The sequence below is a fragment of the Mycobacterium sp. IDUB_24 genome (assembly GCF_055419385.1).
In genome coordinates, this window is record NZ_JBVAXO010000003.1 from 170,044 (window position 1) to 227,490 (window position 57,447).

A 57,447-nucleotide genomic window follows, 5' to 3' on the forward strand; every position below is an offset into this window, starting at 1 on the left:
ATCGCCGAACGACTGACAGTCTCGGTCCGCACCGTGGAGGGCCACATCTACCGCGCTTGCATCAAGCTCGGGGTGGCCGACCGTGACGAGCTCGCCAAGATCGTCTGGAACGACTTGGCCCAATGACGCGAGCCCAATGAGCGGAGCTCAATACACGTCGCGCACGTACCGCTTCTGGGCGACCAGCTCCCGCTTGTAGTCACGCGCGGCGTCCTCGGACATCCCCCCGTGGGTGCGCAGGATCGTGGTCAGCGTGGCGTCCACGTCCTTGGCCATGCGGGCGGCGTCGCCGCAGACGTAGAAGTGGGCGCCGTCGTCCAGCCAGCGCCACAGATCGGCCCCACGGTCCAGCATCTTGTGCTGCACGTACACCCGGTCCGCCTGATCGCGGGAGAATGCCAGATCCAACCTGTTTAAGAATCCATCAGCAGCCATCTCCTCAAATTCGTCTCGATAGTAGAAGTTCTCGCGGCGGTGCTGATCGCCGAAGAACAGCCAGTTGCGGCCGCCGTGGCCCAGCGCCCGGCGCTCCTGCAGGAATCCCCGGAAGGGCGCCACGCCGGTACCCGGGCCGACCATGATCATCGGCGTGCCTGCCTCTTCGGGCGGACGGAAATGCGGTGACCGCTGCAGGAACACCGGTGCGGCCGCAGCACGGTCGGCCATGAACGTCGAACACACCCCACCGCGCGCCGCGCCGCCGGGGCCGCGGTAGCGCACCACCGACACCGTCAGCTGAACCTCGTGCGGACTGACCAGCGGGCTCGACGAGATCGAGTAGTTGCGCGGGGTCAACCGAACCAGGACGTCCTGCCATTCTTCGGGTTCGGCGTGCACCGCGAACTCGGTCACGACATCGAGACCGTTGCGGTTCCGCAACCAATTGCTGCGCCGCTCACCGGAATTGCGCAGGATCTTGGCCGCAGATCGGTCGGTGCAGGAGTCAGCGACGAACCGCAACAGGTCGGGCGTAACCCGGCAGATGTCGTACGACGAGATGAGAGCATCGCGCAACGACTGCTCGACACCGTCGACCTCGATCACCGAGTCCGGGTTGAGCGCGGTCGCCGCCAGCCAGGAGTCGACCACAGCAGGATCGTTGCCGGCATAGACGCCCAGTGAGTCACCCACCGAATAACTCACGTCGTACTCGGAGATGTCGAAGCCGAACTGACGCACCTCCTTGGCCGCGGTCGGCGTCGTCAGCCGCTCGTTGCGCGCCAGTGCGGCCAGAATCGGCTTGGCCCTGGTGAATTCGTCCGGCTCGGTGGGGATGACAGTGCGGATGCCGCCGCCGACGACCGTGGGGACGGGTGGCGCACCAGTGAGCGCCGTGGTGACCGCATCGGCCCAGCACCGCATCGGTTCGTCGTCGTAGGCCTCGCAGTCGGTGCGGTCGAGCAGCTTGGTGGCACCCAGATCGGCCAACCGCTGATCCAGAGATTTGGCGTGTCCGCAGAAGTTGTCGTACGACTTGTCCCCGATGCCGAGCACCGCGTAGCGAAGCCCGTGCAACTGCGGAGCGCCTGGCCCCTGCAGCCGGCTCCAGAAGTCGGCACCGTTGTCGGGTGGCCCGCCATCGCCGAACGTACTGGTGACAACCAGGATGTCGCGCGCGGCGGCCAGGTCGGCCAGCGCCAGTTCGTCCATGTTCACCAATGACGCCCCGGCGATGCGGCCCGCCACGCCCGCCGCAAACTCTTCGGCGGTGCCGGTCTGTGAGGCCCACAACACCAGCGGCCCACCGGGGAGGGACCGCGCGTCTGGCTCACCGTCACCGGCCCGCGAATAGCGTCCGGCCAGTACCCCATCCACCCACAGCCGTACCTTGGCACTGACCGGTGCCGCGCCCGGAAGCACCGGCACACCTACGGGTTCATCGGGAAGGCCGGTGAAAAAGCCGGCCAGATATACCTTTTCATCCTGGCTCAGCGCAGGCTTGTGCGTAGCACTCAGTCCCATCTCGGCCGCCAGCGGATGCAACGCGGGTGTGCCGTCGATCGACCGGACCGGGCGCAGGCTGACTGCACACACCTTGAACTCCGGCTGTAGTGAATCGTGGTCGACGGCGTCGTTGGTCACGGCGTTGACGGTGAGGTACTCGCCGTGTTCGTCGTTCCAGTGGAACGGCGCGAAGCAGTTGCCGGGCCGCACCCGGTCGGACAGCACCGCAGGCAGCACCGCGCGACCGCGCCGGGACGTCAACTCGACCGGCTGCCCCTCGACGATGTCGAGGTCCAGCGCGTCCAGCGGATGGATTTCGACGAACGGCGCGGGGTTGAGCTTGTTGAGCTTGTCCACCTTTCCGGTCTTGGTCATCGTGTGCCATTGGTGTTGCAGCCGCCCGGTGTTGAGCACCATCGGATAGTCGTCGTCGGGCAGCTCCGCGGCATCCATGTGCGGGCGGGCGTGAAAGACGGCTCGCCGCGACGGGGTCGCGAAGGCGAGCTGGGGCCGGTGCCCGTCGGCGTCGACGAACAGGTCCTGGCTCACGCCGTCGTTGAGGTAGCGGATCGGGTGCCGGTCGCCGCCACCGGATCCCTCGACTGCTGGAACCGGCCACTGCAACGGCGTCTGGCGCAACCTCTCATAGCTGGCGCCGCGCAGGTCGTATCCGGTCTTCGGATTGGCGAACCGGCGGATCTCGTCGAAAATCTCTTCCGCCGAGGAGTAATCGAAATGTGCGGCGAAGCCCAGGTGCGCGGCCACCTGGCAGATCAGCTGCCAGTCCGGCCGGGCCTGCCCCAGCGGGGTGACCGACGGGGAAAGCAGGGTCAGATTGCGCTCCGAATTGACCATGACGCCTTCGGATTCCGCCCACAATGCCGCCGGCAGCAGGATGTCGGCGTAGTGATTGGTGGCCGTGGAACGGTAGGCATCCTGGACGACGACCAGCTCGGCGGACTCCAGACCGTTGATCACGGTCTTGCGGTTGGCCACGCTGGCAACGGGATTCGTGCAGATGATCCAGCAGGCCTTGATCAGGCCCTGCTCCATCTGCTCGAACATGCCGACAGTTCCGGGACCCACCTCCGAGCGGATGGTGCCGGGTTCGACGTCCCACTGGGTCTCGACGAAGGCTCGGTCATCGGCGGCGAGTACCGACCGCTGGCCGGGCAGACCCGGACCCATGTACCCCATTTCGCGGCCGCCCATGGCGTTGGGCTGACCCGTCAACGACATGGGGCCACTGCCGGGACGGCAGATGGCGCCGGTGGCGAGATGCAGGTTGCAGATGGCGTTGGTGTTCCACGTTCCGTGTGTGCTCTGGTTGAGCCCCATGGTCCAGCAGCTCATCCACTCCCCGGCCTCGGCGATCATCGCTGCCGCGGTGCGGATGTCGGCTTCGGGGATTCCGGTGATCTCGGCGACCCGGGCCGGTGGGTAGTCCACCAGGAATTCCGGCATCGCCTCCCAACCCGTGGTGTGCTCGGCGATGAACTCCTCGTCGATATCGCCGCGAGCCACCAGCAGGTGCAGCAGGCCGTTGAGCAACGCCAGATCGGTACCCGGCTTGATCTGCAGGAACAGATCGGCCCGTTCGGCCGTTGCGGTCCGGCGCGGATCCACCACGATCAGTTTGGCGCCGGCCTTGAGCCGATCGGCCATGCGCAGGAACAGGATCGGATGGCAGTCGGCCATATTGGCACCGGTGACGAAGAACAGGTCGGCCCGGTCGAAGTCGGTGTAGGAACCGGGCGGCCCATCGGCGCCGAGCGACTGCTTGTATCCGGTGCCCGCGCTCGCCATGCACAACCGTGAATTCGATTCGATGTGCACCGTACGCAGGAAGCCCTTGGCGAGCTTGGTGGCCAGATACTGCGCCTCCAGCGTCATCTGGCCGGACACATAGAGTGCGACGGCGTCGGGTCCGTGCTCGTCCACGACGGCCCGCAGTCGGCGTCCGGCCTCGGCTACCGCGTCGTCCACCGGCGTCGGCAGCAGTTCATCGGAACGGGAGGGCCGCAGCAAAGCGGACGTGAGCCGGTCGTCGTCGGCGGCCATCATCTCGGCGTGCATCGCCCCCTTGGTGCACAGCCGCCCGAAATTCGTGGGGTGCAGCTTGTCACCGCTGACCCGCGCGATCACCGTACGGCCGTCGTCGACCCTGGTGGTGACCTCGATGCCGCAGCCGACGCCACAGTACGAACACGCCGTCCGCAGTGTCGTGTCCGGGCCCGCGCCGTCTGCCATGCCCCCATCGTGCGGTGAGGGTGTTGTCGGATCTTTCCGGCGACGTTATCGGGACGAAAACTGATCCTCACCGAGGGTGAGCGGCTCCCGTGAGGTTGATTTTCCCAGGTCACGCCGCCTCTCGCGGCCGGGGCTCAGCCAGCGGGCTTGACTGCGAGCACCGGTTTCGGGCATTCCAGCAGCAATTGTTGCGACACACTGCCGAGCAACAGCTTGCCCACCGGGCTGCGATGCCGGATACCGATCACCAGCAACTCGGCCTCGGGCGCGTCCATCGCATCGAGCAATTCGGTCGCCGCGTCGACACCCACCGGCTGACGCAACTCGAATGGCACGCCGCTCTCCCGCAACCGCTCCTCGACATCGTGGACCTGACCGGAACGGGCGAACCGGGCATCCACGTAGGACTCACCCGCGGTCGCGTTGACCACCAGCAGTCCGGTGCCCCGCAAGGCGGCCTCGGCGATGCCGTGCTCGAGCGCGGCAATACCGAACGCGTCAGCGGTGTAGCCGATGACAATCATTGTCGGGCCGCCTTCTGCTGCTGATCCGCATCATCTTCGACGATCAACAACGTCTCCTCACTACGGTGCATCAGCTTGAGCACCAGCGGCGCCAGCAACAGGATCGCCATGAGTACGTAGGTGACGATCGCGACGGGCTCAGTGAACAAGCTCGTCCAGTCACCGCCGCCGAGTTGCAGGCTCTGGCGCAGTTGCCGCTCGATGCGCGGACCCAGGATCACCCCGATGATCAACGGCAGCACCGGCAATCCGAATCGGCGCATCATCAAACCCAGCAGCCCGAACACCAACAGCAGGACCAGATCCAGCGGCTGTACGTTGACGGCCAGTGCCCCCAGCGTGGCGAAGAACAGGATGCCCGCGTACAGGTAGGGCCGCGGGGTGCGCAGCAGCTTGGCCCACAGCGGCGCCAACGGCAGGTTGAGGACCAGTAGCAGGAAGTTGCCGATGAACAGGCTGGCGATCAGTGTCCAGATCAGCAATGGTTCCTTCTCGAAAAGCGTTGGCCCCGGCTGAATTCCGTAGGAAACGAAGGCGGTCAGCATCACCGCGGCGGTGGCGTTGGTGGGCAGACCGAGCGACAGCATCGGCACCAGCGTTCCCGCCGCCGACGCGTTGTTGGCCGCCTCCGGCCCGGCGACACCCTCGATGGCGCCCTTGCCGAACTCCTCCGGATGCTTCGACAGCCGCTTCTCGGTGATGTAGGACAGGAACGTCGGCAACTCGGCGCCACCGGCCGGCAGCGCTCCGAACGGGAACCCGTAGGCGGTACCGCGCAGCCACGGCTTCCAGGACCGGGCGAAGTCCTGGCGGCTCATCCACGGCCGCCCCACCGGGATCACATCGGCAGGCCGGCGGCGCAGGTGCGCCGCCACCCAGAGTGCCTCCCCGAGGGCGAAGATCGCCACCGCGATCACCACGATGTCGATGCCGTCGGACAGCTGCGGCAGGCCGAAGGTGGCGCGTGGCTGCCCGGTCAGGAAGTCGATGCCGACGACACCGATCGCCAGTCCGAGAAACAGTGAGATCGCCCCGCGCAACTTGGAGGAGCCGAGCACCGCGGTGACCGCGACCAGAGCGAACAGCATGATCGCCAGGTACGAGGGCGCGCCGAGAGTCACCGCGAACCGCGAGATCGGCGGTGCGAACGCGGCCAGCAGTGCGGTGCCGATGGCGCCGGCGACGAACGAGCCGATGGCGGCGGTGGCCAGGGCCTGGGCGGCCCGGCCGGCCTTGGCCATCTTGTTGCCCTCGATCGCGGTGATCACCGACGACGATTCACCGGGCGTGTTCAGCAGGATCGACGTGGTCGACCCGCCGTACATCCCACCGTAGAAGATCCCGGCGAACATGATGAACGCTGCGCTGGGGCTGACGTTGTAGGTCACCGGCAGCAGCAGGGCCACCGTCATGGCCGGGCCGATACCCGGCAGCACCCCGACCGCGGTGCCCAGCAGCACCCCGATCACCGCGTACAGCAGGTTCATGGGAGTGGCCGCCTCGGCGAATCCCTGCAGCAACCATTCGAAGTTACCCATTCACAGAATCCCGTCCAGAATGCCTGCGGGCAGCGGGATTCCGAGCCCGGAGTAGAACGCGTAGAAGCTCGCAACCGACAGCACCGTGCCGATCGCCAGGTTTCGCAGGTAGTGGCGATTGCCGAGAATCGTTGCCGCCCCGGCGAACAGCAGTGCTCCCATGATGGCCCAGCCCAGCGGCTTGACTCCGACGATCACCAGCACGAACAGTCCGACCAGCAATCCGACGGTGCGCCAGTCCCCCGGCATGTTCGGGTCGACATCCTCGCCGGCGTCCGCCTCGCCGACCGATCCGCGCGGGATCGCGATCGCCAGAACGATCGCGAGCGCGATCAGGACGATCCCGATGCCAAGCGGAAACGCCCGCGGCCCAACGGGGTCGACCTTGGCGAATCCCCCGGTCAGCGTGAGCGCGTCATAGATCAGGAACGTGCCCACGGCCACCAGGACTGCGCAGACCAGATACTGGGCCTTGTCGACCTTCACAACAACCCCAATTCGCTCAGCGTCGACGAGACGCGGTTGTCCTGATCGCGCAGGAACTGTTCGAATTCCGCGCCGGTGCTGAACGCGTCGGTCCAGCCGTTCTTGACGAGCGCGTCACGCCACTGGTCGGTGCCGTGCAGGTCGGCCAGTGCCCGGACCATCGCATCCTTGGCCTCACCGGAAACGCCTGGCGGCGCCAGTATTCCGCGCCAGTTGGTGAACGTGAGGTCGACACCGGCCTCGGTCAGGGTCGGCGCATCGATCCCCTCCACACGTTTGGCACCCGATACCGCCAGCACCCGAACCTGCCCGGCCTCGATCTGGTCGACGAACTCGCCGAGCCCGGTGGTGCCCGCCGCAATCTTCTTGCCCAGCAGGGCCGTCAGCAGATCACCGCCGCCGTCGTAGGTGATGTAGTTGACCTTGCGCGGGTCGACGCCCACAGCGCGTGCGGTTTCCATCGGGAACAGGTGATCGGGGCCGCCCGGTGAGGACCCGCCGCCGATGGTGACCTTCGCCGGATCGGACTTCCACGCCGAGACCAGGTCACCGATGGTGCGGAACGGCGAATCCCCCGGCACCAGAATGCCTTCCTGCTCCTCGACCATCTTGGCCAGTGCGGTGGCGTCCGAGGCACGCGCCGAGGAACCGTTGGTGTAAACGGCGCCCACCACGCCGAGCCCCATCATCATCATGAGGTCGTCGTTGCCCTTTTCGTTCATCAGCCGGGCCATCGCCACGGTCCCACCGGCGCCGATGACGTTGAACACCTCGATGCGCCCGGTGATGTCGGTGTCCTCCATGATCTTCACCGCGGTGCGCGCGGTCAGGTCGTAGCCGCCGCCCGGACTGTTGGGCACCATCATGCGCAGCCGATGCAGGCTCCGGGAATCGTCGCCGCGGGTAACGCCGCAGGCCGTCACCGGCATCAGCGCGACAACGGCCACCATCAGCCCGGCACCTAGTCGTCGAAACCTCATGGTCAGCAATACTGGACCCATGACGTGACGCAGGTCACCTATTCGGACGCAAAGGAAGTTTTGTTCGTTGAGTTCACCAAGCGCGGATTCACCGCGGGCACGGGCGTGGTTGCTGCCCAATGGCAGCCTGGCCGCGCGCTTCCTGGTGTTCCAGCTTCTGGTGGTCGCGGTGGTGCTGATCGCGGTGGCCGCGGTGTCGGTGACGCAATCCACCCGGGAATTCCGTGATGTCCGCGGGCAACGGATGATCGCGGTCGCCGAGAACGTGGCGTCGACGCCGATCGTCCGGGACCGCTACGACGACCCGTTGGCCGCTTCGGTGCTGGCACCGGAGGTGGAGCGCGCGGTGGCACTGTCCGGTGCCGGCCGGGCCGAGATCACCGATCCCGCCGGGAATGTGCGGGTGTCGACGGACCCGGACCGTATCGGCCGGCGACTCGACCTGAGCAGCAGCCGGGCCGACGAGGGTCGTGCCTGGTCCGGCGATACCGACGTCGACGGCACACGCCGCTTGGTGGGACAGGTGCCCATCCTGGCCGTCGACGGCGCAGTGCTGGCGATCGTCTCGGTCGGCGAGCCTTACCCGTCGCTGTGGGAGTTGTTGGGCGGGGCCGGTGAGCGTCTGCTGATCTACCTCGGGCTGGGTGCGACGCTCGGGATGCTGGCATCGTGGTTGTTGTCGCGCCGAATCAACCGTCATACCCGTGGCCTGGACATCGCGGAGATCGCCGACCTGGCCGATCACCGAGAAGCGCTGCTGCACAGCATCCGTGAAGGTGTCGTGGCGGTGAACAACCACGGAGTCATCACCGTGATCAACGACAGCGCATCCGATCTCCTGGGCATCGGCGCGGATGCGGTGGGCCGCCGGGCCGACGCCGTCGGCCTCGAACCGGCGGTGGTCGCATTCCTGTTGTCCGGTGAGGGAACTCGCGCCGACGAATCCGACGTGGTGATCACCACGCGCACGCGGGTGTTGGCACTCAACCGCCGCGCCGCCCGCAGCCAGGGGCAACGGATCGGTACGGTGACCACCATGCGCGACAGCACCGAGCTCGCCGCACTCCAGGCTCAACTGTCCTCACACCGGAGCGTGACCGACACGCTGCGGGCCCAGACCCACGAGTTCTCCAATCAGCTGCACACCATCTCCGGGCTGACCCAGTTGGGCGAATTCGACGCCGTCCGCGCTCTGGTGGGCACCCTGACCCGGCGCCGAGCCGAGATCAACGACGCGGTGACCCACCATGTTTCAGACCCGGCGGTGGCCGCGCTGCTGATCGCCAAGACGTCCCTGGCCGCCGAGAGCGGAGTCACCCTCGGCCTGACCGACGACAGCCACCTCAAGGCACTCGACCCGGCCCTGGCCACCGACGTGATCACGTTGCTGGGCAACCTGATCGACAACGCCGTCGACGTGTCGGTAGGCTCACCGGCCGCCCGGGTGGATGTGCGCATCGACGATTCGGCCGGGCTGACGCTGGCGGTGTCGGACTCCGGACCCGGCGTGCCCGAACACCTTCGGGAGACCATCTTCTCCCGTGGTGTCACCTCCAAGGCCGAGGTGCCCGGCGGGAGAGGCATCGGACTGGCACTGGTGCGCCTGGTGACGGCCCAGCACGGCGGCGACGTCGAGGTCACCGACGCCCCGGGTGGCGGAGCCCTGTTCGTGGTGAGGCTGTATGCGTGACGTACTGGTGGTCGACGACGACTTCATGGTGGCCGAGATCCACCGCCGCTTCGTCGAGCGCGTCGACGGGTATCGCCCGGTCGGAGTGGCCCGCAACGGAACCGACGCCCTGGCAGCAGCGGCCGAGCTGCGCCCCGATCTGATCCTGCTCGACGTCTATCTGCCGGACATGACCGGGCTCGAGGTGCTCCGGCGGCTGCGTGCCCAGGGCAACCGCGTGGGCGTCATCATGGTCACCGCAGCCCGTGAACTCGACACGGTACGGGGTGCGTTGGACGGCGGAGCCGCCGATTATCTGGTCAAACCGTTCGACTTCGATCAGTTGCAGACGAAGTTGGCGGCTTTCGCCGCCCGCGCTGAGGCGCTGGCGAGGGCCGGGGGTGCCGATCAATCGACCATCGACGCGCTGTTCGGCGGCTCGGCGGTTGTCCTGCCCAAAGGGCTCGGCGCCGAGACCGGGCGGCTCGTCATGGCCGCGGTACGCACCGCGGGCGAGGTTTCGGCGATGGAATGTGCTGAGCTGGTGGGCATTTCACGCGTCAGCGCACGGCGCTACCTCGAGTACTTCCTGAGCACCGGCAGTTTGGAGCTGCGGTTGCAGTACGGCACCGGCAGGCCCGAACGGCGCTACCGGGCAAGGTGAAGGCTCGGCCGGTGTCCGGAATCGAACTGAGGTAGCCCGCTACTCACGACCCGCGGGGTCAACCGGACCAGCATCACTATCAGCAGGTTCTCGCCCGATCACGCGGAGGCCGTCATGACTCTGGTAACCGATGCCGACCTTCCCCAGCTCGACTACGAGCACGAGACCGACCCGGAGGCAGTACACCGGCTGATCGCGCAGGCCCGCGCCCAAGGCCCGATCGCGATGGGGCCGCACGGTCCGGAGTTGCTGAGCTACGACCTGGTCCGCGCCACCCTGCGCGATGCGCGCTTCGAGGTCCCCAAGGGCGTGTTTCTGGCCGCGCAGGGCATCACCTCCGGCCCGCTGTGGGACCGGGCGAACACCAGCCTGCTGGGTGTCGATGGCGACTCACACGCCCGATTGCGCCGCCTGGTGGCCAAGGCGTTCGCACCCCGCAGCGCCGACCGGCTCCGGGAGACCTGCGTCGACATCGTCACCGAACTCACGGACCCGCACCTGTCCGAAGGACACTGCGACGTGGTTGCCGACATCGCGGTGCAGTATCCGATCCCGGTGATCTGCGCCTTGCTCGGCGCCCCGCGCCAGGACTGGCATCTGTTCTCCCAGTGGGCCGATGACATCTTCAAGATGTTCAGCTGGAACCTCGGCGACCACGCCGACACGGTCGAAGCGGCATGGCTGCGGCTCGACGATTACGTCGACGCCATGGTGGTGCGACGGAACTCCAGCCTCACCGACGATCTGCTCTCGGATCTGATCCGGGCGGAGGTCGACGGTGACCGCCTCACCCATTCCGAGCTGCTGATGCTGGCCGGCGGCGTCATACTGGCCGGTACCGATACCACCCGCAATCAACTCGCAGCGGCCGTCCAGGTGCTGTGCGACTACCCTGACCAGTGGCTGATGCTGGCCGAGAATCCTGATATGGCACCACTTTTCGTCGACGAGTTGTTGCGTCATACACCAATCGCACTGAGCAGCGTGCGGATCGCTCGCGAGGACGCCGAACTGGGCGGCCTCACTGTCCCGGCCGGAACCCAGGTGGTGGTGAACTTCGCTGCGGCCAACCGGGATCCACAGGTATATGACGAACCCGAACAATTCGACGTCAACCGCATCGGACCGCCGGCCATGATGACGTTCGGCGGTGGGTTGCACTACTGCCTGGGGGTACACCTGGCCAGGATCGAGCTCGCCGAGGCATTGCGCGTGCTCACGCGGAAGCTGCACAATCCCCGGTGCCAGGGACGTGCCCCGTGGAAGCCGATGACCGGGATCACCGGCCCCGCGTCACTGCCGCTGATCTTCGAGGCCGCCTGAAGGTCCAATAATTGGACCTGAAATGCGGCCGGCACCGGGTGGCGAAATAATGACGGCGTGACATCGAAGGTTCTGTTCCTGCGCAACGACAGCACGGCCACCGAGGCCATGCTGGCCGACGTCTTCACCGAATGCGGATTCGACATCGACACGTTCGACGTCGTTGCACCCGAGCGGGACGACGATCCCGCCGGCGAGGTGACCTTCCCCGACCCGACCGACTATGACGTCATCGTTCCGCTGGGCGCCCGCTGGGCGGTGTACGACGAGGCCCTGCGCAACAGCTGGGTCGGAGCCGAGATGGCCATGGTGCGCCGGGCTGTCGACACCGGCGTCGGCGTACTCGGCGTGTGCTTCGGCGGACAGCTCGTCGCCCAGGCCCTCGGCGGATCGGTCACCAGGTCGCCGGCGCCCGAGGTGGGCTGGTATGACGTCGCCACCGATGACGAGCAATTGGTTCCCGGCGGCCGATGGTTCCAGTGGCATTTCGACCGCTGGACACTTCCGCCCGGTGCCACCGAGATCGCCCGAACGCCCGCTGCCTCGCAGGCCTTCGTGCTGGGCACGGCGTTGGCGCTGCAGTTTCATCCCGAACTCGACTCCGGGCTGCTGGAGATCTGGCTGGCCCACGACCGCGACGGCGACGTAGCCGGCATCGGCCGCAGCCCCGACGAATTACGCTTGCAAACAACGGAATTCATCGACGACGCGGCAGCCCGGCTGCGCATGCTGGTCCGGGGGTTCCTCAGTCGGGTGGTCCGGGCTCAACCATCGACGTAGGCTGGCATCAGCCGGTGCAATTGCTTCAGCCGGCCACAATGCTGATGAACGCCTGGAATCTGCGAGCGAGCAGGGAACGCACCTACCAGGACCGCCACGAGGCCGGCCGGGTCCTGGCCGAGCAGCTGGTGTCCTACCGCGACCGACCCGAGGTACTCGTTCTGGGCCTGGCCCGCGGCGGAGTGCCGATCGCCCGGGAAGTCGCCTCGTACCTGCACGCCCCGTTGGATGTCTTCGTGGTCCGCAAGCTGGGCGTGCCGCAGTGGCAGGAACTCGCCATGGGCGCGGTGGCCTCGGGGGGCGGGTTGGTGATCAACGACGAGCTGGTGAACCGCCTCCGCATCGACGACGACACCATCGTCGAGACGATCCGGCACGAGACCGCCGAGATCGAGCGACGCGAACAAGCGTATCGAGGCGGGCGCCCGACGCCGGACTTCACCGATCGAACAGTGATCCTGGTCGACGACGGCATCGCCACCGGGGCCACGATGCTGGCCGCGGTCCGTGCCGTGCGGGCGGCCCGACGGGTCGTGGTGGCGGTACCGGTCGGACCGCCGACGGTAAGCAGTCAGCTCTTGGAAGAGGCCGATGACGTGGTGTGCATCAGCACCCCACCCCAGTTCGAAGCGGTGGGCCAGGCGTTCGCAGACTTCCACCAGGTCAGCGACGACGAAGTTCGCCGCCTGCTGGCAGAGCCCACCACGGAGCCCCGCGAGGGTTAGTTCTTGTTGTACTTCTCGGCGGAGTCGTCGGCCTCGACGTCCACCTCTGCGGCGTCGGGCTCCACCGCCACGTCCGATTCAGGTTCGGCCACCAACTCGTCGGGATAATCCACGGGCGCCTCGACCGCGTCGAAGGTCTCGGTCGTCTCGGTGGCATTGGCCTCGTCGGCGGCCACGGTATCGTCGCCGGCCTTCGCGCCGCGCGAGCGTTCCCGCAACGCGTCGACGATCAGCAGCAGCACGCCGATCACGCTGGCACCGATACAGACCCAGGCGATCAACTCATTGCTGGTGACCACGGCGGTCACCAGCGCGGCCAGGCCGATGACGGCAAGCACGAGCGCAATGATCAACATCGTTCAACCCTAAGTGTGGTGGCCCGTGCTCGGGCCGGTTCACGACAGTGCGAGAAAGTCCGTCTTGGCGGTTAGTTGTTACCGCGGTTGAACTGGCTGAAACCGCCCGCCGAGTCGTTGTTGGCGCTGGAATCCACCGGCGCGGCAGAACCGCGCTGGCCCAGCTCCTCCAGCTGAGACTCCAGGTACGTCTTCAGACGTGTCCGGTACTCACGCTCGAACGTGCGCAGCTGCTCCAGGCGGCCCTCCAGGACCGTGCGCTGCTGATTGATCGTGCCCATGATCTCGGAATGCTTGCGCTCGGCGTCGGCCTGCAGAGCATCGGCCTTCTCCTGAGCCTGACGCAGCTGCGTCTCCGAACGGGTCTGCGCATCGGCCAACATCGCATCGGCACGGGTGCGGGCCTCCGAGACTGTGGTCTCGGCGGTCTTTCGGGCGTCGCTGACCATGGCGTCGGCCTGCGCCCGCGCATCCGACAGCAGCTTGTCCGACTCGGCCTTGGCCGTGGAGGTCAGGCGGTCAGCGGTGTCCTGCGCCAGGCTCAGCACCCGGGCGGCACGTACGGCGGTGTCCTCGCTGGGCGGCGCGGCAGGGGCCACCGGTGCCGCCGGGGCCTCGTACACCGGCTGCGGGGCCGGGGTGGGCTCGGGCTCCGGCTCGTAGAGCGGGATGGACTGAGTGGACTGCGAGCCGCCCGCTCCGGACCGCGCCGATGCCAGCTCCTGATCGAGCTCGGACACGCGCTGCCGAAGGTCGGCGTTCTCCTCGATGAGCCGAGTCAGCTCGTTCTCAACCAGATCGAGAAAGGCATCGACCTCGTCCTCGTTGTAGCCACGTTTGCCGATGGGCGGCTTGCTGAACGCGACGTTATGGACGTCCGCTGGTGTGAGCGGCATTGTCTGCCCCCTTGAAGTCTTGGACCGTCAACCGATCTCAAAGTGTAAAGCCTCGCTTGATCGCAACTGGAGTCCATCCTGTCACACCAGACCCGGCGGTTGCAGTGGAGGCCTATTTTTAAGAACGAATTTCAATCTTCTTACGCAATTGTGGACCATTCGGCAAACGCCGAGAGCGAGTCTCCCCCACGGACCCGCAATGACGTTCTACATCGCCGCACTGAACGCCAATTGCATCCCGATGAAGGCCGCGAGCAGCAGCACCATGATCGACAGGTCGAAGCGCACGGCGCCTATCGTGAGCTGGGGAATGAGCCGTCGCAGAAGTTTCACCGGCGGATCGGTCACGGTCATGATGAGCTCCAGGACCACGACGGTCAGCCCCTTGGGGTGCCAGTCGCGGCTGAAGGACCGGATGAACTCGACGACGACGCGCGCGATGAGCAGCAGCCAGAAGACGAACAGCGCGAAACCGAGAATTTCGAAGAACAGCGACAACTGAGCCGACCTCACTACAGCAGGATGTGTGACATTGGATACAGGTCGCCGTAGGTCGGACACATCTCACACAGAAGACGTGGTCAACCGATAGTGCGACGCCGCCAGCCTACCCGGGCCCCTTGCGGAGCATCGGGCGTGCGCGGCGGCGCCACGGAGCTGCGGCGTCGCGGCTCTACTGATATGCGTAGAAGCCGGCCTCGGCGATCCGACGCCGCTGCTCGGCACTGACGTCGACGTCAGCCGGCGACAGCAGGAACACCTTGGTGGCCACCTTGTCGAACGAGCCGCGCAATGCGAACGCGAGACCGGCGGCGAAGTCGACCAGGCGCTTGGCGTCGGCGTTGTCCATCGACACCAGGTCCATGATCACCGGGGTGCCGTCGCGGAACCGCTCACCGATGGTGCGGGCCTCGCTGTAATCCTTGGGCCGCAGCGTGGTGATCTTCGCCAGCGGGCTGCCCGCCTCGAACAGCTCTGCCATCCGGCGAGGATCCATCGCCAACGCACCCCGGGTGGATCCGGACAGTGCACCGAGACGTGGTGAGGGACGGTCGAATTCGCGGGGGGCACGCATCCGCGCGTCAAACCGCGGCTCCTCGGCGAAACCACCCGGATAACCGCCCCGATACGCCGGACCCTCGTCGTACTCGGGGCCCTCGTACCCGTAGCTGTCCTCTTCGAAACGCTCGTCACGGGGGCGACGGGCGTAGCTGCGGGCCGCCCCTCGATCGTCGTCCTCGTAGTACTCGTCGTCGTAGTCCTCCATCGGCGCCATCCCGAAGTAGGCCTTGACCTTGTGCAGTGTGCTCATCTCGGCGACCCTTCTGCTGACGATGGGGGTGGTGGTGTCTGTGATGAAGATGTGACTGGTGTGACTACTTCCGGTGACGTTAGCGGGCGTTGCCCCATGAGCGCGGTTCCGACACGCACACACGTCGATCCATGTTTGACGGCACTTTCGAGATCCCCGGACATCCCCGCCGACAGTTCGAGCCGGTGCTGGTAGTCGCGCTGCACCCGCTCTCGTTCGGCGGCCAACCGCGCGAACGCGTCGTCGGGATCCCATGCCAGCGGCGGGATTCCCATCAGACCGGCGAACTTCAACGCTTCGGCGGAGTTCGCTGACCCACAGATTTCGTCGACCTCGTCGGGGGCATTCACATCCACGCCGCCACGTTCGGTATCGCCGTCGAGACTGATCTGGATGTACACGCGCAGCGGCTGAGTCCGCGTGCCGGCGGCCAGCGCCTCACCCACGGCCCGGTCCAGTGCGGTCAGCAGGCGGATGCTGTCGACCGAGTGCGCGGTGTGGGCCCAACCCGCGACAGCCCGCGCCTTCTTCCGCTGGATGCGCCCCACCATGTGCCAGCGAATCGGAACGTCCGTTAATTCCGCCCGAACAGAATCGACTTTCTCGGCGGCCTCTTGTTCGCGGGATTCACCAAATGCGAAGCACCCTAATTGGTTGAGAATAATGACATCGGAGGCCGGAAAGTATTTCGTGATCGGAAGTAATTCAATTTCATTGACATTTCGCCCGACCGATTCTGCGGCCCGCGCCAGACGCGCCCGCGCGGCACCGAGTGCGGCGGTCAACTGGGCTGTCCGGTCGACGTCACGCCCGCGCTGCACGGAGCTCATCTCACACCCACTCCAGGCTCATCGGGGGCTCGTTCCAGGCTTCATCCGGGGCGCTGCTCCATCCACACCACACTCGCCAGGCGGCCGGTCGGTGCATCCCGGCGATGGCTGAACAGCGCACGGTCGGCGACCGTGCAGCGGGGGTCCACGTCGATCGCGGTGACACCCAAATCCTTTAACTGCCGGGAGATTCCGGCCCGCAGGTCCAAGCCGGGCGTGCCGCGCGAGGTTGTCGTGCGAGCACCCGGCAGGACCGATTCCACCTCGGCCGCCATCGCTTCGGGTACCTCGTAGTTAGCGCCGCTGACCGCAGGCCCGAGCAGAACCGAGATATCCCCGACATGTGCGCCGGCGGCCAGCATCGCCTCCACCGTCCGGACGACGATGCCCTTTTGTGCGCCGACCCGTCCGGCATGGACCGCGGCGATCACCCCGGCATGTGCATCGCCCATTAATACCGGGACACAATCAGCGGTCACCACAGCCAATGCCAAACGCGGGGTCGCCGTCACCAATGCGTCAGCATTTTCGACCGCGGTGTCGCGCGGTCCGTCCACCGTGACGACATGATCGCTGTGCACCTGGTTCATCCAGACCAGCGCATCGGCTCCGACTGCGGTAGCCAAGCGACGCCGGTTCTGGGCCACGGCCCCCGGATTGTCGCCGACGTGGTCGCCGAGGTTGAACGAATCGAAGGGCGGTGCCGAGACACCACCGGCGCGGGTTGTCGTCACCCGCCGAATACGAACACTCACAATCCCAGTATCCGAACCGGCCGCCGGGCCGCGCTCAGTGCCGCATGAACGGCGGCACGTCGACATCGTCGTCGGCGATCCCGCCGTCTCCGTCGCCACCGACACTGACGGTGGCGCCATTGGTGTGTGCCGGGACGCTCACCGCATCCGTCGGTTCGAACAGTGACGTCGTCACCTTGCCGGAGCGGGCCGAGGCGATCGGTTGAGTCGGCGCCGCGCTCGGGCTGACCACCGGCTTGCGACTCGGCCCGGCCATGTCGAAGCCGGCCGCGATGACGGTGACCCGCACCTCGTCACCGAGCGAGTCGTCGATCACCGTGCCGAAGATGATGTTGGCCTCGGGATGGGCCGCGTCCTGCACCAGCGAGGCGGCCTCGTTGATCTCGAACAGGCCGAGGTCACTGCCACCGGCCACCGAGAGCAGCACACCCTGTGCGCCTTCCATCGAGGCTTCCAGCAGCGGCGAGTTGATCGCGATCTCGGCGGCCTTGAGCGCCCGGCCGTCGCCACGCGCCGAGCCGATGCCCATCAGCGCCGTACCCGCACCGCTCATCACACCCTTGACGTCGGCGAAGTCGACGTTGATCAGACCGGGCGTGGTGATCAGATCGGTGATGCCCTGGACGCCGTTGAGCAGCACCTCGTCAGCGCTACGGAACGCGTCCATCAACGAGACTGCGGCGTCACCCATCTGCAACAGCCGGTCGTTGGGGATCACGATCAGCGTGTCGCAGCTCTCACGCAGCGTCTGAATACCGTTCTCGGCCTGGTTACTTCGGCGCTTGCCCTCGAACGAGAACGGTCGCGTCACGACGCCGACGGTGAGCGCACCGAGCTTGCGTGCGATCGACGCGACGACGGGTGCGCCACCGGTTCCGGTGCCGCCACCCTCACCGGCGGTGACGAACACCATGTCGGCGCCGCGCAGCAGCTCCTCGATGTCGTCCTTGGCGTCCTCGGCAGCCTTGCGGCCCACTTCGGGGTCCGCACCTGCGCCGAGCCCACGGGTCGAGTCGCGGCCGACGTCGAGCTTGACGTCGGCGTCACTCATCAGCAGTGCCTGTGCGTCGGTATTGATGGCGATGAACTCGACGCCCTTGAGGCCCTGTTCGATCATCCGGTTGACGGCGTTGACACCGCCGCCGCCGATACCAACCACCTTGATTACCGCGAGGTAGTTATGCGGGGGGGTCATGGTTCGTCTTCCTCCCAGGTTTGGGTGTTCACAGTCTTCCTGGCGCCGAATCTTCCCCGGGGCAAACCCTCAACCTCAACCATAGGCTTAGAGTTATGTCAAGTAGTTCTGCGCAAACAGAACGGTAGGGGGCCGACGGCGGTGATCGCCGCAGGCGCGCCGACGCGCCGCACGGCAATTTTTCGTCGAACTACTTGACAGTGGGCAGATCTGGGCTGGACACGTCGTACGTATGACCCGGCTGGGTCAGCAGGGCAGCCAGCTTCAGCGCTTTCTCGTCGGTCCGATCGTTGGTCCCCCACACCACCACCCGGCCGTCGGTCAGCGTCAGCGCAATCGAGGCCACCGACGGCGCCGCGATCCGACCCACCTGTGCGACCACATCCGGCGGCAGCGCCAGCATCACCTCGAGCGCAGCTTTGGTGGCCGGATCGGCCGGGCCCGGATTGTCGGCGTCCAGATACGGCAACGTCGGCGGCGGCGGTTCGGTGGCGAAGTCGACGCCGTCGCGATCGAACAGATGCGGGCCGTCGGGGTAATCCTTGACGACCACCGGCACCCGCTCGACCACCGTGATCCGCAGGGTCGACGGATATTCGCGTTGCACCCGGGCGGTGGCGACCCGCCGGATCAGGGCCACCCTCTCGGCGACGGCGTCCGTGTCGATCTGCAACAGCGGCGTGCCGGATGCCACCGCGGCGGCCGCCAGCACCTGCTCCTGCGGCACAGCGGCCGCTCCGCTGACCACCACATTGCGCGCCGACATCGCAGGCGTGAAGTACAGAACCAGACCCAAAGCCACCGCGACCACACTGGCCAATGCCGACCAGAGCAGCACCTTAAGGCCACGAATAGTGCTGCGGGCCACCGCATTCGGCGCGTCCGAAGGTTGACCGTTCACCTTACGCTTGGCTTCGCGGCGGGCATGCTCGATCGCCACGGCCCGGTCGCGCGCAAGCCGGCGCTCCTCGCGCTCGCGGCGGGCGCGGCGGCGGGGGCCCTCATAGTCGGCTTCTGCCGCGGGCGGCACATCAGGTCCGGCCGCGGGCGGCACATCAGGGCCGGCCGCGGGCGGCACATCAGGGCCGGCCGCGGGCGGCACATCGGATCCGGCTGCGGGCTCGCCGGGCCCGGCCGGGTCGGGTTCCTCCTGAACCGGGCCGGATTCGACCGGAACGGTTTCCTCGGCCGCTTCGTCGGAACCGCCGGGGCCCGTTTCGGTCACGGCGAATCCGTCGATGAACTGCCCGGTGCGCTGCGATTCGCCTTGATTCCGAGCTCGGTCACGATTTCCTTGCCCAGCATGGTGACGTCACCGGCACCCATCGTGAGCACCACGTCACCGCCGCGGGCCGAAGCGGCGACTGCGGCGGCCACCGCCGAGAAGTCGGGGACATAGGTGACCGGCGCGCTGACATGCTCGGCGACCGTGGCACCGCTGATACCGGGCAGCGGCTGCTCACGCGCGCCGTACACATCGAGCACGAAGACCTCGTCGGCAGCACTGAGGGCCGCGCCGAACTCTGTTGCGAAAGTCGCTGTGCGCGAGTACAAGTGCGGCTGGAAAGCGACGATGACCCGGCCACCGGTCTGGTCCACTATCGTCCTGGCAGCCTCGAGGGTGGCCCGTACCTCGGTGGGATGGTGCGCATAGTCGTCAAAGACCCGGACGCCGCCGAGTGACCCGACCAGCTCGAACCGCCGCCGTACCCCCTCGAACCCGGCGAGCCCGTCGAGCACGGCCTCCGCCGGCGCGCCCACCTCGATGGCGGCCAACAGCGCACCGAGCGCGTTGAGCGCCATGTGCCGGCCGGGTACCGCAAGCCGGATCGCGCGCGGATGCGGTTCACCGGCGAGCTGGATATGTGCCACTGCCCCGGTCCCCTGCTGTTCCCAGCTCAGCAAGGTGCCGGCCAGGTCGCCGGCGGGCGTGCTGCCGTAGCGCAGCACGCGGATCCCGAGTGAGTCGGTGTGTTCGGCGAGCGCTGCAGCCCCCGGGTCATCGGTGCACACCACGAGCGCGCCGCCGGGTGCGATGCGATCGACGAATGCGGAGAACACCGCGGTGTAGGCCTGCTCACTGCCGAAGAAATCCAGGTGATCGGCCTCGATGTTGGTGACCACCGCGACATTCGGGGTGTACTCCAGCAGTGAGCCGTCACTCTCGTCGGCCTCGGCGACAAAGCATGTCCCGCTGCCGTGATGGGCGTTGGTGCCCGCTTCGCCCAGTTCGCCGCCCACCGCGAACGACGGGTCGAAACCGCTGTGCTGCAACGCCACGATGAGCATCGAGGTTGTCGTGGTCTTGCCGTGAGTGCCCGTCACCATCAGCGTGGTGTAGCCGTCCATGAGCTTGGCCAGCACCACCGGGCGCAGAATCACCGGGATTCCGCGGCGTCGGGCCTCGACCAGTTCCGGATTGGTCTTGGGGATCGCGGCGTGGGTGGTCACCACCGCTGTCGGCCCGCCCGGCAACAGGTCCAGCGACGATGCGTCATGACCGATTGTGACCTCGGCGCCGCGGGCCCGCAGGGCCACGACACCGCGTGACTCCTTGGCGTCCGATCCGGACACCAGGCCGCCCCGGTCCAGCAGGATCCGGGCCACGCCCGACATCCCGGCGCCCCCGATCCCGACCATGTGCACTCGCTGCAGCTCAGCCGGAAGTGAATTACCGTTCACTGCAGCCTCTTTCGTTGAGCGCGGGCGACATCCAGGGCGACCTGAGCCACCCGCCGAGCGGCGTCGGGATGGCCCGACAACGAGGCAGCGGCCGTCATCGCCACCAACCGTGCGTCGTCGGTCATCAGGCCGGCGACCGTATCAGCCACGAATCCACCGTCGAGCCTGGCGTCGTCGACGACGATGCCGCCACCGGCCGAGACGACCGGCAGGGCGTTGAGCCGCTGCTCACCGTTGCCGATCGGCAGCGGGACGTACACCGCGGGTAGCCCGACAGCGGTCACCTCGGCAACCGTCATCGCCCCGGACCGGCAGATCGCCAGATCGGCTGCGGCATAGGCCAGATCCATCCGGTCCAGGTACGGCACCGCGACATACGGCGGTGTTCCCGGCGCAGCGGGCGGCAGATCAAGGGTGTTCTTCGGCCCGTGCGCATGCAGCACCGAAACACCGGCAGCCCCAAGGGCTTCGGCAGCCGACGAGACCGCGCGGTTGATCGACTGCGCTCCCTGCGAACCGCCGAACACCAAGAGCACCTTGGCATCCGATGCGAATCCGAAGTACGCCCTGGCCTCGGCGCGCAACGCCGCACGGTCCAGCGACGTGATCGCCGCCCGCACCGGCACCCCGACCACCTCGACCTTGCGCAGCCCCGGTTCGGGCACCGCCGAGAGCACCCGGCGGGCCGACACCGCGCCGACCCGGTTGGCCAGGCCGGCACTGGCGTTGGCCTCGTGGACCACCACCGGGACGGCACGCCGACGCCCGTGCATGCCGAAGCCACCACGCGCCGCGAGATAGGCAGGCAGCGCGACATACCCGCCGAAGCCGATCACCACATCGGCCTCCACACCAGCCAGCACCGAACGGGTCTGGCGAATCGCGGCACGCACCCGCAGCGGCAACCGCACCAGATCTCCCGACGGCTTGCGGGGCAGCGGCACCGGGGTGATCAGCTCCAGGTCATAGCCGCGCTGCGGGACGAGGCGGGTTTCCAGCCCCCGGGCGGTTCCGAGAGCAGTGATCCGCACCTGTGGATCGAGTTCACGCAATGCGTCGGCCACCGCCATCGCCGGTTCGACGTGACCTGCCGTGCCGCCACCGGCCAGAACCACGGATATTGCCCGGGCGCTGTGCTCCTGCCCCGATGGACCAGATAGCCCGCGGCCCGTCTTACCCTCGCTCACCCGTAACGCTGACCTTCCAAAGTCCGGGCCCGTTGGCCCTGTTTCCGCTGGCCTGCAGGATATCGGACCGCGGACTTCCCGCCTCCGCCCGGCTGTTGACCAGCGGCGCGTCCGGACCGGCGGACCGGCCGGTCACCGCCATGGGGTGCGCGGCGGCGGGCTCCTGTCTGAGCCTGCTTGGCCGCCTGCTTACCGGTGGGCTTGGCGCCGGCCTTGCCGTTGGGCTTCCCCGCACCGCGCGACGGCGACTTCCGGCGATCGTGCAGCCGGTTGCGGGCAACCTCAAGGCGGGTGGGGACGTAGGGCTCGGGCAGCGGCAGCCGCAGCAGCCGGGTCACCCGGTCGTCGCGCCCGGCCCGCAGCGCCGCCACGGCCTCGGGTTCGTGCCGCGCGGCGTTGGTGATCAGACCCATCATCAGAAGTGTTGTGGCTTGCGAAGATCCGCCGGCCGAGATCAGCGGCAGCTGCAGCCCGGTGACCGGTAGGAGACCCACCACGTAGCCGACGTTGATGAACATCTGACCGACCACCCAGAGGGTGGTGGTGGCCGTCAGCAGACGCAGGAATGGATCGGCCGACCGTCGCGCGATGCGCATCCCGGTGTAGGCGAACAGTCCGAACAGGGCCAGCAGTCCCAGCGCGCCGACGAATCCGAGCTCTTCGCCGATGATCGCGAAGATGAAGTCGTTGTGGGCGTTGGGCAGGTAGTTCCACTTGGCCGTCCCCTGGCCCAGCCCGTCACCGAAGATACCCCCGTTGGCCAGGGCGAACCGGGCCTGCCGGGACTGGTATCCGATCCCCTGTGAATCGGCCGCCGGGTCGAGCCAGGACTGCACCCGGTCGGAGCGGTAGCCCGCGGACAGCGCCAGCACGCCGGCCGCCAGAACCGCGGCCAGCAGCGAGGACAGGAACACCCGCAGCGGGAGGCCCGCGTACCACAGCAGACCGAGCAGGATGATGCTCAACGAGACCGTCTGTCCGAGGTCGGGCTGGGCGACGATCAATGCCAGCGCGATCACCGCGGCGGGCACCAGCGGGATCAGCATCTCCCGCAAGGACGCCCGCTCCAGACGCCGGGCCGCCAGCAGGTGCGCACCCCAGATGGCGAAAGCGATCTTGGCCAGCTCCGAGGGCTGCATCGAGAAGCCGGCAACGACGAACCAGCCGCGAGAGCCGTTGGCCACCTTGCCGATTCCGGGGATGAGCACCAGGATCAGCAGCACGATGGTGAAGACGAACCCGGGGAACGCGATCCGGCGCAGGGTGCGTACCGGCATCCGCAGGGCCACGTAGAACGCGACCAGCCCGACGCCCGTCCACATCACCTGGCGGCCGAACACTGCCCAGGGCGACCCGTCGAAGTCGTAGGAATACACGCCCGATGCCGAGAGAACCATGATCAGGCCGAGCGTGGTGAGCAGTGCGGTGACCGCGATGATCAGGTGGAACGAGGTCATCGGACGGCCCAGCCAGGCGCCGAACCGGGTCCGCGGAGCCTCGGACGATCCAGCCGTGGCCTTCGAGCTGGGTGCGGCCTCAGATGATCCGCCTGCGGCTGAATCGGAGGTTTTACCGGTCGCGTCACCGTCACGGCGGCGCAGCCGGGCCAGGATGCCGGCCACGTCGGCTACCCGATCGCGGCGCGGACGGCGCCGGCGAACGCATCGCCACGCTGGCCGTAGCCGCTGAACTGATCGAAGGACGCGCCTGCCGGGGCCAGCAACACGGTGTCACCCGCACCGGCCAGCCCGCGGGCGACATCGACGACCGCCGCCATGACCGCGTCGGAGACCGGACGGTCGCCGACGTCGATCACACGAGTCACATGATCACCAATAGACTCATTTGTCTCAAGCACCCCAGAATCCTCCCCCGTCACAACCTCGACAACGGGGACATCCGGGGCGTGTCGCGATAACGCATCGGCAACCATCTGCCGGTCCTGCCCGATCAGCACCACAGCAACCAGGCGATTCGCCACGTGACGCACCAATTCATCGACCGAAGCGCCCTTCAGCAAGCCCCCAGCGATCCAGATCACGCGGTCGAATGCGGTGATCGAGGCCTGCGCGGCATGCGGATTGGTGGCCTTGGAATCATCGACGTAGCGCACCCCGTCGGACTCCCCGACCAGCTCCGCACGGTGCCTGCCCACCTGGAACGAGGCCAACGCGCTCGCGATCGAAGCCGGGGCCACACCGACCGCACGGGCCAGCGCCGCGGCCGCCAATGCATCGAGCACCCCGACCGGACCGGCCACACCGATCGTCGCGGCATCAGCCAACTCGACGTCGTCGTCGAACGCGCGATCGACGAGCTTGCCGGCACGCACCCCGAGTTCGCCCGCCGCCGGTTCGCCCAACCGGAATCCGACCCGAACCGGAGCCTCGGCGGCCGGCAACAGACCGGCGGCCACCGGATCGTCGAGCCCCACCACCGCCACCCGGCCGGCCAGCGCCCGGGCCTTGTCGGCGGCATAGCCGGCCATCGAACCGTGCCAGTCCAAGTGGTCCTCGGCGACATTGAGCACTACGCCGGCATCCGGGCGCAACGAGGGAGCCCAGTGCAGCTGAAAGCTGGAGAGCTCGACCGCCAGCAATTCCGCGGGCTGGTCAAGAACGGCCAGCACCGGGTCACCGATGTTGCCGCACAACAGGCTTCGACGCCCATCGGCCAGCAGCATCTCGTGCAGCATCGACGTGGTGGTGGTCTTGCCATTGGTTCCGGTGACCACCAGCCAGCGCCGGGTCGGACCGTACCGGCCCGCGGCGTCCAGGCGCCAGGCCAGCTCCACATCGCCCCAGATCGGCACCCCGGCCCCGGCCGCCGCGGCCAGAACGGCAGCTGTGGGCGGGAATCCCGGGCTGGTGACCACCAGCGCATAGTCGGCGATGGCGGCGATGGCCCCGGCCGGATCGATGACAGCGGTGCCCTGCCCGGCGAGTGCACGCAGGGCCTCGGCATTGTCGTCGCACAGCGTCGCAGCCACGTTCAGCGGGGCAAGCGCCGCCAGCACCGCCCGTCCGGTCACGCCCGCACCGGTCACCAACACCGGGGCACCCGGGGTCAGCAGCGAGAGATCGTCGTCACCGCCGCGGCCGCCGGATGGGCCGGTCACGTCAGGCCCCGACTGCGGTGAGCCACTCGCTGTAGAACAGGGCCACGCCCAGACCACAGGCGATCGCCGTCAGCAGCCAGAACCTGATGATGACCGTAGTCTCGGCCCAACCCACCAACTCGAAATGGTGATGGAACGGCGCCATCCGGAACACCCGGCGACCCGTCGTACGGAACGCCAGGATCTGCACCACCACCGAGGTCACCTCGGCCACGAACAGTGCGCCCAGAACGACCGCGAGGATCTCGGTGCGGCTGGTCACCGACAGCCCGGCGATGATGCCACCCAAGGCCAGCGAACCGGTGTCACCCATGAAGATCTTGGCCGGCGCCGCGTTCCACCACAGGAAGCCGATACACGCGCCCGCGGTCGCGGCCGCGATGATCGCCAGGTCCAGCGGGTCGCGCACGTTGTAGCAGCCCAGACCCGGCGCCGTGGCGCACGCATTGCGGTACTGCCAGAACGTGATCAAGACGTAGGCCGCGGTCACCATCGCCATGGCACCCGCCGCCAACCCGTCCAGGCCGTCGGTGAAGTTCACCGCGTTCGACCAGGCACTGACGATCACGACGCAGAACAACACGAATACCCATGACGCCAGCGTCACCGTGGCGATCTCGCGGACATAGGACAGCTCCGGGCTGCCCGGGGTCAGACCGTCGCCGTTGCGGAACTGCAGGGCCAGCACACCGAACAGCACCGCAGCGGTCAGCTGGCCGACTGTCTTGGCGGTCTTGTTCAGACCCAGGTTGCGCGAACGACGCAACTTGATCAGGTCGTCGACGAAGCCGACCAGGCCGAGCATCGTGGCCAGCCCCAGCACCAACAGCCCCGAAGCCGACGGACCGTCACCGCCGAGCGCCACCCCGACGAGATGGGTGCCCAGGTAGCCCGCCCAGATGCCGGCCACGATCGCCACGCCACCCATCGACGGCGTCCCGCGCTTCTTCGCGTGGCTGGCCGGTCCGTCCTCACGGATCTCGTGCCCCAGCCCGCGCTTGGTGAACAACCGGATCAGTGCCGGGGTGAGCAGGATCGAGACCGTCAGTGCGATACCGACGGCGATCAGGATGAGCTTCATCGGTCGGCGTTCCCCATTTCCGTCGGAGACGGCGATCCGGCTTCTGCCGTCGGAGACGGCGATCCGGCTTCTGCCGTCGGAGACGGCGATCCGGACTCAGCGGCAACCAGCGCATCGGCCAGCGCACCCAACCCCACCGAGTTGGATGCCTTCACCAGCACCACGTCCCCGGGCTCCAGCTCAGCCACCAGCAGGGCCAGCGCGGCATCGACGTCGTCGACCATCGTGGACTCAGATCCCCACGAACCCTCCATCACCGCGCCGTGATGCATGGCGTTCATAGTCCTCCCGGTTCCGACGACGATTAACCGAGACACATCTAAGCGCACCGCGAACCGTCCGATGGCGTCGTGCTCGGTTATCGCGTCGTCACCGAGTTCGGCCATCTCCCCCAGCACCGCCCAGCTACGGCGCTTTCCCTGCAGGTCACCGGCGTTCTTGCGGGCCATCCAGGCCAGCGCCTTGAGACCGGCGCGCATCGAATCCGGGTTGGCGTTGTAGGCGTCGTTGATCACCGTCACACCGTCGGCGCGGGTAGCGACCTGCATCCGGTGCCGCGAGACGGGGCCGGCGCCCGCCAGCGCCGTCGCCACCTGTTCCAGGCCGGCGCCGCATTGCAGCGCGACCGCGGCCGCACACAACGCATTGCCGACCTGGTGATCACCGTGCACCGCGAGCGCCACCTCAGTTTCCCCTCCGCCCGCGTGCAGCGTGAACCGCGGGCGGGCCAGCTCATCGAGGGCCACCGGACCTGCCCACACGTCGACCTCGGAGCCGGGCTCACGTGACACGCGCACGACGCGGGCCGCGGTCTTACCGGCCATGGCCGCGACCGCGGTGTCGTCGACGTTGAGGATCACCACGCCCGAATCCGGAACAGCTTGCGGCAACTCGGCTTTGGTATTCGCAATTGCCTCGCGCGAGCCGAACTCGCCGAGGTGCGCGGTGCCGACGTTGAGCACCACCGCGATCTGGGGCGGGGCAATGGCTGCCAGGGCGGCGATATTGCCGGGATGCCGGGCCGACATCTCCAGGATCAGGTAATCGGTCTCGGGTGTCGCGCGCAGCACGGTCCACGGATGACCCAGCTCGTTGTTGAACGAGCCCGGCGGCGCGATCACCTGCCCGAGCGGGTCCAGCACCGCGGCCAGCAGATCCTTGGTCGAGGTCTTGCCCGAGGATCCCGTCACACCGATGATCGTCAGCCCCTCGGCGACCAGCTCAGCTGCCACCGCAGCTGCCAGCGCGGCCAGGGCGGCCAGGACTGCCGCACCGGAGCCGTCGGTGTCGAATTCCAAAGCGCCAGAATCGGCGTCAGCCGCACCCGGTTCGGGCTTGACGACGACTGCGGGCACCCCGACCGGGCGGGCGGCCAGCACCGCCACGGCCCCGGACTCGACCGCCCTCGCCGCGAAGTCATGGCCGTCGGATCGGGCACCTGGCAGCGCCAGGAACAATCCGCCGGGGCCGATCGCGCGGGAGTCGAATTCGACGGTGCCCGTGACGGTGGTGGCGGCCGCCTCTTCGGCGCTGATGTCGGCCAACTCGCCACCGACGATCTCGGCGATCCTGGCGATGGTCATCTCGATCACGTGCGCGGCTCCCCTTCCTTACGTGCCTCCAGCGCCGCCGCCAACTCGTCACGGTCATCGAACGGCCTGGTGTGGCCGCCCCCGGTCTGGCCGCTCTCGTGCCCCTTGCCGGCGATCAGCACGATGTCGCCGGGCCCGGCCCAGGCCACCGCGCGGTCGATCGCCGCCCGCCGGTCGGCGACTTCCACGACCTCGGCGCCCGCCTGCGCTTCGGCGGCCCCGGCCATGATCGCCGCGCGGATCAGTGCGGGGTCCTCGTCGCGGGGATTGTCGTCGGTGACGACGACGAGATCAGCCAGTTCGGCCGCCACCCGCCCCATCGGAGATCGCTTGCCCGTATCCCGGTTGCCGCCGGCCCCGAACACGACCCCGATGCGGCCCTGCCCCGCCGCACGTAGCGTCTCCAGCACCGCCTGCAGAGCGCCGGGCTTGTGCGCGTAATCGACCAGTGCCAGGAACTGCTGCCCGCGGTCGATCGGCTGCAGCCGCCCGGGCACGGTCGCCGTGCGCAGTCCCGGAGCCGCCTCCTCGGGCGACACTCCGGCGCCGTCCAGTAGTGCGATCGCCAGCGCCGCATTGGCGACGTTGTAGGCACCGGTCAGCCCGATCCGAATCTCGTGAGCCGACCCGGCCGGATCTACGAGGGTGAACTCCTGGGACCCGACGCCGACCGCCGAGACGTTGCGCACCTGCCAGTCGGCCGGCACGCCCGCGGCGCTGACGGTCGTCACCTTCTCGGCGCGGCCGGCCATCGCCGCCCCCGCCTCGTCGTCGACACAGATCACCGCGGCGGCGGCATGGTTGCGCGACCCGGGATCGAACAGGCCGGCCTTGGCCTCGAAGTAGTCCTGCATCGTCGGATGGAAATCCAGGTGGTCGCGCGACAGGTTGGTGAACCCACCGAGCGCGAAGACGATCCCGTCGACACGGCCCAGCGTCAGCGCATGGCTCGACACCTCCATCACGACGGTGTCGACACCACTCTCGACCATCACAGCCAGCAACGCCTGGAGGTCCGGCGCCTCGGGCGTGGTCAGCGCGCTCGGCACATCGCGTCCGGCGATGCGCACGCCCACTGTGCCGATCAGTCCGGCCACCCGGCCGGCAGCCCGGAGCCCCGCCTCGGCGAGATACGTCGTGGTGGTCTTACCCGAGGTTCCGGTCACCCCGATGACCCTCAGCTGCTCCGACGGCCGCCCGTACACCTCGGCCGCCACCTCACCGAGCACCGAACGAGGGTCGGGATGGATCAGGACCGGGACGTCGAGGTCACCCAGATCCGCGGCACCGTCAGCATCGGTGAGCACCGCCGCCGCACCGGCGGCGACCGCGTCGGCCGCGTAACGCGCGCCGTGTACCGCTGATCCCGGCAGCGCGGCGAACAGATCCCCGGGCCGGGCATCCTGGCCGCGCAGCGTCACTCCTGTCACCCGAAGTTCCGGCAGGGGATTTCCGGTGGCGGACACCGCTTGGACCTGTTCGGCGAGCGGCACGAGGTATTGGCCGGCGGGACGGCTGGGACGCAGCTTCATGGCCATGCCACAGTACCCATCTGCGGTCCGCCGACCGCACCACCCACGACTATCGCGGTCAGGTCGCCTGCAGGGTCAACCGCGGCCCCGGATCGGCCGACAACGGGACGTTGTGGCGTTGCAGCAGCCACGAGGCGATGTTGTGGAACAACGGTGCCGCCGAGGATCCCGGTGAGCCGTCCGCGGCGCGGTGCGGTGCGTCCATCATGATGCCGACGACATAGCGCGGATCATCGGCAGGCGCCAAGCCGGCGAAGGTGATCCAGTAGACGTCGTCGTAGTAGCAGCCGCACGCCGGATTGATCTGCTGCGCCGTACCGGTCTTGCCGGCGATCTGGTAGCCCTCGACCCCGGCCTGCGGGCCGGTCCCCTGCTGCGCGCCCATGGGATCACGCTGGACGATGGCGCGGAACATGTTGCGTACCGTGCGGGCGGTCTCCGGTGTGACCACCCGAACCCCTTCGGGCCGTGGCTCATCGGTCCGGGTGCCATCGGGGGCAATCGTGGACTTGATGATCCGCGGCGGCATGCGCACCCCGTCGTTGGCGATCGTCTGGTACATCCCGGTCATCTGCAGCAGCGTCATCGAAAGACCCTGTCCGATGGGCAGGTTGGAGAACGAGCTGCCCGACCACTGATCCACGGGCGGCACCAGACCCGAGCTCTCGCCCGGCAGGCCGACGCCGGTGCGCTGACCCAGCCCGAACCGGCGCACCATGTCGTAGAACCGATCCGGGCCCACGCGCTGGGCCAACATCAGGGTGCCCACGTTGGACGACTTCCCGAACACGCCGGTCATCGTGTACGGCATCACGCCGTGGTTCCACGCGTCGCGGACGGTGACGCCGCCCATGTCGATCGATCCGGGTACCTGCAGCACCTCGTCCGGATTGGCCAGACCGTACTCGATCGCGGCGGAGGCCGTGATGATCTTGTTCACCGAGCCGGGCTCGAACGGTGAGGACACCGGCAGGTTGCCCATCTGCCGACTGTCCTGCCGACCGAGATCCTGGCTCGGGTCGAACGTGTTGTCGTTCGACATCGCCAGTACTTCACCGGATTTCGCGTCGAGCACCACCGCCGAGACATTCTTGGCGCCCGAAGCGTCCTTGGCCTGCTGCACCTGCTGCTGGACGTAGTACTGGATGTCGTCATCGAGGGTCAGCTGCACATTGGAGCCGTTGACCGCGTCGTGCCGGTTTCGGTAGCTGCCCGGGATGACCACACCGTCCGAACCCCGGTCATAGGTGACCGAACCATCGGAGCCTGCCAGCACCGCGTCGAGCGAATCCTCCAGTCCCAGCAGGCCGTGACCGTCCCAGTCGATGCCGCCGACGATATTGGCGGCCAGCGAACCTCCCGGGTACTGGCGCAGATCCTGGCGCTCGGCACCGACTTCGGGGAACTTGTCCATGATGGCGCCGGCGATCGCGGGATCCACCGCGCGGGCCAGATACACGAAAGTCTCGTTGCTCCTGAGCTTCTTGAGCACCGTCTTGGCGTCCGGCCGGTTGTCCAGCCGGGTGGCGATCTCCTTGGCGATGTCCGAGAGCCGGCGATCCGGGTCCGGCGCCTCACTGGATTTGGCCTTGGCCTCGGCGAGCTGCTTGCGGACCCGGACCGGCTGGAATGTCAGCGCCTTGGCCTCGATGGTGAACGCCAGCTTGTCGTCATTGCGGTCGACGATGCTGCCTCGCATTGCCGGGTTCACGTCGGTGACCTTGAGCTGGCTGGCCGCTTCGGCGCGCAGGCCCGCCGCCCTGGGCACCTGGAGCGTGAACAGCTGCACCGCCGCGATCACCAACACCGCGAGCATGACGAGGTTCCCGGTGCGATGCCGGAACACGAACGACGAGCTGCGCAAGCCTGTTTCGGCGGCAGCAACCCGCGTACGGCGGTCGCGGGCCTCATGCCCTGGACCAGGCGAGGCCTTCTTGGCCCGCTGCGGCTTGGGCGACTGACCCTGGCGGCCCGGGCGGCGGCTCATGCGGCCGGCGCCTGCGCGTTGACGCCGGCAGCCGGGACATGTGCCGCCGGGGCCGCCGGTGGGCTGAACTGCTCCAGCGGAACGGCGGGGCCTGGGGCCGGAGCGGCAAGTGCCTGCGCGACCGGTGCAGGCACGGCCGGTTCCGGCAGGACCGGTCCGGGCGCGGTCGGCACGCCGGCGGTGGGCATGTGCGTCGGATCGGTGATCTGTTGCGGTGCAAACTGCGCTGTGTCAACCGGCGCGGGCGCTGCCAAGGGCGCCGGCATCGCGAGAACGTTCGGTGCCGGCGCAGTCGGTCCCGGTAGGACCGGCCCCGGCACCGGCGGAACGGCTCCCGGCACACCATGAGGTGCGTCGGCCGGCGGGACCGGGATACCCGGAATAGCAAGGGAACCCGGGCGCGGCGTCCGTACCGTCAGCTCCCGCGGATCGACCACCCGCGGAGCCGGGGCCGCGGGCGGGGCCGGCGGGGCTTCCTCGGGCAGCGGGGTGTTCAACGGGGGTGGAGGCACCCCTTCGGCCGGCTTGGGGGTGCCGACGACGGTCCAGTTGCCGGCAGCATCCTGCACCAGGTGTGCGGTATCGCGCGACGGGATCATTCCCAGATTGCGGGCAGACTCGGCCAGCGCCGGTGCGGCCTGCGCCTCGAGCACATCACGTTCCAGCGCTTCTTTCTGTTGCAGCAGGCCCTGATTGACCTGGCGGGCATGGCCCAATTGGTAGGACCGCTCGGCCGAACCGGTCGACAGCCACAGCGTGACCGCGAGTCCCAGACCCAGCGCCGCGATCACCAACACGACGAACGGGACACGGGAGACCAGCACGCGCGGGTTCAGCTCGATCGAGGCCAGCCGGACCAGCAGACGTTCCCTCAGCCGAACCCGCAGTGGCGGACGGACTACCTTCGGAGCCTTGGCTTTACGGGCCTTCGCCCGTGCCTTGGCCTGGCTGGCACTCTTGGGCCGGGCCGGACGGGTGCCCGGCCGCTGAATCGGCCCGGCATTCGGTGCCGTACGCGCGGGCCGCTGTTCGGAACCAGGCCGCCGCTTGCGCGGCGGGGCCTGATCGGTGCGCCGCCCGCCACCTCGCGCGGGTTGACGCACCGGACGCCTGCGGTCTGCCTCGCGCAGCTGTTCGGGCCGTTTGACCTTCATGAGTTGCCCTCTCCCCCAACCTTTTCCAGTGCCCGCAGCCGCACCGGAGCGCTACGCGGATTGCGATCGATCTCGACTTGGCGGGCCTTCTCGGCTCCGCGGGTCAACGTGACGAATTCGGGTTCATGGCCGGGTAGTTCGATGGGCAGGCCGGGTGGGGTCCGCGATGCCGTCGCCGCGGCGAACGCCTGCTTGACTATCCGATCCTCCAGCGACTGATACGACATCACCACGATCCGTCCGCCGTCGGTCAGCGCGGCAAGCGCGGCAGGCAGTGCGACGCGCAGCGAATCCAGTTCGCTGTTGACCGCCACCCGCAGCGCCTGGAAGGTGCGCTTACCCGGATGCCCTCCGGTACGGCGGGCCGGTGCCGGGATCGCCTCGTAGAGCAGCTCCACCAGCTCACGGGTTGTCGAAAATGGTTGCAGTGCACGCCGTTTGACGACCTTGTCGGCAATGCGGCCGGCGAAGCGCTCCTCGCCGAAGTCACGCAGAATCCGCGCGATCGACTTGGCGTCGTAGGTGTTGAGGATGTCCGCGGCCGTCAACGGCGCGTCGGGATCCATCCGCATGTCCAGCGGCGCGTCCGTCGAGTAGGAGAAGCCGCGTTCGGTCTGATCGAGCTGCATCGAGGAAACGCCCAGGTCGAACAGCACGCCGTCGATTCGGGTGAAGCCGGATTCCGCGATCGCCCCGGCGATTCCGTCATAGCGGGTCCGCACCGGCCGCATCCGGTCACCGAACGGCGCCAGGCGGGCACCGGCGATGCCGAGCGCGTTGGGGTCACGGTCCAGGCCGATCACGTGGAGACCGGGAAAGTCGGTCAGAAAGCGTTCGGAGTGGCCGCCCGCGCCGAGCGTGGCGTCCACCAACACTGCGTCCGTCCCGTCGGTGTGGTGACGGGTGAGCGCGGGGGCCAGCAACTCGACGCAGCGGTCGAGCAGAACCGGGATGTGGCCGTGGCCCCGGGAGTCGGACTGATCTGGGGAATCTGGCACCGCTGAAACACCTCCGCTCGGAATGGCCCCTGCACCGGGGTCTCTGACCGAATTAACGGACCTGGCGTCGGGGAAGTACGCCAGGGCCAATTCGGGCAGAGGCCTCGCTGCACGGGCTAAGTCCAGGCCGGCCGCCGGTTGACGGGCCGTATCAGCGGCACCATCAGAGAACGTCACGAGTTTCATCGGTGGCCGCGGAGAAGTTTTCTTCGTGGGTCTGCTGGTAGGACTGCCACGCGTCGGCATCCCAGATCTCCAGGTAGTCGACCGACCCGATGACCACACATTCCTTGGACAGGTTTGCGTAGCGACGGTGATCCGCCGACAGGGTGATCCGACCCTGACTGTCCGGGCGCTGTTCGTCGGCGGCCGCGGCGAATACCCGCAACTGCGCGCGACGTTCCGGATGCGCCTTGGCCTCCTCCACCGCTTTGCGTGCGCGTTCCTCGAACTCGTCCCGCGGGTACACGGCCAGGCTGTGATCTTGACTCTTCGTGACCATCAACCCTCCTGCCAGTACGTCGCGGAACTTGGCGGGCAGCGTGAGCCGCCCCTTGTCGTCGAGCTTGGGCGTGTAGGTACCCAGAAACATCTGGACACCTCCCGCCACCCGGTTCGGATCCCGAGTCGCTTGTGAGATCCAGGCCAGGCCTTCTGCCCTCCGAACGGGGCTCCGATTTCCCCGTTGGCCGCCACTTTACCCCACGATCCCCCACTTTGCTCCATTTAATGCGCCACGTTTGGGCGGCGGCCCCACTCGAACCGCCCAGAACTGCGCCCTCAGCGCGCCTTCGCACTCAGACGGGGGCCAGAGAAACAGAAAAACCGCAGGTAGACACCTGCGGCGAAAGGGTGGGGGGTTGTGGGGCGAAATTCCCTGAGAATCCGCGACTCTCCCCCACACTGCCCCACAAGGGGCGCGGGACTCCTACGCCCGGCGTGTCGCTGGACCCACCCCGACACCTGGCCCGGCCACCCGACGACACACAAAAAAAGGGGCAACCCGTTACGGGCTGCCCCTTACTGCTTACGGCGCCTGACGGCTCAGTCGTCGAACCGGCGTCGGAACCGATCTTCCATTCGAGTGGTGAAGGACCCGCCGCGCTGACGACGCTGCCGCGGCGCATTGCCGGACCCCTGGGCCGCACGCCCCGGGCCACCCGTCACGCGCGGACCCGTGATGGCGAACACCACGCCACCGAACATCACCACGAAACCCACCACCGACAGGATCGGGAATCCACCGATCATGGTGGCTTTCACCGCGACACCGACTACCAGCAGAGCCAGGCCCACCACGAAGAGCAGTGCGCCCTGAAGCCTGCGCCGAGCCGATGGCGCGCGCAAGGACCCACCGCGAACGCTCGAGGCGAACTTGGGATCCTCGGCATAGAGCGCGCTCTCGATCTGGTCGAGCATGCGCTGCTCATGATCGGAGAGTGGCATTCGTCCCTCCTTGCCGACGCCGCCGTCGCTTTTCAAGATTTCACGTGCCCGCAATCACGGGCACCTAACCCTAATGATACGAGGTCGATCCGAGCCGTACCACCTTGTTCGCCGTCGATTGTAGGTCGTCGTGAGATAGCTCGGGTCGACGGGACCGACCATCTCTCAGCCGGATAATGCTGAAGATAATGAATCAGGCAGGACACCGGACGGGCGAAGGGCGAAGGCATTGGCGACGTATCTCATCGATCTGTCGCCGGACGATATGAAGCGCCGGCTTCCCGAGGCACTGCGCGTGTACGTCGACGCCATGCGCTACCCCCGCGGGACCGAGGACCAACGCGCCGCACTGTGGCTCGAACACACCCGGCGCGCCGGCTGGAAATGCGTGGCCGCGGTCGAGGCCCCCGAAGCCGATCCCGGATCCGGCGCGGGCCCAGACCGCGCAGATCTGCTCGACGCACCGCTGAACGGCATCGCATACGGCTACAGCGGCGCGCCGGAGCAGTGGTGGCAGCAGCAGGTCATCTCCGGCCTGCAGAGAATGGGCACCAACCCCGGACAGATCGCCGACCTGATGGCCAGCTACTTCGAACTCACCGAGCTGCACATCGAGCCCCGCGCCCAAGGACAGGGCCTCGGCGAGGCTCTGACCAGGCGACTGCTGGCCGGACGGGATGAGTCTCACGTGCTGTTGTCGACTCCTGAGATCAACGGCGAGGCCAATCGGGCGTGGCGGTTGTACCGGCGGCTGGGCTTCACCGACGTCATCCGCGGCTACCACTTCGCCGGCGACCCCCGGCCGTTCGCCATCCTCGGTCGCCCACTGCCGTTGTGAGATCTGGCACGATGACCAGCGTGCACGTCCGAGTAGCCAGCCGCCCTCCCAGACGTAACAGCCGGACCCGTCTGCTCACGTTGGTGATGTTGTTGCTGATCCTGCCCATGGCGGTGGGCTGCGTCCGCGTCCGCACCTCGATCACGGTCTCCCCCGACGACCGGGTGTCCGGTCAGATCATCGCCGCAGCCAAGCCGCGGGACTCCGACGACAAGGGCCCGCAACTGCTGAACAACCTCCCGTTCGCCACGAAGGTCGCCGTCTCGGAGTACAGCCGGGACGACTTCGTCGGTTCCCAGGCGGTGTTCTCCGACCTCACCTTCGCCGAACTACCCCAGCTGGCCGGCATGAGCCGGGATGCCGCCGGAGTCGACATCTCCCTGCGCCGCGCCGGTGACCTGGTGATCCTGGACGGCCGGGTGGACCTCACCTCGCTCAACGATCCACAGGCCGACGTCCTGCTGACGGTGTCGTTCCCCGGCGAAGTCACCTCGACCAACGGCGATCAGGTGAGTTCCTCGATCGTGGAATGGAAACTGCGGCCCGGAATCGTCAGCACCATGAACGCCCAGGCCCGCTACACCGATCCCAGCGCCCGGTCCTTCACCACCGCGACCATCTGGCTCATCGTCGGCGCATTCCTGGTGGCCGGCGTGATCGGCGCCTTGGCCTGGATGAGCCGGGACACCTCCCCGAAACCGGGTGACCCGGTCGCCGGGAGCGACTGACCGCGCACCGTCCCCACCGAGCACATTGCTACGCCGCCCTCACTTGGTACAAAACGCGCGGCACGCTCTACGCTGAATGCACACTCGGGGACACACCGTTGACGACAGAAAGGGGCGGGCGCTGAGCGTGCAAACATCGGCTCCGTCAACCGTCGAGCTGGCCGGGGCCGTCACCGACCAATTGCGCGACTACCTGCGTGAGCGCCGCCGCGACTCCGAGTACATCGGAACCGACTACGCCGAGCTGACCGAGGCCCTCGAAGAATTCGTGCTCCGCGGCGGCAAGCGGATGCGCCCGGCCTTCGCCTATTGGGGCTGGCGCGCAGTGATCGATCCGGCCGACCGCCCCGCCGGCCCCGATGTGTTGAGATTGTTCGCGGCGCTGGAATTGCTGCAGGCCTGCGCCCTGGTGCACGACGACGTCATCGATGATTCGGCCACCCGCCGCGGCCTGCCCACCGTGCACCGGGTGTTCGCCGACCGGCACCGCGAACGCAACTGGCACGGTTCGTCGCGGCAGTTCGGTTTGTCGGCGGCCATCCTGGCCGGCGACCTGGCGTTGTCCTGGGCCGACGACATCGTCGCCTCGGCCGACATCCCGGCCGACGCGCAGCAGCGCGTCCAACAGGTCTGGCGCCACATCCGCACCGAGGTGCTCGGCGGCCAGTACCTCGACATCGTCGCGGAATCCAGCGGTGCCGAATCGGTGGCCTCGGCGATGAACGTCAACACCTACAAGACCGCGTCATACACCGTGACCCGGCCACTGCAGCTGGGCGCGGCCGCGGCCGCCGACCGACCCGACGTCCAGCAGATCTTCCACCAAGTCGGCAACGACCTGGGCGTCGCCTTCCAGCTCCGCGACGACGTGCTCGGAGTGTTCGGCGATCCGGCGGTGACCGGCAAGCCGTCCGGCGACGACCTGCGATCCGGCAAGCGCACGGTGCTGCTGGCCGAGGCACTCGAGCTCGCCGACAAATCCGACCCCGCCGCCGCAGAGCTGCTGCGCACCTCGGTGGGCACCGTGCTGTCCGACGCCCAGGTGGGTGACCTGTGCCGGGCCATCGAATCAGTAGGCGCCCTGGCCGCGGTCGAGGCGCACATCGAGCTGCTGACCAACCGCGCCCTGGACACGCTGGCCGCCGCCCCCATTCACTCACAGGCAAAAACCGGCCTGGCCGAGATCGCCCGGTTCGCGGCGAACCGGTCGGCGTAGGAGCACAGCCCGCACGTCATGACACACACACCGACCGAGACCCCGAGCTCCGGGATCGCGCAACACGTCTCACGCCTGGCCGCATTCGCGGTGTCCGCCGATGCCCGCCCCGCCCGGCTGGGTTTCCTGGGTGCTGCCCTGCTGACCATCGGCGGGCTCGGCGCGGGCAGCACCCGATTGCACGACCCGCTCCTGGAGTCACTGCACCTGTCCTGGCTGCGATTCGGCCATGGCCTGGTGCTGTCCTCGATCCTGCTGTGGGTTGGCATCGCAGTGATGCTGATCGCGTGGCTGTGGCTGGGCCGGCGCGTGATCGACCGCACCGCCACCGAATACACCATGGTCGCCACGACAGGTTTCTGGCTGGCGCCACTGCTGTTGAGCGTGCCGCTGTTCAGCCGGGACACCTATTCATACCTCGCCCAGGGGGCATTGCTGCGCGACGGCTTCGACCCCTACGTGGTGGGGCCGGTGGAGAATCCGAACCTCCTGCTGGACAACGTGAGCCCGATCTGGACGACGACCACCGCGCCCTACGGACCGGCCTTCATCCTCGTCGCGAAGTTCGTCACGATGCTGGTGCGCGACGACGTCGTGGCCGGCACCATGCTGCTGCGGCTGTGCATGCTGCCCGGCCTGGTATTGCTGATCTGGGCGACGCAGCGCGTCGCCCGCCACATCGGCGCAAGTCCGGCCACAGCCCTGTGGGTCTGCGTGCTCAACCCGCTGGTGATCATCCATCTGATGGGCGGCGTGCACAACGAGATGCTGATGGTCGGGCTCATGATGGCCGGCATCGCACTCACGTTCCGACACCGCCCCGTCTGGGGCGTCGGCCTGATCGCCATGGCCGTCGCGGTCAAAGCGACCGCAGGACTGGCACTTCCGTTCGTCGTATGGGTGTGGACGCGGCAGCTTCGTGACCGCCACGACCACCCGCCGGTGCGGGCATTCGTCCTGGCGACTGCCGCTTCCATGGCGATCCTCGCCGCAGTGTTCGCGGTGATGTCATGGCTGGCCGGCGTCGGCCTGGGCTGGCTGTCCGCCCTGGCGGCCGGCAACGTGAAGATCATCAACTGGCTGACCGTGCCCACGGCCGCCGCCAACCTGATCAACGCGATCGGCGGCCTGATCTTCCCCGTCAACTTCTACGCCGTGCTCGAGGTCACCCGCATCATCGGCATCCTCACCATCGTGGTCGCGCTGCCGCTGTTGTGGTGGCGCTACCGGCACACCGACCGCGAAGCCCTCACCGGCACCGCCCTGGCCATGGCAGTGGTCGTGTTGTTCGTTCCGGCTGCGCTGCCCTGGTACTACACCTGGCCGCTGGCCGTCGCGGCCGCCCTGATCCAGACCCGGCCCGCCATCGCGGTGGTGGCCGGGCTCTCCACGTGGATCATGGTGATGTGGAAACCCGATGGGGCACATGGCATGTACTCATGGGCGCACGTCCTGCTGACCACGGCATGCGCAGTGGTGGCGTGGTACTCGCTGTACCGCGCACCCGAGACGCCCGCGCCGGAGCCGGCGGCTGAGAACCAGCCGTCAGTAACCTAGCGCCTGGGCGCGACGCAGCACCTCACGTGCCTGGTGGGAATGCAGAGCGTCGACCGGGCGGGCATTGGAGACCTGCTCGGTGCGACCGTCGGCGGTGATCGTCAGCGACTCGTCCGGGGTGAACAACCAGCGCACGATCTCGGTGTCGCGGAAGCCGCCGTCGCGCAGCACGATCAGGAGGCCGGGCAGGTGCTTGACCACATGACCGTCGCCATCGAAGAAGATCTGCGGCACCACCATGACGCGGTCGCGGCGCACGGCAATCAACTGCCCGTCGCGCAACTGTTGATGGACCTTGGTGACCGGAATACCGAGCAAACCCGACACCGTCGGTAGGTCGTATACGGGCTCGTCGGGGTCCAGGACGTCATCGGCGACCGGAATGCTGCTCACCGCACTGATTCTAGGACCACGCCCACGACTCGTAACATGTGTCCGGTGGAGCAGCAATCGGATCCACTCGTCGGCACCATGCTCGACGGGCGCTATCGCGTGGACACCGCCATCGCCACCGGCGGCATGTCCACGGTCTACCGCGGCCTCGACGTCCGCCTGGACCGCCCGGTGGCGCTCAAGGTGATGGACTCCCGCTACAGCGGCGACAGCCACTTTTTGACCAGGTTCGGGCGCGAGGCCAAGGCTGTGGCCCGGTTGAAGGACCCTGGACTGGTTGCGGTTTACGACCAGGGCGGCGGCGGGGCCGGAGGCCAACCCCCCTTCTTGGTGATGGAGCTGATCGAGGGCGGCACGCTCCGTGAACTGCTGGCCGAACGCGGCCCGATGCCCCCACACGCGGTCGCTGCGGTGCTGGCACCGGTACTCGGCGGGCTCGCGGTGGCCCACCGCGCCGGCCTCGTGCACCGCGACGTCAAGCCCGAGAACGTCCTGATCTCCGACGCCGGGGAGGTCAAGATCGCCGACTTCGGCCTGGTGCGCGCCGTCGCCGAGGCCAAGATCACCTCGACGAGCGTGATCCTGGGCACCGCGGCCTACCTGTCCCCCGAGCAGGTGAGCACCGGCGACGCCGACCCACGCAGCGATGTGTATGCCGTCGGCATTCTCACCTACGAATTGCTGACGGGCGTCACACCGTTCACAGGAGACTCGGCGCTCACCGTGGCCTATCAGCGCATGGATAACGATGTGCCCGCACCGAGCGCGGTAATCGCGGGGGTGCCAACGCAATTCGACCAGCTCGTGCGCCGCGCCACCGCACGCGATCCGGGACAGCGCTTCGCCGACGCCGACGCCATGCGGGCCGAACTGGCCGAGATCGTCGAGGAACTCGGCCTGCCCTCGTTCCGCGTGCCCGCACCGCAGCATTCGGCGCAGCACCTGGCCGCCACCCGTGTGCACGACCTCGGTGAGCCCGACGGTCGCCGTGCCGAGACGACGACAGTCGTGACGGCCGCTCCACCGTCCCCCTCGGTGCCGCCGCCGGCGGCTCCCGCACCGCGTCAGCCCACCCGCGAGATCACCCGCGACCAGCACGACTGGGCGCCGATCCCCGCCGATCCCGAAGCGGACGAATATTCATTCGGGGCAAGGCAATTCGCCGGTATCGAAATGAGCGAGTTCCACTGGGCCCGCCAACGTGCCCGACGTGCGCTCGCGTTCTGGGTGGTCGCGGTCCTCACCCTGACCGGCCTGGTCGCCGCCGCAGCGTGGACGCTGGGCAGCAACGTGGCCGCACTGATCTAGCTAGCCGCGCAGCATCTCCGCGACGAGGAACGCCAACTCCAGGCTCTGCTGGGTGTTGAGCCGCGGATCGCACGCGGTCTCGTAGCGGCCGGCCAGATCCGAATCCGAGATGTCCTGCGCCCCACCGAGACATTCGGTGACGTTCTCTCCGGTGATCTCGACGTGGATGCCGCCCGGGTGCGTACCCAGCGTGTGGTGCACCTCGAAGAACCCCTGCACCTCGTCGACGATGCGGTCGAAGTGGCGGGTCTTGTAGCCGGTCGAGCTCTCGTGGGTGTTGCCGTGCATCGGGTCGCACTGCCAGATCACCTGGTGGCCCGTCGCCTGGACCTTTTCGATGATCGCCGGCAGCAGATCACGCACCTTGTTGTTGCCCATCCGCGTCACCAGGGTCAGCCGGCCGGGCTCATTGTTGGGATCCAGCCGCTCCACGTACTCGACGGCCATCTCCGGCGTCGTGGTCGGCCCCAGCTTGATCCCGATCGGGTTGGCGATCACCTCGGCCAGCGCCACATGGGCACCGTCGAGCTGACGCGTGCGCTCACCGATCCACAGGTAGTGCGCCGACTGGTTGTAGAGCTTGGGCGGCCCGTCCGGATTCTCGGCGGGATCGGCAAGCCGCAGCATCGAACGCTCGTAATCGATCACCAGAGCCTCGTGGCTGGCGAAGATGTCGGCAGTCTGCAGATTGCGGTCGGCCACCCCGCAGGCGGACATGAATTTCAGGCCCCGGTCGATCTCCCCGGCCAACGCCTCATAGCGAGCTCCGGCCGGCGAAGTCCGGACGAACTCGCGGTTCCAGTCATGCACCAGGTGCAACGACGCCAACCCGGAGGACGTCAGGGCGCGCACCAGGTTCATCGCGGCGCTGGCATTCGCATAGGCCCGTACCAACCGGGACGGGTCGTGCTCACGCACCGCGGCGTCCGGAGCGAAGCCGTTGATCATGTCACCGCGGTAGGACCTCAGGCCGAGCGCGTCGAGATCGGCCGACCGCGGTTTGGCGTACTGACCGGCGATGCGGGCCACCTTGACCACCGGCATGCTGGCGCCGTAGGTCAGCACCACAGCCATCTGCAGCAGTGTGCGGACGTTGGCCCGGATGTGCGGCTCGGTGTTGTCGACGAAAGTCTCGGCGCAGTCGCCGCCCTGCAGCAGGAAGGCCTCGCCACGGGCGACGTCGGCCAGCAGACCCTTGAGCTTCTCGATCTCCGACGGCACCGTCACCGGCGGCACGCTCTCCAGCACCGTACGCATGGCCTTCGCCGCGTCCGGGTCCCAGCTTGGCTGCTGCACCGCCGGCTTGGCCAGCGCCGCATCGAGCCGTTGACGCAGCTCGTCGGTCAGCGGAGGCAGTGGTGGCAGCTGGTCGATGGGGATGTCGACGGTCCAGTTCACCCGTTCATGGTAGCCGCCGGTGAATGGCCGTTTTCAGGGTTGTGTGGTGCCCGATTCCCGCGCCGGTGCGAGCCCGATCCCCGTCATCAACTGGAACCGGTTCAGATTGTGCCGGGCGTCGACGAGCGCGTCGTGCGCATCGGTCGGTTTCGCGGGCATCCGCGGTGATCCACGGTCCTCCCAGAACTGGCGCAGTTCGCGGGTGAACCGCGGCATCGCCGGAGGCAGATCGGTCATGGGGCCCCACAACTGGCACAGCACCACGTGGTCGTAGGCGCCCACCCACGCCCACAGCTCGATCGGCTCGTCACCGTCGATGTTGAAGAAATCCTCGAGCTCCGACCGGATCTGTCGCCGTGACCGCCACAGCTTCGACGCCGGGGACGGCAGCTTGGGCAGCACGTGCTTGCGCACCCACCGGCCCGCCCGGTCCGGGTTGAACTCCGTCGAGATCGCGTAGTACTCGCGGCCGTCCTCTGCGGCGACGCCGATCGAGATCAGCTCGATGGTGCGACCGTCGTCGATGAACTCGGTGTCGTAGAAGTAGCGCATCAGCCGATCCGCCCGGTCCGCTCCGTGGTGTCCGTGGTGGACGCCGGCGCGGGGGCGGCGTGGATCTCACGGTCCAGTTGCGCGTCGACGGTGGCGTCGTCGGGGAACTTCGGCATGCCGGTGATCGCGTCCTGCAACCACAGCTTGGCCTGCACCACGGGACGGCGCAGCCAGCGCTCCCGCTCCAGCGCGCGGTGCATCTTGCGTGGATGGCCGGTGTAGCGCCAACGCGCCCACGGCGCATGCGGCCGCGACAGCCGAACCGCCCCGACGAACAACAACGGGGTTATGAACATGCCCACCAATCCAGTCCACACCTTGCCTTTGAGCAGCACCACCACCGCCAGGAGCAGCGTCAGTACCGCAACCGTGACCACGAATGCCCGCACGGCCGGCGATTGGTCCTCGCGCCAGATATCGATATCAAAGAATGACAGCGGATTGAAACCCAGGATCAACAGCCCCGCCACCGCGACCGCGGCGAACACCGCATCCACCGAGGTGCGGCCGTCCTCGGCCCAGTACACGTCCGACAGATGCAGGATCAGTGCGAACTCGTCCAGCACCAGGGCCGCACCGATGCCGAAGAACACCGCGGCCACGGTGAACTCGGCTACACCGCCGTTGACCGCGAGCGTCACCATCGTCACGCCAGAGGCCATCACCAGCACGACGCCGATCACCATGTGGTGGATGTGCACGGATCCGTGCCCCATGTTGCGGGGCTGCCACCACCTCGGCGGCCGGTTGCTGCCGGCGTTCCGGCGGATGTAACGCACCACGAGACGCGTCACGAAGAACGTGAGAATGAACGCCACCAGGCAGCACAGCAACGGCAGGCGATCGCGGCTGAGGAAATCGAGGTGAACGGTCGCATGCACGGACAGAGAACTTACGCCGACGTGCGCGCGTCGCGAGTGCGGATGCGCCGTCCGGGGGTGGCCCCCGATAGTCTGTTGAGGACATGAGTAAGCGGCAGTCGCCCGGCGGGGCTGGTTGGGCACCGACGATCGGGTGGCGGCTTTTTCAGTTGCTCACTGCTGCCGGGTTGATCCTGGTCGGCTGGAGGCTTCTGGGGCACGTGCCCTATCGCATCGACATCGACGTGTACCGGATGGGCGGGCGCGCGTGGCTGGACAACCAGCCGCTGTACGCCGACGGCGCCATCTTCCACACCCAGGGCGGCCTGGACCTCCCCTTCACCTATCCGCCGCTCGCGGCGATCATGTTCGCCCCGTTCGCCTGGCTCTCGTTGCCTGCGGCGAGTGTCGCGATCACCGCCACCACGCTGATCCTGCTGATCGTCTCCATGATGATCGTGCTGACCCGGCTGAACGTCTGGCCGGACACCACGATCACCTCCGAACCCGCCTGGCTGCGGCGCTGCTGGCTGGCCACTGCGCTCGTGGCACCAGCAGTCATCTGGCTGGAGCCGATCCGGTCGAACTTCGAGTTCGGGCAGATCAACGTCGTGCTCATGACGCTGGTCGTCGCCGACTGCGTTCCGCGCCGCACGCCGTGGCCGCGCGGTGTGCTGTTGGGTGTGGCGATCGCGCTCAAGCTCACCCCCGCGGTGTTCCTGCTGTACTTCCTGTTGCGCCGCGATATCCACGCACTGCTGCGGACCGCCGTGGCCGCGGTGGCAGCGACACTGGCCGGGTTCGTCCTGGCCTGGACCGACTCGATCGAGTACTGGACCGAGACGGTGCGCAACACCGACCGGATCGGTACGGCCACGCTCAATACCAACCAGAACATCGCAGGCACTCTGGCCCGCCTCGGCCTTTCCGAGGGCCCGCGGTTCGCATTGTGGGTCGTCGCCTGCTTCGCGGTGTTGGCTCTGACGGTCTGGGCCTCCCGGCGTGCCCTGCGCACGGGCGCCGATGAGGCTCCGGTGGTAGCCCTGATCTGCGTGGCGATGTTCGGCCTGGTGGTCTCGCCGGTTTCGTGGTCGCACCACTGGGTCTGGTCACTGCCCACCCTGTTGGTGACCGGCGTGCTCGCCTACCGGATGCGCCAGTACCTTCTGCCTGCCCTCGCCCTGGCCCTGGTGACCCTCATCGGACTCGCGTTGATGGTGTGGACGCCCATCGCGTTGTTGACCCCGCACCACGAAACCGCCGCATCGGTGATGCGTCAGCTGGCCGGTGACGCCTACCTGTGGTGGGCGCTCGCGGTCATCGCCGTCATCGGGCTCGTGCCCGCTTCGAGGACGGGCCAGACCACCACGGCGCCCGCCGCCCCGCTGGTCCGTCTCAGCGGCGGCGAAGCCGCCTGATCCAGCCCCTAACCCGCTGCGGCGTGCGGTAACCGGGACGCGGGCTTGTCTGCCTCGGCCGGCTGGCCGTTGGTCTGCTGCGCAGACTCCTTGAGCGTGGCAGCGTAGATGTCGACGTATTCCTGATCCGACAGATCCATCAGCTCGTACATGACCTCGTCGATCACCGCGCGCTCGATGAAGCGGTTGCCGGCGAGGCCGTCGAACCGGCTGAAGTCCATCGGCTTGCCGAACCTGACCTCGACCCGGCCGAACCGCAGGCCTTTCGACCCCGGGGGGTTGACGACATCGGTCCCGATCATGGCGACCGGGATCACCGGCACGCCGGTCTCCAGCGCCAACCGGGCCAGTCCGGTCTTGCCCTTGTAGAGGCGCCCATCGGGGGAACGGGTGCCCTCGGGGTACATCCCGAGCAGCTTGCCCTCGCCGAGAATCCGCGTGGCGGTCACCAGAGCCGCCTGCGCCGAGTCCGCATCGGTGCGGTCGATCGGCACCTGACCGGCCACCGTGTAGAACCAGGCCAGGATGCGGCCCTTGATCCCGGTGCCGGTGAAGTACTCCTGCTTGGCCAGGAACGTGATGCGGCGGTTGACCACCAGCGGCAGGTAGAAGCTGTCCATCACCGCCAGGTGGTTACTGGCCAGGATGGCCGGGCCGTCACTCGGGACATGTTCCAGCCCAGTGATTTTCGGCCGGCCGAGGACGGCCAGCATTGGGCCCAACAGGATGTACTTGAACAGCCAATACCACATGGACCCTCCACCTCGGGCGCACCGCGCAACGCTCTGCGACAACTGTACCCAGGCCATGTTGTGGCTACCACATCAAGCCCTGGATGCCTGCTGAGTCTCAGCGGTGTCTCAGTCTGCTGGGCCCTCCACGGTGACCGGGATGTGCTGGTAGCGGCCGGGAGGCGGCGGGGGCGGGTAATCGGCGGGCGGAGGCCCGTCCGGACCACCGTCGGGGCCCGGGCTATCTCCATCGGGGCCCGAACCGCCCCCGTCGGTTCCATCAGCTCGGTCGTCGTCCAAGACCGCGCGGATCACCGTCAGCAAGGCCACGCTGTGCTCGGCGATGACCGACAGCAACGGATGCTGCTCGCCGTTGGCCACCGCCGCCAGCGCACACACCGGGCACCACACCTGCTGGCATTTGCCGGGTTCGCTGTCGGCCGACGCCGCGAAGTTGGCCGCCGCCAACCGGACCGCCGGATCCAGCCGGTCCAGGATGTCCTGCGCCAATTGCCGCAGCTCCGAACCCAGCTCGGGATGAGACCCCGTCATGCCGGCCACACCTCCGGGTTCGGACGAAAGCGAACAGTCAGCTCGCCACCTCGCAATTGGGCATCCGTCACGATGCACCGACGCAGGACGGAGGCCAACCGCACACGGCGACGCATGCCTGCGACTCCGATGATCAAGTCGTCATCGACGCGGCCCAGCGTGAGGCCGGCCGAATCGATCTGCGGCAACTCTAACCGCAACCGGTACACCGCTTCGAGTCCAGACCCCGACTCACGGTCGACGATGGGTCGCAGTGGTCCGGGCGGCGGCGATCCGTCGCGCCGCCGAGCACTGTCGATCAGCTCCCCCAGCGCCTTGGGACCGATCGGCTCGCCGGGCACGTGTGGAACCAGCACCAGCTGCACGTCACCGATCGTGGTGTCGAGTTCGTCGAGCACGGTCTGCTGCTCGGCGATCCGCTCGGTGTACCAGTCGAACGCGGGATGCGCCGGCAGATTCTGGTACTCGAACGAATCATCTTGCACCAGAATCTGATTGACGATTATCTCGGCCACCTCGACGCCCATCAGGGCAAGCGATCCCAAGGTTCGCGAGGCCTCTGCGGCCACCACCCGCTCGGGGGTGAGCACCAGATATGCGCTCACCCGTGAGCCGTCGGTGAGCAGGGTGCCGAGCCGGCGGATACCGGCGTCGACGCGTTCGATCAGGGCGACGATGGCCGCACTCACCGCATCGGGCGAACCCGACAGTCGGCGGTGCCGGGGCCAGGCCCGCTCCAGATAGAGGCCGAAGGTCTCAGGCAACGTCAGCATCCGCAGCGCATCCGCAGTCGAGGCGCAGTCCACCACCACGTGATCCCAGCGCCCGGAATCGGCGAGCTCACCCACCTCGTGCAGCCCGAGGACTTCCTGGATTCCAGGAAGTGCCGAAAGTTCTTCAGGGGCAACGTCCCCCAGATCGGACTCGGGGAACCGGGCTGCCAGCGGACCGGCCGTCTCCACCCAGCGCGCACCCAGTAGCGCCAGTGTGTCGAGAGCGAGTGCGTCCAGGACGCCACCTGCATCGGTCAGGCCGGTTTCCAGATCGCTGAGGACGCGGGTGGGGGCCCGCTGTCCCGTGGGGGCGAGCGCGATCCCGAGGACGTCTCCGGTGGAATGCGCCTGATCGGTGGACACGATCAGAACCCGCTGCCCGGACGCGGCATCACGGACCGCGGTGGCGGTCGCGAGCGTCGACTTACCTACCCCGCCCTTGCCGACGAACAGGCTGATTCTGGCGGGGGTCCGTGCGCTCCCATCCGGCGAAGTCACTCAGCCCTCTGCTCGTTTCTTTAGATCTTTGAGCGCGGTGTCGGTGAGCCGCCGCTCGGCCTTGCGCTTGAGCAGGCCGATCATCGGGATGACCAGATCTACCGAGAGTTCATAGGTCACCTCGGTGCCGGAGCCCTTGGGCGCCAAGCGATATGCCCCCTGAAGAGATCGCAGCAACGAACTGGATACCAGCGACCAGGTCACGGACGTGCGGTCGGCAGGCCACACGTAGGCCAGCACCATGGTGTCCTTGAGTACCGCGGCATCGAGCACCAGCCTGGCGGTCTGGGGATTGCCCTGAGCGTCGGTCTCGAGGACCTCGGCCTCCTTGTATTCGGCCACCCACTCCGGGTAGGAGCCGATATCGGCGATGACGTCCATCACCGTCACCGGATCAGCGTCGATGTAGATGGTCTGTGTCGTCTTGTCGGCCACCGCCACACCCTTCTCCCCGCCCCGCAGGGATGCCTATTCTCCCCCACCCCGCGGGGGCGCCTGGCTCTCGCCGAGAAATCTACCCTCCCGCAGATAGACCCGCTCAAACGCGCCAGATCTCAGGCCAGGCGGGACACCCCGACCGGGCGTGCCGCCTCCAACCGCTGCTTGATCCCGAAAGCCATCGTCTTGCCCGCCACGCGGCGTTGGTGGTTCACCTTCGCCAGATCCATGCCGGCCAAGTCCTTTGCCGTGGCGCCGGACGGTTCGGCGTGCAGGAAGTAATGCAGCACCACGCCGTCCATCACCTCCTCCAGCCAGACCTCCATGGTGCCGGTCAACGCACCGGTCACATTCCAGCGGTGGCCCTTTTCGGCACGATCCTCGACGACCTTGAGCACCAGGTCGGGCCACCACCGCCGCCAGCCGGCGGGGTCGGCAACCGCGGCGCCCACGGCGACCGGATCGGCGCAGACGAACGTCTCGTCGGCGATCTGAATGCTGTTCATCGCGGACTAGCTTCACACATGCGCGATCACCTGCCTACCGCGGCCGACTAGGCTGACCCGCAAAGCCGGTATCACAAGCCTGGAGGGCAAGATAGTGCGTGAGTCAATGCGGGAGTACAGCGTCCCCGCGTCGTTTGCCGTCGGCGAGCACGACAACATCGTCAGCTCGGTATCCGCGCACGCGGCCGACAGCCCCGACCACGTAATCTTCCGGCGCCTGGTCAACGGCACCTGGACCGATGTGACCTGTGCCGAAGCGGCCGACCAGATTCGTTCGGTCGCCCTCGGCCTGATCGCCGAGGGCATCCAGCCCGGCGATCGGGTGGCGATCCTGTCGGCCACTCGCTACGAGTGGCCGATCATCGACTTCGCGATCCTGTCGGTCGGCGCAGTGACGGTGCCGATCTACGAGACCTCGTCGGCCGAGCAGGTCCGGTTCGTCCTCGACAACTCCGCGGCCAAGATCATCTTCGCCGAGTCCGACGCGCACGCCGAGACCGTGGAACAGCTCCGCGGCCAGCTGCCCGAACTGCGCAAGGTGTTGCAGATCGACGGCACCGGCACGCCTGCCCTGGAGGCCACGGCCGAGGCCGGTAAATCCGTCGACGCCGCCGAGCTCGACAAGCGCCTGGCCGGAATTCGCTCGGCCGACCCGGCCACCCTGATCTATACCTCGGGAACCACCGGCCAGCCCAAGGGCTGCCAGCTGACCCACTCGAACCTGCTGTACGAGATCAACGGAGCCAAGGCCTGCTTCCCCGCCGAGCTGGCCAAGGGTGAGCGGATGCTGGTGTTCCTGCCGCTGGCCCACGTGCTGGCCCGGGCCATCACCATCGCGGCCTTCGCCAACAAGGTCACCCTCGGCTTCACCAGCGACATCAAGAACCTCGTCCCGACTTTCGGTGTGTTCAAACCGACCCTGGTGGTCTCGGTGCCCCGGGTGTTCGAGAAGGTCTACAACACCGCCGAGCAGAACGCCCGCAACGACGGCAAGGGCAAGATCTTCTCGATCGCCGCCGACACTGCGATCGAGTGGAGTAAAGCCCAGGACACCGGTGGTCCAGGCCTGCTTCTGCGGGTCAAGCACGCATTGTTCGACAAGCTGGTCTACGGCAAGCTGCGCGCCGCCCTCGGTGGCGAATGCCGCGCCGCGATCTCCGGCGGCGCACCGCTCGGCGCGCGGCTGGGCCACTTCTATCGTGGTGTGGGACTGAGCATCTACGAGGGCTACGGGCTGACCGAGACCAGCGCGGCGATCACCGTCAACCGGGTCAACGACCTCAAGGTCGGCTCGGTCGGCAAGCTGATGCCCGGCAACAGCATGCGCATCGCCGAAGACGGCGAGCTGCTGGTCAAGGGCGGCGTGGTGTTCAGCGGCTATTGGGGCAACGAGGCCGAGACCAATGCGGTGTTCACCGACGGGTGGTTCCACACCGGCGACCTCGGCGCCATCGACGACGACGGTTTCCTCACCATCGTCGGGCGCAAGAAGGAGATCATCGTCACCGCCGGCGGCAAGAACGTCGCACCGGCCCTGTTGGAGGACCGGCTGCGGGCCCACCCGTTGATCAGTCAGGCCATGGCCGTCGGTGATCAGCAGCCGTTCATCGCCGCACTCATCACCATCGACCCGGAGGCGTTCCCCGGGTGGAAGCAGCGCAACAGTAAGGACGGCGACGCCTCGGTCGGCGATCTCGCCGAGGACCCGGACCTGCTGGCCGAGATCGACCTGGCGGTCAAGAACGCCAATCAGGCGGTGTCCCATGCCGAGTCGATCCGCAAGTTCCGGATCCTGCCGGTCGATTTCACCGAGGACACCGGCGAGCTGACCCCGACCCTCAAGGTCAAGCGCAAGGTCGTGGCCGAGAAGTTCGCCGCCGACATCGCCGCGCTCTACGGCTGATCTAGGCCCGATCGTCGGGCTGATCCGAGGATCAGCCCGACAGCAGCGCGGTCAGCTTGGCGCCCTGGGAGCGCCACTGCCAGTTGTCGACGGCCCAGTGCCGCCCGGCCGCTCCCATCGCGGCGGCGCGTCCCGGATCTGCCAGTAGATCGGAAATGGCGGACGCGACGACTCCGACATCATTGCCGTCCACGACGGTGCCGGTCTGGCCGTCCAGAACGGTTTCCGGTGCCCCGCCAGAGGTTCCGGCGATCACCGGCACACCGCACGCCGAGGCCTCCAGATACACGATGCCGAGCCCTTCGACGTCCAGGCCCGCCCCGCGGGTCCGGCACGGCATGGCGAACACGTCGGCCATCGCATGGTGCGCGGGCAGTTCGGAGCCGGGCACAGCACCGGTGAAGATGATGTCGGCGGCCACATCGTGGGTGTGCGCGAGCTGTTGCAGGCTCTGCAGATACGGTCCGCCGCCGACGATGACCAACGCTGCGTCGGGAACGCGGCGCCGGATGGTGGGCCAGGCACGGATGAGCATGTCCTGGCCCTTACGCGGCACCAGGCGGGACAGGCACACGACCACCGGGCGCTGCCCCAGCCCGTAGCGGGCACGCAATTCGGCGCGGGCCACCGGGTCGGGTACGAAGCGGTCGGTGTCGACGCCGGGCGACAGACGTTCCAGCGCCGCGCGGGGACCGAACGCCGACGCGAACCTGCCGCGGGTGTAGTCGCTGACGAACGTCACGACGTCGGCGTCGTCTCCGATGCGGCGCAGTGCGCCGCGCGCCACCGGCAACATCGACCAGCCGACCTCGTGGCCATGGGTACTGGCCACCACACGCCTGGCTCCGGCCCGCCGGGCCAGCGGCCCCAGCAGTGCCAGCGGAGCGGCCGCCCCGAACCACACCGTCTCGATGTCGTTGTCGGCGATCAGCCGCTGCATGCGGTTCGCAACCATCGGCTCGGGCACCATCAGCGTGGTCGGGTGCCGCACCACCTGGTATCCGGCCGCGGCGGCCCGGCCATCGAAGTCCGGGCTGCCCTTCCACTTGGGTGCGTACACCGTGAGCTGGTGTGGGCCGTCGCGCATCAACTCGCCGACGAACGCCTCCAGGTAGGACTGGATACCGCCGCGCCGCGGTGGAAAGTCGTTGGTGACCAACAAAACCCGCGTCATCGCGCTATCCCCTGCCATGTGCTCCCCATCGGCGACAGGTTATCCGGTCAGCCAGCGACGCCAACCGGCAACCACGTCGTCGAGGTCGGCGCCCAGCGCTTCTCGCACCGCGGTGGCCACATCCGGATGATCGGGTCCACATGCACGCAGATACAGCTCACGCAGCTTCGGAACCCCGTAGGCGTCGGCGACGTAGCGACTGAACCACCACGCCCGGTCGTATGCCAGGCTGCGGGCCACGCCGGGTGTGTCGAGATCGGCATCGGTGGGCAGCTGGGCCAGTGCCGCCGCCTGTGCCGGACCGGGTGGCGCGGCAGGTGGTCGGCCGACGTAGTCAGCCACTCCCTCGGTGAGCCAGCGCGGTGCATCGGCCGCGGTCCGCGACCGGGCTGCGTAATGAAACAGCTCATGGCGCAAAACAATTCGTAACGCGGCCGGGCTCATGCCGGCGGCGCCGGGGGCGAACATGATCCTCTGGGCCGTAGTGGTCGCCGCGATGTCGGCGGCTCCGCCGGCCAGCACCCGGAACTGCTGATCGGAGCCCGCGACCGCGATCTCGATGTCGCGCGGCCAGTCCGGACCCCAGAACGCCGTGACCGCAGTGGCTGCGTCGGGAAGTTCGGCGCCAAGCCGTTGAAGCAGGGCCGGGGACTGCGAGCCGCCGAGAGCGAGCAGCAGGGCGGTGCGCCCGTCGGGCAGCACCGCCACGGTGACCGGGTCGGGTGCTGGGGTACCGGGCACGGTGGCGACGTCCGACGGCACCGCCGACTCCGGCGATGGGGTCGGTGCAGATTTCCACAACAGCGCCGCTGCCAGTGCCAACTCCACCAGCAACAGCGCGACCAGCAGACGCCTGCGGACGCTCAGGGCGACGCCGCTATCGGGATTTCTCAGTGCCCTCAGTACCGGCGGACGTTATAGATCGGCGCATTGTTGACCGGGGCGACCCGCACCGGGGTGCCGTACGTCGACGCGTGCACCATCATCCCGTCGCCGATGTAGATGCCCACATGGGAGGCATCGGAGTAATAAGTCACCACGTCACCGGGCTGCATCGAGTCAGACGACACCGGCTGGCCACCGCGGGCCATGGCCTGGCTGGAATGTGGCAGCGAGATTCCGGCGTGCTGGAACGCCCACATCACCAGACCCGAACAGTCGAACGAGCTGGGACCGGCTGCACCCCAGGAGTAAGGCGAGCCGATGCGGCTCAACGCCGCCTGGATGACGGTGCCGGAATGCGCGTCGCCTCCACCCGGGAGGGCGCCTTCCGGCGGGGCGACGTCACCAGGCGGGATGCCGTTCGGCGGGTCAGCCAACACGGCAGGATCCTGCGCCGGCGGCAACGCCTCGGGCGCAGGCACCGGCGGAGCCGGCGGCAGGGCCGTCATCGCTTCACGCTGAGCCGGGCTCAGCGCCTGGTACTGCGATTTGACGATGGCGATCTGCACCTGCAGCTGACTTTGCTTGGATTGCAGGTCGGCGCGTACGGCGGCGGCCTGCTCGGCGGCGGTCTTGGCTTCGGCGGCCGATGTGGCCGACTCCCGCTCGATCACTGCGGCCTTCTCGCCCACCGAACGGAAGTTCTTCATCTGCGCCGACATCTCGGTCGCCATCACCCGCTGCACGGCGAGCTGCTCGATCAGCTGCTGCGGCGAGCCGGCGGTCAGGATGGCGTCCACTCCGGAGGTGCGCCCCCCCATGTACTGGGCTGCAGCTACCTTGTTGACCGAAGTTTGAAAGGTTGCCAGCTCCGACTTGGCCTCTTCGACCGCCGAGCTGTCGTCGGTGTGCTTCTTCTCGGCAGCCTCTTGTGCCGCAACCTTTTTGTTCAGGTCGAGCTGGGCTGAGTGCATGGCCTCGGTGGTCTGCTCAGCCTGACGGGACAGCTCATTGAGCTTTGCCATGGCATCGTCGGCGGGATCGGCCTGCGAACTCCCTGCGAGGAATCCGGGTATCAAGATCAAGCCCGCTATCACACCTGCGATGGGTCGCTTGACACGACTTGTGGGCCGGTGCGCGCGGTCGTGCCTCAAGTTTTCGTCCTCACAACTGGCGATGGCGAGCCGCCTCGAACTGCTCTTAGGTCTCAGATAGGTTACGAAACGGCATCGGGCTTGTCCAACAGAAGGTGCAAATTTAACAGCCAACCCTGGATATTTTCCTGTGGACGAAGCGCTGCGTGTCGTCAGGCGACTCCAGATCTGCCGTTCCGGTGAATCGGAACGAGCCGCAGCCGCGGCGCAAGGCCCACGTCAGCGAGCACTTCCAGCGCATGACGCTCGTCATCTAGCAAAGTTTCCGGAACCCCGAGCAGAACACTGACGACGCAGTCCTGGCATCCGGGCCCCTTTACCGCGCAATCGTCGCAGTCGATGGTCACGCTGCCGGTGTCCGGCTGGTCGGGGCAAGGCTCGTCGGCCCAGGACCAGTTGTCCTGCCGCACTCCGCTCATCTTGACCGTCCTCTCGATCGGTGTTGCGCGCACCGTATCGCCGCGTACCGACAAGGAGCGCAGCGGATTGGAGCGAGGGCCCGACAAGGAGCGCAGCGGATTGGAGCGAGGGCCCGACAAGGAGCGCAGCGGATTGGAGCGAACACCCGACAAGGCCCGACGAGCCCGGGCGTGGCGACCCGAGGTTGTCGGTGCCGGTACCTACCGTCATCCCCATGGGCCAGCGCAACACCGCCGACGCAGAGCAGCTGGCCCTGCAATTCGATCCCGGCTCCGGCTTCGATGCCGTGTCACTGGCCGACACGACCTTCGTGGTGGTCGATCTGGAGACCACCGGGGGTCGGGCCACCGCGAAGGCGCCGGGCGACGGCTACGACGCCATCACCGAGATCGGCGCGGTCAAGATTCGCGGCGGCCAGGTGCTCGGCGAGCTGGCCACCCTCGTCGATCCCGGCCGTGCCATTCCACCGCAGATCGTCGAACTCACCGGGATCACCACCGCGATGGTGCGCGATGCACCGCGCATCGAATCGGTGCTTCCCGCGTTCCTGGAATTTTCCCGGGGCGCGGTGCTGGTCGCCCACAACGCCGGGTTCGACATCGGGTTCCTGCGCGCCGCGGCCCAACGGGCGGAGCTCGGCTGGCCACGCCCCCCGGTGCTGTGCACGGTGAAACTCGCCCGCCGCGTCCTCACCCGCGACGAGGCACCCAGCGTGAAACTGTCGGCCCTGGCGCGGTTGTTCGGTGCGTCTACGACACCCACCCACCGCGCCCTCGACGACGCCCGCGCCACCGTCGACGTCCTGCACGGGCTGATCGAGCGGGTCGGCAACCAGGGCATCCACACCTTCGCCGACCTGAAGAACTATCTGCCCGACGTCACCCCGGCCCAGCGCCGCAACCGCTCACTGGCCGACCGGCTGCCCAACCGCCCCGGCGTCTATCTGTTTCGCGGCCCGTCCGACGAGGTGCTCTACGTGGGCACCGCGGTCGACTTGCGACGCCGGGTCCGGCAGTACTTCACCGGCGCCGACCCCCGGGCCCGCATGAAAGAGATGGCCTCACTGGCGTGCGTCGTCGACCATGTCGAATGCGCCCACGAGCTGGAGGCCGGTGTCCGCGAGCTGCGACTGCTCGCGGCCCACGCGCCGCCGTACAACCGGCGCTCCAAGTACCCGCAGCGCTGGTGGTGGGTGGCCCTCACCGACGAGGCCTTCCCGAGATTGTCGGCGGTGCGAAACCCTGGGCACCGCACCGCTTTCGGACCGTTCTCGGCCCGGTCCGACGCTGTGCAGTCGGCAGCGCTGCTGGCGAGGTTCACCGGGGTACGCACCTGCACGGCCCGCTTCGGCACGGCAGCCAGCCACCGCTGTCCCGAGGTCGAACTGTCCCCGTGCCCGGCCCCGCAGGACGTCGGGGCCGCGCAGTACGCGGCCTCGGTACAACGTGCCACAGCACTGATCGAAGGCACCGACCACAGTGCGCTGGCGGCCACCCTGACCCATATCGGTGAGGTGGCGGCAGCCCGGCGGTATGAGACCGCGGCCCGGTTGCGCGACCACGCCGCGGTGGCCATCGAGGCGCTGTGGCGGGGGCAGCGGCTGCGCGCCCTGACCGATCTCCCCGAACTCGTGGCCGCCCGCGCCGACGGCAACGGTGGTTGGCATTTCGCGGTGATCCGCCACGGCCAACTGGCCGGGGCGGGGACCGCCGGGCGCGGGGTTCCGCCGATGCCGGTGGTCGACGCGATCTGCGCGGCGGCGCAGGTGATCCTGCCCACCGCAACGCCTTTGGGCGGCGCGCTGGTGGAGGAGACCGCGCTCATCGCTCGGTGGCTGGCCGCGCCCGGGGTCCGCATCGTGCGGACCGACAGCGGCTACGCGACGCCGATCGGTGCGGCGGGCCGCTACGCGGAGTGGGCGGCCGCGGCCCGCTCGGCACGGCTGGCCGCGGCACAGCAGCAGAACTCAGAACTGCAGGCTGAACCGCACCCAACGCGCGAGCAGTTGTTCGGCCGCACCCGAGTCGATCGCCTCGACAGCCCGCGCCAGACCGGACTCCCACGCCGGCACCCACTTGGCGTCGCTGGCTAGCCCGGCATGGGCGACCATGGCTCCTGCTGCGTTGAGCACCACAGCGTCACGCACCGGCCCCTTGGCCCCGCCCAGCACGGCCCGCGCCTCGGCGGCGTTGGCCGTGGCGTCACCGCCGACCAACTCACTGATATCGGCGCGCTTGAAGCCGAACGCCGCGGGGTCGAACTTCAGCCGGTCCACCGTTCCGGCCTGTACGCGCCAGATGGTGCTGGTGGTCGTGGTGGTGAGCTCGTCGAGACCGTCGTCGCCGTGCACCACCAGCACGCTGGAACCACGGGCTGCGTACACCCCGGCCATCACCTCGGCCAGGTCGTCGAATGCGCAGCCGATCAATCCGGCCCGCGGCGCGGCCGGATTGGTGAGGGGTCCGAGCAGATTGAAGACCGTGGGAACGCCGATCTCCCGGCGCACCACCGACGCGTGCCGATACGACGGGTGGAACTGCGGGGCGAAGGCGAACCCGATGCCGACCTGGGCGACACTGCGCGCCACCTCGTCCGGGCCGAGGTCGATCCGCACCCCGAGAGCCTCCAGGGTGTCGGCACCACCCGACAGTGAGGATGCCGCCCGGTTGCCGTGTTTGATCACCGGAACGCCGCAGGCCGCCACCACGATGGCCGCCATGGTCGACAAGTTGACCGTGTTGGCCCCGTCGCCGCCGGTGCCGACGATGTCGACGGTCTCGTGACCGATCTGATCCGTCGGCACCCGACGTGCGTGCGACAGCATGATGTCGGCCAACTCCCCGACCTCCGCCGAGGTGGGTCGCTTCATTTTCATCGCGACGGCGAAGCCGGCGATCTGCGCCGGGGTCGCGACACCGGTCATGATCTGGTCCATGGCCCATCCCGCGTAGCCGTTGGGCAGGCTCTGCTCAGTGGTCAGGCGCCCGAGAATGAGCGGCCAGGACGGCGCCGCCGGGGAACGTGGGGACGACGGTGCCGCCGGCTGGAACTGAGACGAAGATGCAGGAGCCACCGCCGAATGCTATCGCTGCGCGGGTGCGCGCCCCCCGGCCCGGCCAGCACGAAGGCGACACGTTTGAGATG

52 protein-coding genes and 1 pseudogene (1 of these 53 only partly in view) are annotated in these 57,447 nt (G+C 67.9%); 14 read left to right on the forward strand and 39 right to left on the reverse strand.

Annotation, left to right across the window (positions count from 1 at the left end):
• A protein-coding gene (locus tag ACZYZF_RS13315; RefSeq protein ID WP_463835948.1) for a LuxR C-terminal-related transcriptional regulator crosses the window boundary here: on the forward strand, window positions 1-126 show its 3' portion. It extends 2,475 nt beyond the left edge of the window; only the last 126 of its 2,601 coding nucleotides appear in the window; its start codon lies beyond the left edge, outside the window; its stop codon occupies window positions 124-126.
• Between the two features lie 21 nt (window positions 127-147).
• Here ACZYZF_RS13315 and ACZYZF_RS13320 read toward each other — a convergent pair whose 3' ends face one another.
• The 5 genes from ACZYZF_RS13320 to ACZYZF_RS13340 form a co-directional block, all read right to left on the reverse strand.
• The gene (locus tag ACZYZF_RS13320) at window positions 148-4,194 is read right to left on the reverse strand and encodes a molybdopterin-dependent oxidoreductase (RefSeq protein ID WP_463835950.1); all 4,047 of its coding nucleotides are present in this window, start codon (window positions 4,192-4,194) and stop codon (window positions 148-150) included.
• Between the two features lie 134 nt (window positions 4,195-4,328).
• Window positions 4,329-4,718, reverse strand: coding sequence for a universal stress protein (locus tag ACZYZF_RS13325; protein WP_463746764.1), 390 nt, complete (start codon window positions 4,716-4,718; stop codon window positions 4,329-4,331).
• Entirely contained in the window at window positions 4,715-6,256 is a 1,542-nt protein-coding gene (locus tag ACZYZF_RS13330; RefSeq protein WP_463746763.1) for a tripartite tricarboxylate transporter permease, read from the reverse strand. The genes ACZYZF_RS13325 and ACZYZF_RS13330 overlap by 4 nt, the downstream gene beginning before the upstream one ends.
• Entirely contained in the window at window positions 6,257-6,742 is a 486-nt protein-coding gene (locus tag ACZYZF_RS13335; RefSeq protein ID WP_463746762.1) for a tripartite tricarboxylate transporter TctB family protein, read from the reverse strand.
• Window positions 6,739-7,722, reverse strand: coding sequence for a Bug family tripartite tricarboxylate transporter substrate binding protein (locus ACZYZF_RS13340; RefSeq protein WP_463746761.1), 984 nt, complete (start codon window positions 7,720-7,722; stop codon window positions 6,739-6,741). Before ACZYZF_RS13340 ends, ACZYZF_RS13335 begins: the two co-directional genes overlap by 4 nt.
• Before the next feature lie 67 nt (window positions 7,723-7,789).
• Here ACZYZF_RS13340 and ACZYZF_RS13345 point away from each other — a divergent pair, with 67 nt between their 5' ends.
• The 5 genes from ACZYZF_RS13345 (at window position 7,790) to ACZYZF_RS13365 (ending at window position 12,883) form a co-directional block, all read left to right on the forward strand.
• Window positions 7,790-9,412 carry a sensor histidine kinase gene (locus ACZYZF_RS13345; RefSeq protein ID WP_463746760.1) on the forward strand — a complete coding sequence of 541 codons (1,623 nt, stop codon included), beginning with the start codon at window positions 7,790-7,792 and terminating at the stop codon, window positions 9,410-9,412.
• A complete protein-coding gene (locus ACZYZF_RS13350) occupies window positions 9,405-10,055 on the forward strand; it encodes a response regulator (RefSeq protein WP_463746759.1) in 651 nt (216 codons plus the stop codon). The genes ACZYZF_RS13345 and ACZYZF_RS13350 overlap by 8 nt, the downstream gene beginning before the upstream one ends.
• Before the next feature lie 114 nt (window positions 10,056-10,169).
• Entirely contained in the window at window positions 10,170-11,378 is a 1,209-nt protein-coding gene (locus tag ACZYZF_RS13355) for a cytochrome P450 (RefSeq protein WP_463746758.1), read from the forward strand.
• Window positions 11,379-11,435: 57 nt separating this feature from the next.
• Window positions 11,436-12,158, forward strand: coding sequence for a type 1 glutamine amidotransferase (locus tag ACZYZF_RS13360; RefSeq protein WP_463835951.1), 723 nt, complete (start codon window positions 11,436-11,438; stop codon window positions 12,156-12,158).
• Between the two features lie 44 nt (window positions 12,159-12,202).
• Window positions 12,203-12,883 (forward strand): phosphoribosyltransferase, encoded by a 681-nt coding sequence (locus ACZYZF_RS13365; protein WP_463836167.1) that lies wholly within the window; start codon window positions 12,203-12,205, stop codon window positions 12,881-12,883.
• Here the strand turns inward: ACZYZF_RS13365 and ACZYZF_RS13370 are convergent.
• The 20 genes from ACZYZF_RS13370 to ACZYZF_RS13465 form a co-directional block, all read right to left on the reverse strand.
• A complete protein-coding gene (locus ACZYZF_RS13370; protein ID WP_463746755.1) occupies window positions 12,880-13,239 on the reverse strand; it encodes a hypothetical protein in 360 nt (119 codons plus the stop codon). The genes ACZYZF_RS13365 and ACZYZF_RS13370 overlap by 4 nt on opposite strands.
• Before the next feature lie 71 nt (window positions 13,240-13,310).
• A complete protein-coding gene (gene wag31 / locus ACZYZF_RS13375) occupies window positions 13,311-14,135 on the reverse strand; it encodes a DivIVA-like cell division protein Wag31 (protein ID WP_463746754.1) in 825 nt (274 codons plus the stop codon).
• A gap of 207 nt (window positions 14,136-14,342) precedes the next feature.
• Entirely contained in the window at window positions 14,343-14,633 is a 291-nt protein-coding gene (locus ACZYZF_RS13380; protein ID WP_003880337.1) for a YggT family protein, read from the reverse strand.
• Window positions 14,634-14,808: 175 nt separating this feature from the next.
• Window positions 14,809-15,447 carry a cell division protein SepF gene (locus ACZYZF_RS13385; RefSeq protein ID WP_463746753.1) on the reverse strand — a complete coding sequence of 213 codons (639 nt, stop codon included), beginning with the start codon at window positions 15,445-15,447 and terminating at the stop codon, window positions 14,809-14,811.
• Window positions 15,444-16,277: a YggS family pyridoxal phosphate-dependent enzyme gene (locus tag ACZYZF_RS13390; RefSeq protein ID WP_463835952.1), complete on the reverse strand. Its 834-nt coding sequence runs from the start codon at window positions 16,275-16,277 to the stop codon at window positions 15,444-15,446. The genes ACZYZF_RS13385 and ACZYZF_RS13390 overlap by 4 nt, the downstream gene beginning before the upstream one ends.
• Window positions 16,278-16,318: 41 nt before the next feature.
• Window positions 16,319-17,032: a peptidoglycan editing factor PgeF gene (gene pgeF / locus ACZYZF_RS13395; protein WP_463746751.1), complete on the reverse strand. Its 714-nt coding sequence runs from the start codon at window positions 17,030-17,032 to the stop codon at window positions 16,319-16,321.
• A 34-nt stretch (window positions 17,033-17,066) separates the two neighbouring features.
• Window positions 17,067-18,227, reverse strand: coding sequence for a cell division protein FtsZ (ftsZ, locus tag ACZYZF_RS13400; protein WP_358023374.1), 1,161 nt, complete (start codon window positions 18,225-18,227; stop codon window positions 17,067-17,069).
• Window positions 18,228-18,417: 190 nt separating this feature from the next.
• Window positions 18,418-19,281, reverse strand: a complete 864-nt coding sequence (locus ACZYZF_RS13405) for a cell division protein FtsQ/DivIB (RefSeq protein WP_463746919.1) — start codon at window positions 19,279-19,281, stop codon at window positions 18,418-18,420.
• Window positions 19,282-19,448: 167 nt separating this feature from the next.
• On the reverse strand, window positions 19,449-20,867 hold the full coding sequence (gene murC / locus ACZYZF_RS13410; RefSeq protein ID WP_463836168.1) for a UDP-N-acetylmuramate--L-alanine ligase: 1,419 nt from the start codon (window positions 20,865-20,867) through the stop codon (window positions 19,449-19,451).
• 38 nt (window positions 20,868-20,905) lie between these two features.
• Window positions 20,906-22,096: an undecaprenyldiphospho-muramoylpentapeptide beta-N-acetylglucosaminyltransferase gene (gene murG / locus ACZYZF_RS13415; protein WP_463835953.1), complete on the reverse strand. Its 1,191-nt coding sequence runs from the start codon at window positions 22,094-22,096 to the stop codon at window positions 20,906-20,908.
• Window positions 22,093-23,718, reverse strand: coding sequence for a putative lipid II flippase FtsW (gene ftsW / locus ACZYZF_RS13420; protein WP_463746749.1), 1,626 nt, complete (start codon window positions 23,716-23,718; stop codon window positions 22,093-22,095). Before ftsW ends, murG begins: the two co-directional genes overlap by 4 nt.
• A 5-nt stretch (window positions 23,719-23,723) precedes the next feature.
• Window positions 23,724-25,214, reverse strand: a complete 1,491-nt coding sequence (gene murD, locus ACZYZF_RS13425) for a UDP-N-acetylmuramoyl-L-alanine--D-glutamate ligase (protein WP_463835954.1) — start codon at window positions 25,212-25,214, stop codon at window positions 23,724-23,726.
• A gap of 1 nt (window position 25,215) precedes the next feature.
• Entirely contained in the window at window positions 25,216-26,295 is a 1,080-nt protein-coding gene (gene mraY / locus ACZYZF_RS13430) for a phospho-N-acetylmuramoyl-pentapeptide-transferase (protein ID WP_358023394.1), read from the reverse strand.
• Complete coding sequence (locus ACZYZF_RS13435; protein WP_463835955.1) at window positions 26,292-27,887, reverse strand: UDP-N-acetylmuramoyl-tripeptide--D-alanyl-D-alanine ligase; 1,596 nt, start codon at window positions 27,885-27,887, stop codon at window positions 26,292-26,294. The genes mraY and ACZYZF_RS13435 overlap by 4 nt, the downstream gene beginning before the upstream one ends.
• Window positions 27,884-29,425 (reverse strand): UDP-N-acetylmuramoyl-L-alanyl-D-glutamate--2,6-diaminopimelate ligase, encoded by a 1,542-nt coding sequence (locus ACZYZF_RS13440; RefSeq protein WP_463835956.1) that lies wholly within the window; start codon window positions 29,423-29,425, stop codon window positions 27,884-27,886. The genes ACZYZF_RS13435 and ACZYZF_RS13440 overlap by 4 nt, the downstream gene beginning before the upstream one ends.
• Window positions 29,426-29,477: 52 nt before the next feature.
• The gene (locus tag ACZYZF_RS13445) at window positions 29,478-31,406 is read right to left on the reverse strand and encodes a peptidoglycan D,D-transpeptidase FtsI family protein (RefSeq protein WP_463835958.1); all 1,929 of its coding nucleotides are present in this window, start codon (window positions 31,404-31,406) and stop codon (window positions 29,478-29,480) included.
• Window positions 31,403-32,560 (reverse strand): cell division protein FtsL, encoded by a 1,158-nt coding sequence (gene ftsL / locus ACZYZF_RS13450; RefSeq protein WP_463835959.1) that lies wholly within the window; start codon window positions 32,558-32,560, stop codon window positions 31,403-31,405. Before ftsL ends, ACZYZF_RS13445 begins: the two co-directional genes overlap by 4 nt.
• Complete coding sequence (gene rsmH / locus ACZYZF_RS13455; RefSeq protein ID WP_463746743.1) at window positions 32,557-33,744, reverse strand: 16S rRNA (cytosine(1402)-N(4))-methyltransferase RsmH; 1,188 nt, start codon at window positions 33,742-33,744, stop codon at window positions 32,557-32,559. Before rsmH ends, ftsL begins: the two co-directional genes overlap by 4 nt.
• Window positions 33,722-34,150, reverse strand: a complete 429-nt coding sequence (mraZ, locus tag ACZYZF_RS13460; RefSeq protein ID WP_463746742.1) for a division/cell wall cluster transcriptional repressor MraZ — start codon at window positions 34,148-34,150, stop codon at window positions 33,722-33,724. The genes rsmH and mraZ overlap by 23 nt, the downstream gene beginning before the upstream one ends.
• Window positions 34,151-34,602: 452 nt before the next feature.
• Complete coding sequence (locus ACZYZF_RS13465) at window positions 34,603-35,004, reverse strand: DUF3040 domain-containing protein (RefSeq protein ID WP_463746741.1); 402 nt, start codon at window positions 35,002-35,004, stop codon at window positions 34,603-34,605.
• Between the two features lie 229 nt (window positions 35,005-35,233).
• Here ACZYZF_RS13465 and ACZYZF_RS13470 point away from each other — a divergent pair, with 229 nt between their 5' ends.
• The 4 genes from ACZYZF_RS13470 to ACZYZF_RS13485 all read left to right on the forward strand — a co-directional run bounded on the left by ACZYZF_RS13470 (window position 35,234) and on the right by ACZYZF_RS13485 (window position 39,343).
• Window positions 35,234-35,842, forward strand: a complete 609-nt coding sequence (locus ACZYZF_RS13470) for a GNAT family N-acetyltransferase (RefSeq protein WP_463746740.1) — start codon at window positions 35,234-35,236, stop codon at window positions 35,840-35,842.
• A gap of 11 nt (window positions 35,843-35,853) precedes the next feature.
• Window positions 35,854-36,570 carry an LppM family (lipo)protein gene (locus ACZYZF_RS13475; RefSeq protein ID WP_463746739.1) on the forward strand — a complete coding sequence of 239 codons (717 nt, stop codon included), beginning with the start codon at window positions 35,854-35,856 and terminating at the stop codon, window positions 36,568-36,570.
• 127 nt (window positions 36,571-36,697) lie between these two features.
• Window positions 36,698-37,786: a bifunctional (2E,6E)-farnesyl/geranyl diphosphate synthase gene (idsA2, locus tag ACZYZF_RS13480; protein WP_463835961.1), complete on the forward strand. Its 1,089-nt coding sequence runs from the start codon at window positions 36,698-36,700 to the stop codon at window positions 37,784-37,786.
• 18 nt (window positions 37,787-37,804) lie between these two features.
• Window positions 37,805-39,343: an alpha-(1->6)-mannopyranosyltransferase A gene (locus ACZYZF_RS13485; RefSeq protein ID WP_463746737.1), complete on the forward strand. Its 1,539-nt coding sequence runs from the start codon at window positions 37,805-37,807 to the stop codon at window positions 39,341-39,343.
• Here ACZYZF_RS13485 and ACZYZF_RS13490 read toward each other — a convergent pair.
• Window positions 39,332-39,736 carry an Rv2175c family DNA-binding protein gene (locus ACZYZF_RS13490; protein ID WP_463746736.1) on the reverse strand — a complete coding sequence of 135 codons (405 nt, stop codon included), beginning with the start codon at window positions 39,734-39,736 and terminating at the stop codon, window positions 39,332-39,334. The genes ACZYZF_RS13485 and ACZYZF_RS13490 overlap by 12 nt on opposite strands.
• Before the next feature lie 36 nt (window positions 39,737-39,772).
• Between ACZYZF_RS13490 and ACZYZF_RS13495 the strand changes: the two genes are divergently transcribed.
• Window positions 39,773-41,044 (forward strand): protein kinase domain-containing protein, encoded by a 1,272-nt coding sequence (locus tag ACZYZF_RS13495; RefSeq protein ID WP_463835962.1) that lies wholly within the window; start codon window positions 39,773-39,775, stop codon window positions 41,042-41,044.
• Here ACZYZF_RS13495 and ACZYZF_RS13500 read toward each other — a convergent pair whose 3' ends face one another.
• From ACZYZF_RS13500 to ACZYZF_RS13510, 3 genes are read right to left on the reverse strand one after another with little or no spacing between them, the layout of a single operon-like run.
• Window positions 41,045-42,442, reverse strand: a complete 1,398-nt coding sequence (locus ACZYZF_RS13500; protein WP_463746734.1) for a class II 3-deoxy-7-phosphoheptulonate synthase — start codon at window positions 42,440-42,442, stop codon at window positions 41,045-41,047.
• A gap of 33 nt (window positions 42,443-42,475) precedes the next feature.
• Entirely contained in the window at window positions 42,476-42,994 is a 519-nt protein-coding gene (locus ACZYZF_RS13505; protein ID WP_463746733.1) for a polyadenylate-specific 3'-exoribonuclease AS, read from the reverse strand.
• Window positions 42,994-43,875: a hypothetical protein gene (locus ACZYZF_RS13510; RefSeq protein ID WP_463835964.1), complete on the reverse strand. Its 882-nt coding sequence runs from the start codon at window positions 43,873-43,875 to the stop codon at window positions 42,994-42,996. The genes ACZYZF_RS13505 and ACZYZF_RS13510 overlap by 1 nt, the downstream gene beginning before the upstream one ends.
• A gap of 83 nt (window positions 43,876-43,958) precedes the next feature.
• On the opposite strand from ACZYZF_RS13510, the gene ACZYZF_RS13515 reads away from it, so the two are divergent.
• Window positions 43,959-45,272 (forward strand): glycosyltransferase 87 family protein, encoded by a 1,314-nt coding sequence (locus tag ACZYZF_RS13515; RefSeq protein ID WP_463746731.1) that lies wholly within the window; start codon window positions 43,959-43,961, stop codon window positions 45,270-45,272.
• Window positions 45,273-45,280: 8 nt separating this feature from the next.
• Here ACZYZF_RS13515 and ACZYZF_RS13520 read toward each other — a convergent pair whose 3' ends face one another.
• The 5 genes from ACZYZF_RS13520 to ACZYZF_RS13540 form a co-directional block, all read right to left on the reverse strand.
• Window positions 45,281-46,024, reverse strand: coding sequence for a lysophospholipid acyltransferase family protein (locus ACZYZF_RS13520; protein WP_463746730.1), 744 nt, complete (start codon window positions 46,022-46,024; stop codon window positions 45,281-45,283).
• Window positions 46,025-46,132: 108 nt separating this feature from the next.
• Window positions 46,133-46,555 carry a hypothetical protein gene (locus ACZYZF_RS13525; RefSeq protein ID WP_463835966.1) on the reverse strand — a complete coding sequence of 141 codons (423 nt, stop codon included), beginning with the start codon at window positions 46,553-46,555 and terminating at the stop codon, window positions 46,133-46,135.
• Window positions 46,552-47,826, reverse strand: coding sequence for an ArsA family ATPase (locus ACZYZF_RS13530; protein WP_463746728.1), 1,275 nt, complete (start codon window positions 47,824-47,826; stop codon window positions 46,552-46,554). The genes ACZYZF_RS13525 and ACZYZF_RS13530 overlap by 4 nt, the downstream gene beginning before the upstream one ends.
• On the reverse strand, window positions 47,827-48,261 hold the full coding sequence (locus ACZYZF_RS13535; RefSeq protein ID WP_463746727.1) for an SRPBCC family protein: 435 nt from the start codon (window positions 48,259-48,261) through the stop codon (window positions 47,827-47,829). It lies immediately after the preceding gene.
• 119 nt (window positions 48,262-48,380) lie between these two features.
• Entirely contained in the window at window positions 48,381-48,770 is a 390-nt protein-coding gene (locus ACZYZF_RS13540; RefSeq protein WP_463746726.1) for a polyketide cyclase / dehydrase and lipid transport, read from the reverse strand.
• 106 nt (window positions 48,771-48,876) lie between these two features.
• Here ACZYZF_RS13540 and ACZYZF_RS13545 point away from each other — a divergent pair, with 106 nt between their 5' ends.
• On the forward strand, window positions 48,877-50,673 hold the full coding sequence (locus ACZYZF_RS13545; protein WP_463835967.1) for an AMP-dependent synthetase/ligase: 1,797 nt from the start codon (window positions 48,877-48,879) through the stop codon (window positions 50,671-50,673).
• Between the two features lie 31 nt (window positions 50,674-50,704).
• Here ACZYZF_RS13545 and pimB read toward each other — a convergent pair whose 3' ends face one another.
• The 4 genes from pimB to ACZYZF_RS13565 all read right to left on the reverse strand — a co-directional run bounded on the left by pimB (window position 50,705) and on the right by ACZYZF_RS13565 (window position 54,302).
• On the reverse strand, window positions 50,705-51,847 hold the full coding sequence (pimB, locus tag ACZYZF_RS13550) for a GDP-mannose-dependent alpha-(1-6)-phosphatidylinositol monomannoside mannosyltransferase (protein WP_463836169.1): 1,143 nt from the start codon (window positions 51,845-51,847) through the stop codon (window positions 50,705-50,707).
• Between the two features lie 39 nt (window positions 51,848-51,886).
• A complete protein-coding gene (locus ACZYZF_RS13555; protein ID WP_463836170.1) occupies window positions 51,887-52,609 on the reverse strand; it encodes a peptidase in 723 nt (240 codons plus the stop codon).
• Window positions 52,610-52,746: 137 nt separating this feature from the next.
• Window positions 52,747-53,883 (reverse strand): peptidoglycan hydrolase RipC, encoded by a 1,137-nt coding sequence (gene ripC / locus ACZYZF_RS13560; RefSeq protein WP_463746725.1) that lies wholly within the window; start codon window positions 53,881-53,883, stop codon window positions 52,747-52,749.
• 152 nt (window positions 53,884-54,035) lie between these two features.
• Window positions 54,036-54,302: a hypothetical protein gene (locus ACZYZF_RS13565; protein ID WP_463835968.1), complete on the reverse strand. Its 267-nt coding sequence runs from the start codon at window positions 54,300-54,302 to the stop codon at window positions 54,036-54,038.
• A gap of 215 nt (window positions 54,303-54,517) precedes the next feature.
• Between ACZYZF_RS13565 and ACZYZF_RS13570 the strand changes: the two are divergent.
• Window positions 54,518-56,332, forward strand: a pseudogene (locus tag ACZYZF_RS13570) (DEDD exonuclease domain-containing protein); the annotation flags it as partial.
• On the opposite strand, the gene trpD reads toward ACZYZF_RS13570, so the two are convergent.
• Window positions 56,270-57,295: an anthranilate phosphoribosyltransferase gene (trpD, locus tag ACZYZF_RS13575; protein ID WP_463746914.1), complete on the reverse strand. Its 1,026-nt coding sequence runs from the start codon at window positions 57,293-57,295 to the stop codon at window positions 56,270-56,272. The pseudogene ACZYZF_RS13570 and the gene trpD sit on opposite strands and share 63 nt — an antisense overlap.
• Window positions 57,296-57,447 lie beyond the last annotated feature (152 nt).

What these genes read in the sequence shown, in the direction of transcription:
- ACZYZF_RS13320 (WP_463835950.1), bottom strand. Translation starts at nt 4,194, where the DNA reads ATGGCAGACGGCGCGGGCCCGGACACGACACTGCGGACGGCGTGTTCG.
- ACZYZF_RS13325 (WP_463746764.1), bottom strand. Translation starts at nt 4,718, where the DNA reads ATGATTGTCATCGGCTACACCGCTGACGCGTTCGGTATTGCCGCGCTC.
- ACZYZF_RS13330 (WP_463746763.1), bottom strand. Translation starts at nt 6,256, where the DNA reads ATGGGTAACTTCGAATGGTTGCTGCAGGGATTCGCCGAGGCGGCCACT.
- ACZYZF_RS13340 (WP_463746761.1), bottom strand. Translation starts at nt 7,722, where the DNA reads ATGAGGTTTCGACGACTAGGTGCCGGGCTGATGGTGGCCGTTGTCGCG.
- ACZYZF_RS13350 (WP_463746759.1), top strand. Translation starts at nt 9,405, where the DNA reads ATGCGTGACGTACTGGTGGTCGACGACGACTTCATGGTGGCCGAGATC.
- ACZYZF_RS13355 (WP_463746758.1), top strand. Translation starts at nt 10,170, where the DNA reads ATGACTCTGGTAACCGATGCCGACCTTCCCCAGCTCGACTACGAGCAC.
- ACZYZF_RS13365 (WP_463836167.1), top strand. Translation starts at nt 12,203, where the DNA reads ATGAACGCCTGGAATCTGCGAGCGAGCAGGGAACGCACCTACCAGGAC.
- ACZYZF_RS13370 (WP_463746755.1), bottom strand. Translation starts at nt 13,239, where the DNA reads ATGTTGATCATTGCGCTCGTGCTTGCCGTCATCGGCCTGGCCGCGCTG.
- wag31 (WP_463746754.1), bottom strand. Translation starts at nt 14,135, where the DNA reads ATGCCGCTCACACCAGCGGACGTCCATAACGTCGCGTTCAGCAAGCCG.
- ACZYZF_RS13385 (WP_463746753.1), bottom strand. Translation starts at nt 15,447, where the DNA reads ATGAGCACACTGCACAAGGTCAAGGCCTACTTCGGGATGGCGCCGATG.
- ACZYZF_RS13390 (WP_463835952.1), bottom strand. Translation starts at nt 16,277, where the DNA reads ATGAGCTCCGTGCAGCGCGGGCGTGACGTCGACCGGACAGCCCAGTTG.
- ftsZ (WP_358023374.1), bottom strand. Translation starts at nt 18,227, where the DNA reads ATGACCCCCCCGCATAACTACCTCGCGGTAATCAAGGTGGTTGGTATC.
- murC (WP_463836168.1), bottom strand. Translation starts at nt 20,867, where the DNA reads ATGGTCGGGATCGGGGGCGCCGGGATGTCGGGCGTGGCCCGGATCCTG.
- mraY (WP_358023394.1), bottom strand. Translation starts at nt 26,295, where the DNA reads ATGAAGCTCATCCTGATCGCCGTCGGTATCGCACTGACGGTCTCGATC.
- ACZYZF_RS13440 (WP_463835956.1), bottom strand. Translation starts at nt 29,425, where the DNA reads ATGGCCATGAAGCTGCGTCCCAGCCGTCCCGCCGGCCAATACCTCGTG.
- ACZYZF_RS13445 (WP_463835958.1), bottom strand. Translation starts at nt 31,406, where the DNA reads ATGAGCCGCCGCCCGGGCCGCCAGGGTCAGTCGCCCAAGCCGCAGCGG.
- ftsL (WP_463835959.1), bottom strand. Translation starts at nt 32,560, where the DNA reads ATGAAGGTCAAACGGCCCGAACAGCTGCGCGAGGCAGACCGCAGGCGT.
- rsmH (WP_463746743.1), bottom strand. Translation starts at nt 33,744, where the DNA reads ATGAAACTCGTGACGTTCTCTGATGGTGCCGCTGATACGGCCCGTCAA.
- mraZ (WP_463746742.1), bottom strand. Translation starts at nt 34,150, where the DNA reads ATGTTTCTGGGTACCTACACGCCCAAGCTCGACGACAAGGGGCGGCTC.
- ACZYZF_RS13465 (WP_463746741.1), bottom strand. Translation starts at nt 35,004, where the DNA reads ATGCCACTCTCCGATCATGAGCAGCGCATGCTCGACCAGATCGAGAGC.
- ACZYZF_RS13475 (WP_463746739.1), top strand. Translation starts at nt 35,854, where the DNA reads ATGACCAGCGTGCACGTCCGAGTAGCCAGCCGCCCTCCCAGACGTAAC.
- ACZYZF_RS13485 (WP_463746737.1), top strand. Translation starts at nt 37,805, where the DNA reads ATGACACACACACCGACCGAGACCCCGAGCTCCGGGATCGCGCAACAC.
- ACZYZF_RS13495 (WP_463835962.1), top strand. Translation starts at nt 39,773, where the DNA reads ATGTGTCCGGTGGAGCAGCAATCGGATCCACTCGTCGGCACCATGCTC.
- ACZYZF_RS13505 (WP_463746733.1), bottom strand. Translation starts at nt 42,994, where the DNA reads ATGCGCTACTTCTACGACACCGAGTTCATCGACGACGGTCGCACCATC.
- ACZYZF_RS13515 (WP_463746731.1), top strand. Translation starts at nt 43,959, where the DNA reads ATGAGTAAGCGGCAGTCGCCCGGCGGGGCTGGTTGGGCACCGACGATC.
- ACZYZF_RS13520 (WP_463746730.1), bottom strand. Translation starts at nt 46,024, where the DNA reads ATGTGGTATTGGCTGTTCAAGTACATCCTGTTGGGCCCAATGCTGGCC.
- ACZYZF_RS13525 (WP_463835966.1), bottom strand. Translation starts at nt 46,555, where the DNA reads ATGACGGGGTCTCATCCCGAGCTGGGTTCGGAGCTGCGGCAATTGGCG.
- ACZYZF_RS13540 (WP_463746726.1), bottom strand. Translation starts at nt 48,770, where the DNA reads ATGAACAGCATTCAGATCGCCGACGAGACGTTCGTCTGCGCCGATCCG.
- ACZYZF_RS13545 (WP_463835967.1), top strand. Translation starts at nt 48,877, where the DNA reads ATGCGGGAGTACAGCGTCCCCGCGTCGTTTGCCGTCGGCGAGCACGAC.
- pimB (WP_463836169.1), bottom strand. Translation starts at nt 51,847, where the DNA reads ATGACGCGGGTTTTGTTGGTCACCAACGACTTTCCACCGCGGCGCGGC.
- ACZYZF_RS13565 (WP_463835968.1), bottom strand. Translation starts at nt 54,302, where the DNA reads ATGAGCGGAGTGCGGCAGGACAACTGGTCCTGGGCCGACGAGCCTTGC.